The sequence below is a fragment of the Pseudoalteromonas tetraodonis genome, from assembly GCF_002310835.1.
Classification (GTDB): Bacteria; Pseudomonadota; Gammaproteobacteria; order Enterobacterales; family Alteromonadaceae; genus Pseudoalteromonas; species Pseudoalteromonas tetraodonis.
On record NZ_CP011041.1, the window covers coordinates 575,364 to 633,034 of the forward strand.

At 39.0% G+C, this 57,671-nt stretch carries 50 protein-coding genes (2 of these 50 cut by a window edge); 34 read left to right on the forward strand and 16 right to left on the reverse strand.

Annotation, left to right across the window (positions count from 1 at the left end):
- From PTET_RS02705 to PTET_RS02745, 8 genes are all read left to right on the forward strand, one after another.
- Positions 1-201 carry the 3' portion of a hypothetical protein gene (locus PTET_RS02705; RefSeq protein WP_096038158.1) on the forward strand. Its footprint begins 108 nt before the window's first position, so the window shows 201 of its 309 coding nt (coding positions 109-309); its start codon lies off the left edge, out of view; the stop codon is at positions 199-201.
- 367 nt (positions 202-568) lie between these two features.
- Positions 569-982 carry a hypothetical protein gene (locus tag PTET_RS02715; protein ID WP_096038159.1) on the forward strand — a complete coding sequence of 138 codons (414 nt, stop codon included), beginning with the start codon at positions 569-571 and terminating at the stop codon, positions 980-982.
- A gap of 895 nt (positions 983-1,877) precedes the next feature.
- On the forward strand, positions 1,878-2,204 hold the full coding sequence (locus tag PTET_RS02725) for a hypothetical protein (protein WP_096038161.1): 327 nt from the start codon (positions 1,878-1,880) through the stop codon (positions 2,202-2,204).
- A 206-nt stretch (positions 2,205-2,410) separates the two neighbouring features.
- Positions 2,411-2,839, forward strand: a complete 429-nt coding sequence (locus PTET_RS02730; RefSeq protein ID WP_013464098.1) for a hypothetical protein — start codon at positions 2,411-2,413, stop codon at positions 2,837-2,839.
- 11 nt (positions 2,840-2,850) lie between these two features.
- Positions 2,851-3,879, forward strand: coding sequence for a hypothetical protein (locus PTET_RS02735; RefSeq protein ID WP_013464099.1), 1,029 nt, complete (start codon positions 2,851-2,853; stop codon positions 3,877-3,879).
- A 382-nt stretch (positions 3,880-4,261) separates the two neighbouring features.
- Entirely contained in the window at positions 4,262-5,008 is a 747-nt protein-coding gene (locus tag PTET_RS02740) for a CPBP family glutamic-type intramembrane protease (protein ID WP_096038162.1), read from the forward strand.
- A gap of 197 nt (positions 5,009-5,205) precedes the next feature.
- Positions 5,206-5,346: a hypothetical protein gene (locus tag PTET_RS19010; RefSeq protein WP_013464101.1), complete on the forward strand. Its 141-nt coding sequence runs from the start codon at positions 5,206-5,208 to the stop codon at positions 5,344-5,346.
- A gap of 168 nt (positions 5,347-5,514) precedes the next feature.
- A complete protein-coding gene (locus PTET_RS02745) occupies positions 5,515-6,564 on the forward strand; it encodes an AI-2E family transporter (protein WP_096038163.1) in 1,050 nt (349 codons plus the stop codon).
- A gap of 138 nt (positions 6,565-6,702) precedes the next feature.
- On the opposite strand, the gene PTET_RS02750 is transcribed toward PTET_RS02745, so the two are convergent.
- Positions 6,703-7,440, reverse strand: a complete 738-nt coding sequence (locus PTET_RS02750; protein WP_096038164.1) for a DUF4198 domain-containing protein — start codon at positions 7,438-7,440, stop codon at positions 6,703-6,705.
- A 247-nt stretch (positions 7,441-7,687) separates the two neighbouring features.
- On the opposite strand from PTET_RS02750, the gene PTET_RS02755 reads away from it, so the two are divergent.
- Positions 7,688-9,796: a TonB-dependent siderophore receptor gene (locus PTET_RS02755; RefSeq protein ID WP_096038165.1), complete on the forward strand. Its 2,109-nt coding sequence runs from the start codon at positions 7,688-7,690 to the stop codon at positions 9,794-9,796.
- A gap of 41 nt (positions 9,797-9,837) precedes the next feature.
- On the opposite strand, the gene PTET_RS02760 is transcribed toward PTET_RS02755, so the two are convergent.
- Positions 9,838-10,218 (reverse strand): hypothetical protein, encoded by a 381-nt coding sequence (locus tag PTET_RS02760; protein ID WP_090494685.1) that lies wholly within the window; start codon positions 10,216-10,218, stop codon positions 9,838-9,840.
- 849 nt (positions 10,219-11,067) lie between these two features.
- Between PTET_RS02760 and PTET_RS02765 the strand changes: the two genes are divergently transcribed.
- The 4 genes from PTET_RS02765 (at position 11,068) to PTET_RS02780 (ending at position 15,624) form a co-directional block, all read left to right on the forward strand.
- A complete protein-coding gene (locus tag PTET_RS02765) occupies positions 11,068-13,134 on the forward strand; it encodes a catalase (protein WP_096038166.1) in 2,067 nt (688 codons plus the stop codon).
- An 86-nt stretch (positions 13,135-13,220) separates the two neighbouring features.
- On the forward strand, positions 13,221-14,204 hold the full coding sequence (locus PTET_RS02770) for a DNA topoisomerase IB (protein WP_096038167.1): 984 nt from the start codon (positions 13,221-13,223) through the stop codon (positions 14,202-14,204).
- A gap of 213 nt (positions 14,205-14,417) precedes the next feature.
- The gene (locus PTET_RS02775; protein ID WP_013464109.1) at positions 14,418-14,912 is read left to right on the forward strand and encodes a general stress protein; all 495 of its coding nucleotides are present in this window, start codon (positions 14,418-14,420) and stop codon (positions 14,910-14,912) included.
- Positions 14,913-15,030: 118 nt separating this feature from the next.
- Entirely contained in the window at positions 15,031-15,624 is a 594-nt protein-coding gene (locus tag PTET_RS02780; RefSeq protein ID WP_090494678.1) for an acyl carrier protein phosphodiesterase, read from the forward strand.
- Between the two features lie 23 nt (positions 15,625-15,647).
- Here PTET_RS02780 and PTET_RS02785 read toward each other — a convergent pair whose 3' ends face one another.
- Positions 15,648-15,956: a hypothetical protein gene (locus tag PTET_RS02785; RefSeq protein ID WP_010390782.1), complete on the reverse strand. Its 309-nt coding sequence runs from the start codon at positions 15,954-15,956 to the stop codon at positions 15,648-15,650.
- Positions 15,957-16,129: 173 nt separating this feature from the next.
- On the opposite strand from PTET_RS02785, the gene PTET_RS02790 reads away from it, so the two are divergent.
- Both PTET_RS02790 and PTET_RS02795 read left to right on the forward strand, forming a co-directional pair.
- The gene (locus tag PTET_RS02790) at positions 16,130-17,242 is read left to right on the forward strand and encodes an efflux RND transporter periplasmic adaptor subunit (protein ID WP_090494674.1); all 1,113 of its coding nucleotides are present in this window, start codon (positions 16,130-16,132) and stop codon (positions 17,240-17,242) included.
- A gap of 21 nt (positions 17,243-17,263) precedes the next feature.
- Complete coding sequence (locus tag PTET_RS02795; protein WP_096038168.1) at positions 17,264-20,425, forward strand: efflux RND transporter permease subunit; 3,162 nt, start codon at positions 17,264-17,266, stop codon at positions 20,423-20,425.
- Positions 20,426-20,490: 65 nt separating this feature from the next.
- Here the strand turns inward: PTET_RS02795 and PTET_RS02800 are convergent, their stop codons facing one another.
- Positions 20,491-22,671 carry a GAF domain-containing hybrid sensor histidine kinase/response regulator gene (locus PTET_RS02800; protein ID WP_096038169.1) on the reverse strand — a complete coding sequence of 727 codons (2,181 nt, stop codon included), beginning with the start codon at positions 22,669-22,671 and terminating at the stop codon, positions 20,491-20,493.
- A 549-nt stretch (positions 22,672-23,220) separates the two neighbouring features.
- Positions 23,221-24,915 carry a GGDEF domain-containing protein gene (locus PTET_RS02805; RefSeq protein WP_024601244.1) on the reverse strand — a complete coding sequence of 565 codons (1,695 nt, stop codon included), beginning with the start codon at positions 24,913-24,915 and terminating at the stop codon, positions 23,221-23,223.
- Between the two features lie 220 nt (positions 24,916-25,135).
- On the opposite strand from PTET_RS02805, the gene PTET_RS02810 reads away from it, so the two are divergent.
- The 3 genes from PTET_RS02810 (at position 25,136) to kynU (ending at position 28,634) form a co-directional block, all read left to right on the forward strand.
- The gene (locus tag PTET_RS02810; protein ID WP_024601245.1) at positions 25,136-26,437 is read left to right on the forward strand and encodes a metal-dependent hydrolase family protein; all 1,302 of its coding nucleotides are present in this window, start codon (positions 25,136-25,138) and stop codon (positions 26,435-26,437) included.
- Positions 26,438-26,562: 125 nt separating this feature from the next.
- Positions 26,563-27,396, forward strand: a complete 834-nt coding sequence (locus PTET_RS02815; RefSeq protein ID WP_024601246.1) for an alpha/beta hydrolase — start codon at positions 26,563-26,565, stop codon at positions 27,394-27,396.
- A 2-nt stretch (positions 27,397-27,398) separates the two neighbouring features.
- Complete coding sequence (gene kynU, locus PTET_RS02820) at positions 27,399-28,634, forward strand: kynureninase (RefSeq protein WP_013464117.1); 1,236 nt, start codon at positions 27,399-27,401, stop codon at positions 28,632-28,634.
- 92 nt (positions 28,635-28,726) lie between these two features.
- On the opposite strand, the gene PTET_RS02825 is transcribed toward kynU, so the two are convergent.
- Positions 28,727-31,978, reverse strand: a complete 3,252-nt coding sequence (locus PTET_RS02825) for a methyl-accepting chemotaxis protein (RefSeq protein WP_013464118.1) — start codon at positions 31,976-31,978, stop codon at positions 28,727-28,729.
- A gap of 248 nt (positions 31,979-32,226) precedes the next feature.
- Complete coding sequence (locus PTET_RS02830; RefSeq protein ID WP_013464119.1) at positions 32,227-33,384, reverse strand: hypothetical protein; 1,158 nt, start codon at positions 33,382-33,384, stop codon at positions 32,227-32,229.
- Positions 33,385-33,598: 214 nt separating this feature from the next.
- Between PTET_RS02830 and PTET_RS02835 the strand changes: the two genes are divergently transcribed.
- The 3 genes from PTET_RS02835 (at position 33,599) to PTET_RS02845 (ending at position 35,304) form a co-directional block, all read left to right on the forward strand.
- Positions 33,599-34,105 (forward strand): DUF3087 domain-containing protein, encoded by a 507-nt coding sequence (locus PTET_RS02835; protein ID WP_008115114.1) that lies wholly within the window; start codon positions 33,599-33,601, stop codon positions 34,103-34,105.
- Positions 34,106-34,131: 26 nt separating this feature from the next.
- Positions 34,132-34,785 (forward strand): glutathione S-transferase family protein, encoded by a 654-nt coding sequence (locus tag PTET_RS02840; protein ID WP_013464120.1) that lies wholly within the window; start codon positions 34,132-34,134, stop codon positions 34,783-34,785.
- 66 nt (positions 34,786-34,851) lie between these two features.
- Positions 34,852-35,304, forward strand: coding sequence for a low molecular weight protein-tyrosine-phosphatase (locus PTET_RS02845; protein WP_024601251.1), 453 nt, complete (start codon positions 34,852-34,854; stop codon positions 35,302-35,304).
- A gap of 40 nt (positions 35,305-35,344) precedes the next feature.
- Here PTET_RS02845 and PTET_RS02850 read toward each other — a convergent pair whose 3' ends face one another.
- Entirely contained in the window at positions 35,345-36,442 is a 1,098-nt protein-coding gene (locus PTET_RS02850) for a TonB family protein (protein ID WP_024601252.1), read from the reverse strand.
- Positions 36,443-36,674: 232 nt separating this feature from the next.
- On the opposite strand from PTET_RS02850, the gene PTET_RS02855 reads away from it, so the two are divergent.
- From PTET_RS02855 to csrA, 6 genes are all read left to right on the forward strand, one after another.
- A complete protein-coding gene (locus PTET_RS02855; RefSeq protein WP_008465954.1) occupies positions 36,675-37,298 on the forward strand; it encodes a GTP cyclohydrolase II in 624 nt (207 codons plus the stop codon).
- Positions 37,299-37,698: 400 nt separating this feature from the next.
- On the forward strand, positions 37,699-38,487 hold the full coding sequence (locus PTET_RS02860; RefSeq protein WP_008465956.1) for a BPSS1780 family membrane protein: 789 nt from the start codon (positions 37,699-37,701) through the stop codon (positions 38,485-38,487).
- A complete protein-coding gene (locus PTET_RS02865) occupies positions 38,487-38,939 on the forward strand; it encodes a regulatory protein RecX (RefSeq protein WP_024601253.1) in 453 nt (150 codons plus the stop codon). Before PTET_RS02860 ends, PTET_RS02865 begins: the two co-directional genes overlap by 1 nt.
- A 19-nt stretch (positions 38,940-38,958) precedes the next feature.
- Positions 38,959-41,559: an alanine--tRNA ligase gene (gene alaS, locus PTET_RS02870; protein ID WP_024601254.1), complete on the forward strand. Its 2,601-nt coding sequence runs from the start codon at positions 38,959-38,961 to the stop codon at positions 41,557-41,559.
- 6 nt (positions 41,560-41,565) lie between these two features.
- On the forward strand, positions 41,566-42,783 hold the full coding sequence (locus PTET_RS02875; RefSeq protein ID WP_058154208.1) for an aspartate kinase: 1,218 nt from the start codon (positions 41,566-41,568) through the stop codon (positions 42,781-42,783).
- Between the two features lie 90 nt (positions 42,784-42,873).
- Positions 42,874-43,065, forward strand: coding sequence for a carbon storage regulator CsrA (gene csrA, locus PTET_RS02880; RefSeq protein ID WP_004587515.1), 192 nt, complete (start codon positions 42,874-42,876; stop codon positions 43,063-43,065).
- 55 nt (positions 43,066-43,120) lie between these two features.
- Here the strand turns inward: csrA and PTET_RS02885 are convergent, their stop codons facing one another.
- The 3 genes from PTET_RS02885 to PTET_RS02895 all read right to left on the reverse strand — a co-directional run bounded on the left by PTET_RS02885 (position 43,121) and on the right by PTET_RS02895 (position 44,170).
- On the reverse strand, positions 43,121-43,588 hold the full coding sequence (locus PTET_RS02885) for a YcxB family protein (protein ID WP_008115132.1): 468 nt from the start codon (positions 43,586-43,588) through the stop codon (positions 43,121-43,123).
- Between the two features lie 169 nt (positions 43,589-43,757).
- On the reverse strand, positions 43,758-43,949 hold the full coding sequence (locus tag PTET_RS02890; RefSeq protein WP_013464127.1) for a hypothetical protein: 192 nt from the start codon (positions 43,947-43,949) through the stop codon (positions 43,758-43,760).
- A 47-nt stretch (positions 43,950-43,996) separates the two neighbouring features.
- The gene (locus PTET_RS02895; RefSeq protein ID WP_002961939.1) at positions 43,997-44,170 is read right to left on the reverse strand and encodes a DUF1328 domain-containing protein; all 174 of its coding nucleotides are present in this window, start codon (positions 44,168-44,170) and stop codon (positions 43,997-43,999) included.
- A 522-nt stretch (positions 44,171-44,692) separates the two neighbouring features.
- Between PTET_RS02895 and PTET_RS02900 the strand changes: the two genes are divergently transcribed.
- The 5 genes from PTET_RS02900 (at position 44,693) to PTET_RS19015 (ending at position 49,218) form a co-directional block, all read left to right on the forward strand.
- Positions 44,693-44,938, forward strand: a complete 246-nt coding sequence (locus PTET_RS02900; RefSeq protein ID WP_013464128.1) for an OadG family protein — start codon at positions 44,693-44,695, stop codon at positions 44,936-44,938.
- Positions 44,939-44,950: 12 nt separating this feature from the next.
- Complete coding sequence (gene oadA, locus PTET_RS02905) at positions 44,951-46,732, forward strand: sodium-extruding oxaloacetate decarboxylase subunit alpha (RefSeq protein WP_016900617.1); 1,782 nt, start codon at positions 44,951-44,953, stop codon at positions 46,730-46,732.
- 14 nt (positions 46,733-46,746) lie between these two features.
- Complete coding sequence (locus tag PTET_RS02910; protein ID WP_013464130.1) at positions 46,747-47,877, forward strand: sodium ion-translocating decarboxylase subunit beta; 1,131 nt, start codon at positions 46,747-46,749, stop codon at positions 47,875-47,877.
- 136 nt (positions 47,878-48,013) lie between these two features.
- On the forward strand, positions 48,014-48,985 hold the full coding sequence (locus tag PTET_RS02915) for an aldo/keto reductase (RefSeq protein ID WP_016900618.1): 972 nt from the start codon (positions 48,014-48,016) through the stop codon (positions 48,983-48,985).
- 56 nt (positions 48,986-49,041) lie between these two features.
- Positions 49,042-49,218 carry a hypothetical protein gene (locus PTET_RS19015; RefSeq protein WP_013464132.1) on the forward strand — a complete coding sequence of 59 codons (177 nt, stop codon included), beginning with the start codon at positions 49,042-49,044 and terminating at the stop codon, positions 49,216-49,218.
- Between the two features lie 81 nt (positions 49,219-49,299).
- Here the strand turns inward: PTET_RS19015 and PTET_RS02920 are convergent, their stop codons facing one another.
- On the reverse strand, positions 49,300-50,613 hold the full coding sequence (locus PTET_RS02920) for a peptidoglycan DD-metalloendopeptidase family protein (protein ID WP_013464133.1): 1,314 nt from the start codon (positions 50,611-50,613) through the stop codon (positions 49,300-49,302).
- Positions 50,614-51,104: 491 nt separating this feature from the next.
- Between PTET_RS02920 and tyrS the strand changes: the two genes are divergently transcribed.
- Complete coding sequence (gene tyrS, locus PTET_RS02925; protein WP_013464134.1) at positions 51,105-52,304, forward strand: tyrosine--tRNA ligase; 1,200 nt, start codon at positions 51,105-51,107, stop codon at positions 52,302-52,304.
- Positions 52,305-52,343: 39 nt separating this feature from the next.
- On the opposite strand, the gene PTET_RS02930 is transcribed toward tyrS, so the two are convergent.
- The 4 genes from PTET_RS02930 to folE2 form a co-directional block, all read right to left on the reverse strand.
- A complete protein-coding gene (locus tag PTET_RS02930) occupies positions 52,344-53,306 on the reverse strand; it encodes a cobalamin biosynthesis protein CobD/CbiB (protein ID WP_024601256.1) in 963 nt (320 codons plus the stop codon).
- Entirely contained in the window at positions 53,307-54,014 is a 708-nt protein-coding gene (gene mtnN, locus PTET_RS02935) for a 5'-methylthioadenosine/S-adenosylhomocysteine nucleosidase (protein ID WP_016900621.1), read from the reverse strand. It abuts the gene before it with no gap.
- Positions 54,015-54,123: 109 nt separating this feature from the next.
- Complete coding sequence (locus tag PTET_RS02940) at positions 54,124-54,720, reverse strand: DUF2726 domain-containing protein (protein WP_024601257.1); 597 nt, start codon at positions 54,718-54,720, stop codon at positions 54,124-54,126.
- 102 nt (positions 54,721-54,822) lie between these two features.
- On the reverse strand, positions 54,823-55,743 hold the full coding sequence (gene folE2, locus PTET_RS02945) for a GTP cyclohydrolase FolE2 (RefSeq protein WP_024601258.1): 921 nt from the start codon (positions 55,741-55,743) through the stop codon (positions 54,823-54,825).
- Positions 55,744-55,950: 207 nt separating this feature from the next.
- Between folE2 and arcB the strand changes: the two genes are divergently transcribed.
- On the forward strand, positions 55,951-57,671 hold the 5' portion of the coding sequence (arcB, locus tag PTET_RS02950) for an aerobic respiration two-component sensor histidine kinase ArcB (RefSeq protein ID WP_096038170.1). Its footprint extends 598 nt past the window's final position; only the first 1,721 of its 2,319 coding nucleotides appear in the window; the start codon lies at positions 55,951-55,953; the stop codon falls past the right edge of the window.

Genomic DNA, 57,671 nt, shown 5'->3' on the forward strand with positions numbered 1-57,671 from the left:
CCGTTATTTAGTAACGATTACTGGCTGTGGTTTAAGGTGAGTATAGGGCTGAGCATCTATGTTTTAATGGTAGAAAAAGCTAAAGCCGGATATACAGGAGGTGGGGCCGTTTCAGCATTCGCCGCATTTTTTATAGGGGCTTATATGGTCAGTATTGTTATTAATACAGTTATATTTGTAATGGCTAATGGAATTTTTTAACTGTTATTTCGACTTTTTTGTATTACTGTTCAAGCAAAAATGAAGCGGCTGCAACAAAGGAGTTAATTTTGAGAGGTTTAATTAAACTGGAAGATATTTAAATGATATTAAAAGGCTGCGTAGTAATATTTTGCTTAGTATGTATTAATCTTTTTGCTCGACATAATATGACTCAAAAGAAAGCTAATGGCTATTCTAATAAGGATTTGTTAAAAATATCATTTGTTTTTTCAAGTTTACTAACGATATTAACATTAGCTATGATAACTATTGGCACTGAGTTTTCCGGTTCGATTCAATCTATAGGCTTGTTTATTATATATTGGAGTAATATATATGGTTTGCTTAAGGTATGGAGAAATGCATAGTGAGGTTAATTAAGCTTTTTTGTTTACTAAGCGCCATATTTTTTAGTCATCTTGCTACAGGAAATGATTTATATTTTGATGTAGGTAAAGCTACACCCTATCTTAGTGTTTGCTCACTTAAAAATGACTTGTCTGAAAGTAATACCATTGTTGATTTTACCAATGATTTATTAGGTAAAATCTATCATTCATCTGGAGAGACAGAGAAAGATGTTATTGCTTTAGGCACTAATGAATACTTTGATCAGTTGAGTTATCAATCTGCGCTTGGTGTTACTGAGGAATATGAGTTGTATACATTGTCAAGGTGCGAACGCTTTGCAGTCAATTTTTTAAATAAGTTATGCTCAGACAAAGTGAGTAAACTTCCATTACCTAAGCTTACATGTACAAAGGCAAAGCAGTATCTTTAAATAAAAAACAAATTTAATAAAACTACATTACAAATTAATTTAGAATATTTTTTAAGGTTTTATTTTCGATTGGCTTTAAAAACCAAAGGGTCATACTTCTGGTTTTAGACATAAAAGGCCTAGATTTATAGTTACCATTGTTGGTGAATTAATGTATCTAGATCTCTGCGTATTGAGTCTATGAATGCATTTTATTATTTAATGAATTGCGTAAGAGGGCATGCAAAACACCTTTTTGAATGGTGACTGCTTTAAGTCTTTTTACATTATATTGAGCAAGCCTACGTTTAATATTTATGTATATTGTCCTGTTTAATGACCAGTCACAACCACCTGCGAATCGAAATCCCCGTTACTAATTTCAATACTATAAAACTGTAGCCAACATGGCCAAAAACCTGAAAAGGCGGGTATGTTGGAATTGTGCTGATAGGGTTGAGGCAAGCGAAGCTGGAGGTTATTCTGGAGGGGGTGCAGGCGAGTTAATATATGAGGTTGTTGAAAAGTAATGGAGCCTATTAAGTTGTGGTTTTTAACTCTGTTTCTTACATCTGCGGGTCTTTTCTTTTTTATAATATTACCAATTTTAATAGCTATAAAAGATAAAAAAACACGGTTGGTAGAGGATGTTCTAGATGATGGAAATCGTTTTTACTCATTAAATATCATAACTGCTGGTAGCGGAGCATTGCACTACGGTTCTATATTTCTATTCGATTGGTATGCTAGACGTTATAAGGTAATAGAGGAGAGAGATAAAGTACCCAAAAATTTGCAGATGTGGTTTAAGCTTTATTATATTTTATTTATAACATTTAGCTCTATGTTTTTATTAGCATGCCTCATGGCGTACTTTTGTTTAGATTAACTGCTTTTCTTTTTTGTTGATTAAATAATGGATTTGATATTTTTTGGTGTTGGCTTAAGTGTTATTTTTATCATTCTTTTACCTTTAGCTTTTTATTTAAAAGCAAAAAAGCTCAGAACGGTTGAAGATATTTTAGAGCATGGAAATCGCTACTATTCCCTAAATATTTTTATGGCGCTTCATGGTTTACTTCATTATGGCAGTGTATTTTTATTTGATTGGTATGCAAAACGGTATAATTTATTAAGTGATAGAGACAAGGTACCAGCTCACGTCTCGAGATTATTTAAAGTGTATTTTGTAATTTTTATGCTTTGCGCACTATTAATGTTTTCATCTGTATTCTTTGAATAAAGACTTAGATTTTAAAGAGCAAAGGACTAAATAAAAGGAAAAAAGGTCAATGGATGAGCTTGTTAGGTCTCTTTTGGTCTATATAAATAAACTCCGTATTTTGACAAAGTAGTTTTGAGTGAGATTTAGTAACTCTATTTCAAAGGTGTACATTAATTGGGGAAATATATAATATTGTTAATATCTAATATTAAACGGATTTAATTATGGAAGAAGTTACATTTTTTTCAGAAAATAAAGTTAAAGAAAAATTACAAGTACATTTTGATGGCCTGCAAAACCAACAAGTATTATATGGAAAGAAGGTAGAAAAAATATTTAAAAGAAAAAATTGCACGTATATATTCTTTACCTCCGATGATTCTCCATACGAGGAGACATTATATATTACTTTGATTGATTCAAAAGGTGAGGTTATTGAAAGTGTTGAACTCTCGAAGCCGTATTCTCCAGGGATTTTGAAAGATTTAATAATTAAAAATGATCAAACGATTGAATTCAAATTTTGGGGGGATTCGATAAATAATTTAATTATTGCCGACAAAAAAAAAGTGCATATTTCTCATGCAATACCTTCAAATGGCCTTCGTTACTCAAATAAATTATCACCAAGTTATCTAACAATAAAAGATTAAGGTTTACAAACATGGACTCGTTTATTTCTGACAAAGATGTAGAAACTAGTATTAGGCAAATGGAAGTAGCAGCAATTAACTTTGGTAGTCGTTTCATAAATGATTCAAAAGTAAGGGCGCTATATATGGAACAGACAAAAAAAATGTCTTTGGAATTAGTTAATGCTTATAAGACTGGAGTCATAACACCTAAACAAGCTGCTGTAGCTGCGAATGAAATGCGAAATGAAATCATGGCTGTCTCTCGCAGTAAAACTAGTGATATTGGTAAAGCTAAGGTTGTTAAGTTAAAGGCCAGTGGTTTGAATTTAGAGGTATTACTAGATAAATATGCAAAAAGCCAGTTCGGTAAAGGTTTTGGCGAGCTAAATGAATCAGAAGCTTCATCTATTTATAAAAAGATAGTTCAAAGTGCAGGGAAGGCAAACCCTAACGTTAGCGCCAAAGCAAACAACTTAGGCAAAGCAGGGCGAAGCTTATGGGTACTTTCTATATGTATCGCAGTTTATAATATTAGTAGTTCAGATAATAAACTCAAAGCGGCAGGACGTGAAGCAACTAACATTGGAGGTGGCTTTGCTGGAGGCGCCGCTGGGGGCGCGACTGCTGGCATCTGGTTTGGGCCTATAGGTGTAGCAGTAGGTGTTGTTGTTGGTGGAGTTTTGGGTTCTATTATATCTGATCAAGTATATATTGAACTTGCAGGCCCAGATGGGGAGTTTGCCAGAAGCTTTATACCTCGCTTTACTAATGTTTTTTCTACTAATGAGAATAAAATGGCGAGTGCTTTAATTACTGAGTGTACATATGAATTAGATAAGGTAATGGCTGTTTTTATACAGTTGAATGATAAGTATTTTACAGATGTTGATGACATAGCAATTGCTTATATAGAGTTGATTAGAACAGGTAGGTATCCTCTTATTAAGCAAGCTCTATCACTAAATAAAGCTCTGAAAAATTATCTTATTCAGATACTGGGTAGCGGCTGGACATCGTCTTCTGAGAAAGAATGCATAAGGTACCTTCGCCATGTTTAGTTACAGGGTCTAATTTAGTCAAACAGTGCTTTTTCCATTTGACCTAAATACCTCCTTATAATATTGAGGAGGTTAAAATATCCAAACATATTCTGAATATTCAGTAGAAAACCAAAAGCCGAAGGGCGGCCATTGATAACCTCTGGTCAAGCAGGGATGTTTGTCTTTGCCTTGAATACAATACGACATATCCAGCCTTAATATACCCATCTTAAAGACACATAAAAGTATTAATTGCTGTAAACACCCTGTTTGTACCTAGAGTGCTTACCTCTTTTATAACTAATTGTTTAACAGTACCTAATTTAGGATTAGTATTAGGTACTACTTAAAACAATAATAAAATAAGTGCTAGAAATAGCCTTTTATAAAAGAGGTATTCATGGAAGATCTATTTATAAGTTTATTTGCAAATGTCGGCGTTATATTACTTTTAGTTTTGATATTAAAAGCAATTAAAAAAGTTGATTTAAATCTAATGTGGTCTTTGATTTCGTTAGGTATTTTAGTTTGCTACTTTTTTGCTTTGTTTAAAGGTGGAAAGGTTATTCTCTTGGATATGCTTTTTCCTGATATGTCGTGGAATTGGTCTGGAAAAGTAGCGGCAATAATCCTTTGGTTAGTCGTACTATTAGCTTTAGTTAAATTTAAAGCTAACTTTCGTATTGCAGATGCTGGTTTTACTTTTAAGCAAAATGAAAATTCTATAAAACCCGCTTTTACAGTTATGTGCTTGTTTATCATTTTACAGATAGTTGTATCACTTTTTTGGAGTGGTGAACCTAATTACGATTTAGAAACCTTACTTTATCAAGCAACAATGCCAGGCTTTGATGAAGAGCCTATGTTTAGAGGGATTCTTTTATTTTGTATATCTTTGGCAATTATATCTGAACGCTACAGTTTAGGTGGTGCGTCAATTAACATTGCAGGGTTGCTCTTAGTGGTGTTATTTGGACTAGTTCATGGCGTTATGTTTAATGGTGGAGAGTGGCACTTTTCTTTCCCCGCTATTTTATTAACAGGTGGCTACGGTTTTATTTTGCTTTGGCTAAGAGAGCGCACAGGGAGTTTGGTGTTCCCTATTTTAGCCCATAATAGTGTTAACTTTGTTGGGCAGCTAATTTAATTAAAAGTTTAATTTAAAAGAGATAAAATCTTATTTAAGTTTTATCTCTTTACCAAGAGTTCTCAAAGAAGGCTCGTTTTGCAAGTGACATTAGAAAGTTCCATTCAAGCAGGCAGCTGTGTTTTCTTGATGTTTTTATTCAAAAACCAAGTATTGTTACTTTTTCAACCAATTTAAATATGGCTATGGACCTAGTAATGGCCTCGATTGGTGAGAATATGCGCTATGGCTTGGGTAAAGAACGCCCTATGAATTTGAGCCTTTGGTTATCGGCTCTGTCATCGTTTAGTGTCAGTATTATTTTTAGCCACATTCACGCATTCAGCCATATCAATTGAGCCTGTAAACGGTGTCTTTCCTTCATAACAAAACGAGCCGTTTTATATAGGAGACTGTTAAAAAAGCACTAAAACTGATAAAACTGTACTTTGCAAAATTTTAATTGCATTGAATGTATAGGCATTAACTTTATTAAGTGCATGCCATACCAAGCAAAGGGAGAAGCAATGAGCTCTGATAGCAACTATATTCGCAGACTATTAGCAACCATTGGCATTACAGCTTTAGCAATAGGCTTATTTATGCTGCTGTGGCAATTATCGTATGTGTTATTGCTTATATTTGGCGGGATTTTATTTGGTGTTTTTTTAATAGGGCTTGCGAGCCTGTTACAGCGTTGGCTACCTTTACCCAGATGGGGACTGGTAATGCTTGTTACTGCTACCGTATTGGGGTTATTAATACTTGCTGGCTACTTGGTTGGTCCCGCTATTATGGATCAGTTGTTACAGCTTAGAGAGCAAATAACTGGTGGGGTAAAACAGTTAGAAGGTTACTTGAAGGGTAAAGAGTGGGGCGAGGCTCTGCTTCAGTGGGCGCAAGGGCAATGGGAACAAGCACCACTTTCACCAAGAAAGCTGATGGGGGAAGTTTCCGGGGTCTTTTCTACTTTATTTGGTTCACTTGCTGATATATTTGTTATTTTATTTATTGGTTTTTACCTCGCATTGCACCCTAAACCTTATAAAAAAGGGGTGCTATTTTTATTTCCAAGTGATAAACGCAGCCGCATAAATGAAGTAATGCACAGTGTATATTATGCATTGAAGTTATGGTTAATGGGCCGTGCAACATCAATGATTGTGGTCGGGCTTTTAACCGCGTTAGGTTTGTGGCTTATTGATATGAAATTGATAATGGCGTTGGCATTGCTTGCGGGTTTGTTATCGTTTGTGCCATTTATAGGACCTATTGCCGCTTTGATACCTGCGGTATTAGTCGCGTTACTCAATAGCCCAACCCAAGCTGCGTATGTACTAGTCGTGTACGGTGTTGTACAAGTGCTCGAGAGTAATGTAATAACACCGTTTGTACAAAGAACAGCTGTTTCATTGCCGCCAGCAGTTATGCTTGGTGGGCAATTATTGATGGGCGCTATGTTTGGAATTCATGGCTTGGCGCTTTCAACGCCGTTGTTAGTATCAATTATTGTCACAGTGCAGATGCTCTATATACGGGATGTTTTAAAAGAGAAAATCCAACCATTAGGGCAGTGATACGTTAAAGAAAGTGGCAAGTTATATAAATATAATTTGCCACTTTTTATGCCTATTAATTAACAAGTTACTCTTGTGTAGCCAACATAAAACATATTGGTTAGATGGCTGTTTAATGTTGAGCGGCGAGGTTTGCTTTTACTCTGCAGCATGGGGTAAAACAAATGAGAGTGTGGCTAAATGCTCTGTTTTATCAAATACATTTAAATTTGTGCTTTTTTCGTCATAGATTGCGGCTACTACGTTTAAGCCTTGGTTACGCAATGGCAATGTGACCAAGCCGTCATCATTACTAATTATTGGCTCTTGATCTGGGTCGTTTACTAAATCATTGATTACTTTAGCGCCTTGAACCGCTTTGCTATTGAAAGTTATGCGGTAGCTGACTATTGCGCCTTTTTGATCTGAAAATTCGTTACCTACAGGTAGGATTTGTAATTGCTGATTTTTAAGTGCAGGTACTTGGGCAAGCGGGCCACGCAAATGTACTGCGTACTTTTTAGTATGTTCGCTTAATAGTGCATTGGGGATTTCATCTCGACCTTTAGCAAACCATTCACCTTCTTTTGTTTTACTCCACAACCCATTATCGAGCATACCAGTAATCGCATAAACGCTTTTATCACTTAGCAGCATCATAGGCCCTGATTCAATAAGTTTTACGTTTTTTAGTTGCCAGTTTTTATTATAGCCAGTAATGCTTTTAATTTTATTTTGTCGTTTTACGGTATCTAAATCTTGTGCGCCTTCGCCATATATAAAGGCTACCTGTGATGAGCGCTCTGCAAACCATATTGCATGAGCCTGTGCTTGTTCGCTGTATGCGCTTGATATTGAAGTGACTAATGCCATGCAGGCGAAAGGTAATATTTTCATTTTTTTCTCTAAATTTAAGGAGGTATTTATTTTTCGATGTTGAATACGTTTAACTCAAAAATAAAAACAACCCCTAATAACTTTGTAAAATTTGTTGCTGTAGGGTAGCTCTTTTTATTCTGCTTGTATATTATTGCAAATAACAATTGTTACCATTTGCATTTCGTACTTATTTAATCGGCTCTAGTTAAAAAATTTTTTAGTGAAAACTTAACCGATTAAGCTTGTATGATATCTAAGAGATAGAATGAACTTAATAAATCGATACCAAATATCAGCCCTAACAATTGCTATAAGTACCATTTTAGCGCCTTCTGTATACGCAGCTTCAGCATCAGATAACATTGAGAAAATAGCGGTTTCGGGGGTTAGACAAGCTTTTCGTGGCGATGTGCCTTTAAGCGAGCAACCACAAAGTATTGAGTTTATATCAGCAGAAAACCTCGATGACGCAGGAGTGACTACACTCACCGATATATTTGATTTAACGCCGAGTATTTCTGAACAAAATGATTTTGGTGGATTGTGGGAAAGCTTTGCAATACGTGGGTTAGTAGGCGATGAGAATATTCCTTCAGGCTTTTTAATTAATGGTTTTTCATCGGGTCGAAGTTTTAGTGGTACCCGCGATACTAGCAATATTGATTATGTAGAAGTGATGAAAGGGCCTGGCTCTGCTCTTTATGGCCGTTCTGAGCCTGGCGGTACTATTAATATCATCACTAAAAAGCCACAGTTTGAAGAACAAGGCTCTTTGAAAGTATCAGCCGGTAGCTGGCAAAGTTATCGCGCTGAAGGCGACTACACTAATGCAATTAATGATCAAGTTGCTTTTAGAATAAACGGTGCAATTGAAGACGGTGAGGGTTTTAGAGACTACCACGAAAATAAAAAAACAGTGATCACACCTTCAGTTCTTTGGTTAATATCCGACACAACAAAATTAAATTATGAACTAGAATATGTTGATCAGAGTGTGACGTTTGACCGTGGTATAGTTGCTCTAGATGGGAAGATAGACGCATTACCTATTGAAACGTTTTTAGGTGAGCCAAGCGATGAACCAACAGAGGTTGATGCGATTTCTCATCAACTGACCTTTGAGCATCAAATAGGGCAATGGTCACTTTTAAATGGGCTTAGCTATAGCGATTCTAAATTTATAAGCGAATCGAGTGATGCTGAACTCGCCCCTAGCAGGCAGCTTTATTTTACTGATGGCGAAACCTTAAGTCGGCAACATAACGAGCGTGATTTTCAAACTAAAAACATCTCAGCGCGCACTGAGCTAAGTGGTAGCGTTACTGCTGCTGGGTTTACCCATCACTTATTAATTGGCGCAGATGCCAGCAAGTTTGATTTTGACAAACTCTGGTACAGATACCGCCCTACGCTTGAAGATACGCGCTATGCAATCAATATGTATAACCCCGTGTATGGGCAAACAGCACCCGAAGGCTCACTTTTATTTAACAGCACTGAAGTACAGCACAGTTACGGGGTTTATATTCAAGATCAAATCGACATCACTGAGCAGTGGAAAGTACAAGTAGGCGGTCGTTATGATTGGTTTGATCAGCAAATAGATAATCACATTGATCAAAGTCAGTCTAAAAGCAATCAGAGTACATTTAGCCCACGAGTAGGCTTAGTGTATGCTTACTCAGACGACATACAGTATTACAGCAGTTACTCGGAAGGTTTTAGGCCAAACAGTGGTTACGATATAAACGGTGATGCATTTAAGCCAGAATCAACAACCTCTATTGAGGCGGGTGTTAAATTTAGCACCGATAACCTAAATGGCAGCTTTACTGTATTTAGCGCCGAAAAAAGTAATATGTTGACCACAGATTTGCAAGCAGGCGTGTCGACGGCGTTAGGCGAGGTAACTAGCGAAGGCGTTGAGTTTGATTTACACGGTTATATTACAGAGCGCACGTCATTTGATTTTGCCTATACCTACACCGATGCAAAAACAGCAAACTACACGGTTAATACAGATTGGTGGGTAAAATTACCAAAAGGTAGCCCTTTACTTAATATTCCTAAACACAGTGCAAATGCGCGTATTAAAAGAGAATTAAATGATTTAATCGATTTAAATGCGACCGTTGGTATAGCTGTTCAGTATGAGGGGGAACGCTTAGGTGAAACCATAGACCCTACGTATTTCTTACCTTCGTATACGTTGGTGAATTTGTTCGCAACTTACAACGTTAATGAAGATGTGATGGTACAACTGAACATTAATAACGTGCTTGATAAAGAATATTACTCAAACTCTTACTCTGCAATTTGGACTCAACCCGGTGAGCCTGTTAATTATAAGCTGAGCTTAAAATATAGCTTTTAATTTATCCTTGGGGCAGGCTTAACGATGCTTGCCCCATCACTTTATTCAGGCTGTGCACCTGTTCCAAGTAAAGTGTCAATATAAGCGAGCTCTTCGCTAAAAATACCACAAAAAAATGCGCTTTGTTCAATTATTACAGCGTCATTAGGCTGGGCTTTGTAGCTTTGCTGGCATCTGGCAAGTTCGCGGGTTAACCACGAGCACTCATTACTTGCAGTGTTTATAGCTGCTTTTAAAAAAGAGGGCCATTTGATTTTTTGTAAATTAAAGCGATAGAGCATTACAGCGATACAGCCATAGGCTTGTTGTTCTTGTGATGGTGGGTTATCACTCGTTACTACGTCGCTGTTTAACAGTTTACTGTTGATAAGTGCTTGTTGCAGTGCGACCTGTTGTGATTGACTTAAAAAGCTTGTTGTCATAATGCGTGAGTAGCCCTGGTTACAATAGAAAATAGCATTTTGTATTAAAGGCTAAGCAAGGCGTTTTATGACTCATGCAGCACCGAAAAAATGCAACAACAGTGATAACAAAATTGGCCTGACTCTTTACTGAATTATTAAAATACAATTGTAATTGATTGGATAGTTTTGAAGTATATTAGCATCAATATTTTAATATCAATGCAGCGCATAACTGAGTTAGGTAATTGACTAAATAATTACTATTAGATGCGTTTTTAAAGGAATAAAGATGTTTTTATCATTTTTTAAAAATCTTTTATATTGTTTATATAGTAATTTACTCGGTCAAATCTATCACTCATCCGCAGAGACAGATGTTATTGCTTAAGGTGCTTTATCAGTTGAGTTATCAATCTGCGCTAGGTGTTACTGAGAAATAAGAGTTATATACTTTATCAAGGTGTGGGCGTTATGCAGTAAGCCGTTTAAAGAAACTATGCCCAGATAAAGCGAGTAAATTTTTATTACCTAAAATGACATGTACAAAAGCAGAACGCTATTTTAAATAAGAATAAAGCCGAGTAACATTTACGTTCAAACCTTTCTGAGCCCTCAATAAAGACAAAGTCCTCACTAAATCTATCATTGTAAAAATACAGTAATAATGAAAATCAGAATAAAATGATGCTCTGGGGAAAGCTTACATTAGTTGTGTAATTTTTATAGTTTGTATTGGTAAAATATTTTCATTCCTTTCTTAGTTATTGATTTTAAAGCTATTTAGATATGGTCTTTTTTTTGCTTGGTTGTTGTTTTTTAACCCTTTAAAAATATAGCAATCAAAAAATCATTTAAGGAAGAAAAGTTATGGCAGAGTCATTTAAGTACGCAAATAATAAAGGACATGCAGGAGAGCTTCATCAAAAAGCTAATAAAGACCATCCCGTAATGACAACCGCACAAGGTTGCCCTATTAGTGATAATCAAAATTCATTAAAAGCAGGTCAACGCGGACCAGGACTATTGGAAGATCATGTGTTACGAGAAAAGTTGTTTCACTTTGATCACGAGCGAATTCCTGAGCGAGTTGTTCACGCAAGAGGGTATGGAGCACATGGTTACTTTGAAACGTATGATGCTTTAGATGATTTGACCTCTGCTGATATTTTTCAACGTAAAGGTGAAAAAACCCCTGTTTTTGCACGTTTTTCAACAGTGGCGGGTAATCAGGGCTCGCCTGATTTAGCACGCGATGTGCGAGGCTTTGCCGTTAAGTTTTATACGCAGGAAGGTAATTGGGATCTGGTAGGCAATAATATCCCAGTTTTTTTCATTCAAGACGCGATGAAGTTTCCCGACCTTATACATAGCGCAAAAGCAGAACCAGATCGTGGTTTTCCACAAGCGCAAACAGCCCACGATAATTTTTGGGATTTTGTAAGTTTGTCGCCAGAATCCATGCACATGGTTATGTGGGCAATGTCAGATAGAGCTATCCCGCGCTCATTAAGGTTTATGGAAGGATTTGGCGTTCATACTTTTAAGTTTATTAATGCACAAGGTGAAGAAAAATTTGTTAAGTTCCACTGGAAACCTAAAGGCGGTATGCAGTCAGTGGTTTGGAATGAGGCATTGAAATTAAATGGCGCTGATCCTGATTTTCATCGTCGTGACATGTGGGAATCAATTAATAATGGAGACTATCCGGAATGGGAGTTGGGCATTCAAGTATTTGATCAAAAATTTGCTGAAGAGTTCGAGTTTGATGTTTTTGATGCCACTAAACTGATACCCGAAGAGCAAGTACCAGTTAAAATTATTGGTAAAATGGTGCTCAATCGAGTCGTAGACAACTTCTTCGCAGAAACCGAACAGGTTGCATTTTGCACACAGAATATAGTACCAGGACTTGATTTTACTCCTGATCCTTTATTGCAAGGCCGTAATTTTTCTTACCTAGATACACAAACCAAACGCCTAGGTGGGCCTAATTTCACACAAATTCCTATTAATGCAGCAAAATGCCCGATGAGACATTTTCTTCAGGATGGCCACATGGCAATGCAGAACCCTAAAGGCCGGGTTAACTACGAACCTAATTCATTCAGCGGGGGTGAAAACAACCCGCGAGAGTGCCCTGTACACGGATTCAAAAGCTCAGAATCTGAAACTGACGGTGGTAAATTACGCTATCGCTCAGAAACATTTAGTGATCACTATAGCCAAGCACGACAATTTTATTTAAGTCAAACCGACGTTGAGCAAACGCATATTCAAGACGCTTTAATTTTTGAGTTATCTAAAGTAGAGCATTTACGTATCAGAGAACGCGTGGTTTCTCATCTGTTAAACATTGATAACAAGCTTGCTGAGAAAGTTGCATTGGGTTTAGGTTTACAAACTATGCCAGATGCGGCAGAAGCGGCGCTTGATACCCGTCAAGATTTACCAGTATCTGATGCGCTAAGCATTTTAAAAAATGCGCCAAATACATTTAAAGGCAGGAAGCTTGGTATATTAGTAAGTGATGGTTTTGATGCTGAAACCTTTAATTTATTAATACAAAGCCTTAAAGAGGAAGGTGCAAGCCATGAAGTTATTGCGGCTCAAGTTGGTGGTGCTAAAAATAGTAAGGGCGAGATTGTTGAGGCCGATCAGGTGATTAACGGCGGACCTTCGGTGCTTTACGACGCAATAGCTCTGCTTACCACTAATGAAGGCGCCAAAAAGCTTGCTGAAATACCTGAGGCGAAAGATTTTGTCAGTGATGCTTATGCACATATGAAGTATATCGGCTTTAGTGATAAAGCAGCTCCTTTAATCGAGGCTACTGGTTTAAATGGACAACTTGATGATGGCTGGTTGGATTTAAATAAAATTTCCGCAAGTGAGTTTGTCTCAAAAATTCGTAACCTTAGGTATTGGAGTCGATAAATCGTATAACAAGGGCTAGTGAGAACTAGCCCTTGTTATTGATGGCACCGTTTTATTTGAGGATTACAAAAATTTAAAGGAATAAAATGAAACTAATTTATGTCGATGATAACTTGCCGGGCATTACTCGAAAGAGGCATGAAAACCAATGGGTTTATTATGATCCTGCAGGAAAGAAAATACATGATAACGATGAAATAAAGCGGTTAGACAATCTCGCTTTTCCCCCCGCATACAAAGATGTATGGTTATGTCCAGAAGAAAATGGGCATATTTTAGCTACTGGCTACGACAGCAAAGGCCGCAAGCAATACTTTTATCATCCCGAGTTTAGGGAGCAGCAAGAGCTTAAAAAGTTTGAAGCATGTGCTTTATTTGGAAATAAACTGCCTTTGTTAAGAGCAAAACTATCGGAATATTTGCGAGGTAATGAGCTTGATTACCAGCGCACAATTGCAGCCGTTGTACGTTTAATGGATCTTGGAGCCCTGCGCGTTGGCTCTAAAAAAAATGCCAAACATAATAATAGTTTTGGTGCTACAACATTGCGTAGCCGGCATGCAAAACTAACGGGTAAAAATATTCGCTTAAAGTATAAAGCAAAATCCGGTAAGCAAAGAGAAGTGAACATAACAGATAAAGTGCTTAGCTCTATCATACAGCAGTTGCAAGATTTGCCTGGGCAGAGCTTATTCCAATATATCGATGAAGGCGAGTATTGTGATGTTACCTCCAAAGAGGTGAATGAGTTTATTCAAAGTGTTATGGGCGAGCAATTTAGTGCAAAACATTTTAGAACATGGCGGGCCAGTGTTTTGGCATTTGAAGTCTTACATAAATCAAACGGCCAGCTTTCGCTTAAAGATATGTTAGATAGCGTTTCAAGTAATTTAGGGAATACCCCAGCAATAGCTCGTAATTCATATATTCATCCAAAGTTGATTGAGCTGTGTAAAGGAGGCAAGGAAGCTCTAAAGGACTTTAATAACTTAGACAAACTACCCCGTAAGACTAAGTACCTGAGTCGCTATGAACGTGGGTTGTTGATATTTTTAGAAGAACAATGCTAATAACGTTAGTCTCTTTGTAATTCTACTCATATTTCAATCGCTTGAGTGATACCTATGTGTGTGAACTTTTTACAACTTCTAGCAACTTTTACTTTAAAGCCTAGAGTTTTACTCTACTTTTTTATTTATCTAGCTGATTTTAAAGGATTAAAACTTTGGTTTGAATGTTGCTAATTACTAAGCGTACTTTCTTAAACAAATAAAGGAGTTATTATGAGTACTGTTATTACTGGGTTATTCGATAATGCATCACAAGCAACATTAGCAATTTATAGATTAGAAGCTTTAGGTGTAAGTGAGGCGGATATAAGCATTGTCGCTAACGACTCGTATACAAAGGAAGACTTTGCTGTAGATGAAGGGACCAAAGCTGCAGAGGGCGGTTTGTTGGGCGCTGCATCTGGTGGCGTGTTAGCGGCAATTATTGGTGGTTTTACCGCTGTTGGAGCAGTCGCTTCTGGTGGTGCCGGCTTATTAGTTGCAGGTCCTTTGGTTTCAGCACTTGCAGCTGGTGGCGCAGGTGCTGCCGTTGGTGGGACTTTAGGCGCAGCAATCGGCGCATTTATTCCAGAACATGAAATTAAGTATTATGAAGACGCAATTGAGAAGGGTTCAATACTCGTCGGTGTTAAATATAACAGCGATAACAAAAATAGTGTTGAAGAAATTCTTGATAATGCTGGTGCAAGCAAGGTTTCAAAAGCGTAATATTTTAGAATGCGCTATCAGTATCTAAAATGTATAAAGGTGGAACTGCGTTCCATCTTTTTACGTGTTTGAATTTAAAACTATCTGAGTTTGGTATATTAATCTATATTGGCAACCAATGAATTACTTAGCCCACCTTTATTTAGCACAGCCTACGGCTGATTCTCATTTTGGCAATTTGCTGGGAGATTTTGGTGGCCAACGACAGGTAACGCATCTACCTACAACTGTAAAAAGTGCGCTAGATAACCATTATTTAGTGGATAAATTTACTGACACACATCCATTAGTAAAAGAAGCTAAGCAGCTTTTTTCAGCCAAGCGCAGGCGCTTTGCAGGTGTGGCAGTTGATGTGGTGTTTGATTATTTTCTTATTGCGCATTGGCAGCAGTTTAATAACCAATCACTAATTGATTTTAAGCACACCAGTTATGACCTTTTGGACAGGCGTATACCTGTAATGCCACAGAAAATGCAGCGTGTAGTAACCAGTATGACGAAAAACGATTGGTTTAAGGAGTACGAAAGCATTGATGGGGTAGGGCGGGCGCTTGATAATATTGCTAAACGTATTCGCTTTACTAATAATTTTGCAGGTACCGCTGAAGATATAATCCGCCATTATAGTGAGCTAGATGAGCTCTTTTTAGCGTTTTTCCCTGAGCTGATTAAGCACGTTAATGAGTTTAATTTGGAAAGCGCACCAAAGTAGAGTGCGCTTACAAAATAAGTGGTTTAGTCGTCTGGTCCTTTTAGGGTAAATACTAAATGTTTGCGCATATCTTTTAAAATTACGCCTTTTTTGAGCATGGCACCGCTTAAGCGTTTTTGCCACTTTAGTAGCTCCGGCTCTGCGGCTGTAAGTGCTTGTTGGTTTTCAAATTGAAAACACATTAGTAAAGAACCTGGAAATAAATGATATTCCACATCAAACCAGCATTGCAGCATACCTGGGATTTCAGCGCGGCCTTGCTCTTCTATTTTGTCAGCAACATTGAGAACGAGAGCTTGTTGTTTTACTTGCACAGCAGATAGTTTTTTCATGTGGAGATCCAATTTAGAGGCTAAAAATACAGCCGGAATATTGCATTATACCCAAGCTTTCAGGGTGATAACAATGTTAGCCATACTTTAAATTAGATGGCTCACTGTGAATATTGATTGTGGTTAGTTTGGTAGTACAACCAGTTTGAATACACTATTTATCAAGGGAAATTATGAATTATATAGCTGTTTGTTTCGTTATTATTTTTATGTTGTCAGGGTGCTCTGAAGAGCAAGTTTCTGAGCAAAAATTAAAACCTGTTTCTGTCATAGAGTTAAATAAAACTAAATCGTTTGATAGTCGTATTTTATCAGGTGTTATCCAACCTGCTAACACAGCCACTTTAATGTTTGAGGTTAGCGGAAAGGTCGAAGACGTTTTTTTTGAAATTGGTGAGGCTTTTGAAAAAGGTGAGCCGTTAGCTAGGCTGGAACAAACAAAGTATTTATTGGCAGTGCAAGAGGGCGAAGGGCAGGTCTCTAATGCGAAGGCTATGCTGCTAAATGTTAAGCAAGATTTTGAGCGCAAAGCATCACTGGTTGATGATGGCGCTGTGTCACGCGCGCAATACGATGTAGCAAAGTCGCAATATGAGAGTGCCAAAGATAAAGTCGAGATTGCTAAAGTTCGACTAGCGATGGCAAAAGAAGAGTTACAAGATACCACGCTAATTGCGCCCTATGCAGGGACTATTTCAAAACGTAATATTGAACCTTCACAACAGGTAAGCCCAAATACGTCTGCATTTATAATTCAAGGTAAAGAAAATTTTGAAGTCTCTACCCTTGCCCCTGAAGCGATTCTCTCCTCATTAGCTATTGATAAGCCTGCTAAAGTGACTATTTCAGCATTAGATAAAACGTTGAATGCCAAAATTAAAGAAATTGGCACAGCTGCTCAAGGCGCGAATGCGTTTCCTGTTATTTTAAAGATATCTGAAAATGATGTTGCAGACATTAGAACGGGTATGAGTGCTGAAGTACAATTTAAACAACAGCAGGAAGCCACAGATGCTTTTGTAGTACCTGTAAGTGCCATTATGGCGCAAGAAAATAATCAGCATTTTGTTTTTAAGCTGTTACCTACAGCGCAAGCTGAATCACAACAAGCAGGTTATGTTTTACAAAAAATAACCGTGGACGTAGTAACGTTTTTTGCGCAGAAAGCGCAAATTAAAGGCGATTTAAAAGAAGGGGAGCGAATTGTTAATGCGGGAATGGCTTTTTTACACGATGGGCAAAAAGTGACGCTTATCGAGGGTGAAATCAAGCGCCTTAATCCATAACCCGTGACGGAGATTTAAACGATGAAAATCCCTACTATTTCAGAGCTTGCTCTTGATCATAATCGCTTGATGCTGGCCATCGTCTTTGGCCTTATGCTATTTGGCGCATTTAGTTATTATCAACTACCCAAACAAGAAGATCCTAAAATAAAAATTCGTGAGGCGGTTGTAACAACCGCTTACCCTGGCATGAGCGCAAAAAAAGTAGAGCTGTTGATCACTAAAACACTCGAAGAAGCGATACGTGAAATGCCCAGTATTGCCGAAATTCGCTCAGTATCTATTCCAGGCCGCTCTATTATTCACGCAGAGCTCAAGCAAAGTGTTGAGCAAAGTGAGTTTGATCAGCAGTGGGATATCCTGCGCGATCAAATTAACGCGGTTCGAGGCGAGCTACCCAGTGGTACTTTACCTTATGTAATTAATGATGATTTTGGTGATGTTGCCGTGTTAACGGTGGCACTTATTGCAGATCCCGCTTATAGCATGGGGGATCGGCAAGATGTGGCGCAACATATTGCTGATATGATGCATCAAGTCGAAGGCACAAAAAAAATTGATATTTTGGGTATTCAACAAGAGCGTATTTTTATTGAAACTAAAAACGCTAAGCTCGCTCAATTAGGGATTGCACCCACACAATTGATTGCGGCTTTAAAAAATCAAAATATTATACGTCCCAGTGGCATTATTGATGCCGATGGTGAAAACTTTATTATCCAGCCTTCTGGGAATTACCAAAGCCTAGCTGATATACGCAATACGCTGATCACTGTTCCCAATCAATCACAAACCATCTTATTACGTGATATTGCTAAAATAAGCCGTGAAGTGATCGACCCCCCATCAAGAACAAGTTACTACAATGGCCGTCAAGCCATTATTTTTGCAATCTCTAAGGATGAACAAGCGGATGTGCTGAAATTCACTCCTAAAATGGAAGCGATGATAGCTCAAATTAATCAAACTATACCTGCGGGCTATCAATTAAAAAATATTACCCGCCAAGCCGATGTGGTTGCCGATGCTGTATTTGGTGTGAGCTTTAGTGTGTTACAAACCATTGTTGTTGTCTCTATTGTGGTTATTATGTTTTTAGGTCTACGCACCGGCTTAATTGTAGGTTCGATTGTACCTTCAGCTATTTTAATCACGCTTTCAATTATGAACTTTATGGGTATTCCGCTGGAGCGTATGTCGCTTGCCACGTTAATTATAGCGCTTGGGCTACTGGTTGATGATGGCATAATAATGGCTGAAGATTTCAAAAAGCGTATCGAAGAGGGCGAAACGCGTGACGAAGCTATTCGTAATACCTCGGGTACGCTTGCGATACCCTCTTTAACCTCATCGTTGACTACTATTCTTGTGTTTTTGCCATTGATGTTGGCGCAAAGTAGTGCGGGTGAATATACACGCTCTATTTCGCTGGTGGTGTTAATTGCATTGCTTATTTCATGGGCGTTGAGCCTAACCTTTACTACTTACTTGTGTCATCGCTTTGTGAAAAAGGAAACGAGGCAAAAGCAAAATATTATTCGCCGTAAAATTAATGGATTTTTCGATAGCCTTAGTCCGCTTTATGAAAAAGTATTAAGACGAATTATGCGCGCTCGCATAATTTTTGTTGTTGTGATATTAGGGCTGTTTTTTGTTGGTGGTTGGGCTATGAGTTTAGTGCCTGCTAAGTTTTTTCCAGACTCCGACCGCGCGCAAATTTTAGTGTATTTAGATATGCCAGCCGGCACGTCAATGCGTAAAACTGATGCAACGATACAAGCCATTTTAAAAAAATTGGATGATAAAGCGCGTTTTCCGCATATTAAAAAATATGCTGCTTATGGTGGATTTGGCGGGCCACGGTTTGTTTTGTCACTCACACCGATTGATCCTGAGCCTTCAAAAGCATTCTTTATGATTGATGTTGGAGAGCGAAAACTAGCTGAGCCAACAATAAATAGCGTGCGCGACATGTTTGCTCAAGACTTTCCTGAAGTTATGGGGCGCGCTACTAAAATGTTTTTAGGGCCCTCAGATTCTTCACTGATAGAGATTCAAATTAAAGGCCCAGATAGTAATTATATTTATTCTATTGGCGAGGAAATTAAAACCTTATTGCGCAATACAGACGGCGCATTCGATATTAAAAGTGATTGGGAAAACCGCATTACTACACTTAAAGTTGAGGTTAACCAGCAAAATGCTCGTCGTGCTGGGGTTAGTTCAAACGATGTTGCCCAAGCATTAGAAACCTACTTTTCGGGACGCACAATCTCTGAGTTTCGTGAAGGTGATGACATATTCCCCATTGTATTAAGGGCACAAAACAGTGAACGTTACGATCTGGACCGTATTAACAGCGTAAATGTTTATTCTTCGGCTCGAGGCGTTAATGTTCCTTTAATGCAAGTGGCCGACATTCGCTATGAAACGCAATTTGCGCGTATTGCGCGTGAAAATTTATTTCGTACTGTAACAGTACAAGCTAAAAACCAGATTATGTCGGCGCAAAGTATGGTGCCATTAATTGAAGGAAAGCTTGATAAAATAAGAGAAAAATTACCACCTGGTTATGAAATAGAATATGACGGTGTAATTGGAGACTCTGCGGAATCGCAAGCGTCAATTTTAGCTAACTTACCGCTGTGTATTGCCATTATGGTGTTTATTATTATTGCGCAATTTCGCTCTTACCGTGCAACTAGTATTGTGTTTTTGACTGTGCCATTGATCATCATTGGTGCCGCTTTTGGTTTGTTAATTATGCAGGCAAATTTTGGGTTTATGGTTATTTTAGGTCTATATGCGCTTGCCGGTATTATCATTAATAATGCGGTTATATTAATTGACCGTATTAATATTGAACGTAAACAAATTGAGCACAGTGAACAACAAACCGCTGAGCAGTATAATCAACAAAATTATGAGGCGGTGATCAGCGCTTCTTTAAGACGTTTACGACCTATATTAATGTCTACTTGTACAACAATAATAGGCTTATTGCCGCTCATTTTATCTAAAGATGTTTTGTTTTATGGCCAAGCAAGCACTATTGCGTTTGGTCTTGCAATGGGAACAATTTTAACATTAGGGTTTGTTCCGGTTGTGTATACTTTTTTCTTTAAAATAAAGCCGGTTAAAGCAGATAAACAACAAACCCAGCGTGAGTTAGAGCAGGCTTAATACGAAGGGCTGATAATAGTTTTATCCCTATTTAGTGGTAATTTTAGCCACTAAATAGGCCTGTTTTATTCATGCTTTATTTGTTTAGATAAAAACAAGTTAGTAACGTCTGCGACTTTGATTAACGACTTTTTATCAGCTTGACTCCAAGTTACCTTTGAGCCCACACTTTCACAACAAATGACACCTAACGGTTTGCTATTAAGTGTATAAATGTAATCAAGTAAAGAATAAATATCGAGTGGCTCAAAGTAAGAGTGAGAGAATGGCTTGGTTACTTCGTTATTTCTGGCATCAGAAGCGTCGAGTACTTGGTTAGCTAAAATATAGTTGAAATAAGCAGGGGAGTTTTCTGTGTATAGAACAGTTCCACTTGACACGTCATTATTTTCATCAAGGCAAATTAAGCAATTTAATGTACTGTATTCCTTATTAAATAACCAAAGGCTCACTCGATTAGCATTGGGAATAAGCGCTTTTAACTCTTTGCATATTTGCTTTAGCTTCCGGTCGCTAGAAACATTAGGATCGCTAATTTTTACTGCTAAGTTTTTTAGGTTGAGGTTTTTAGGATTATAAACATTGAGTAAGCTATTGATCTTAGCTTTATCAAACGGTTTAGTTAAGTAGCCATCCATACCAATATCTAAATAATGCTCAATGTCTTGTTTTAGGGTATTTGCTGTCATAGCTATAATCGGAACGGTTTTACCTGTAGGAAGCGCTCTAATAGCTTGCGTAGCTTTTATGCCATCCATTTCAGGCATTTGTATATCCATGAAAATTAAGTCTACCGAGTGCTCCTTGAAGTACTTAACGCATTCTTTACCGTCCTCTGCGATAATTAAATTAGCATTATGTGCTTTGAGCATTTTGACAATAATAAGCTGATTTATTTTATTATCTTCGGCAATTAAAACAGTACTACCTTGAAGGTTTGTTATATCAGTGCACTGCTTCGAGGTTGGTGGCAATAAAGCAATCTCAAAGCTTTGCTCATAGGTAAACGTGGAGCCCTTATCTATTTTGCTGGTAAAGCTAAGGTGCCCCTGCATTAACTCACTTAAACGAGCGCAAATTGATAAGCCTAAGCCTGTGCCTCCATATTTCCTTGAGGTTGATGAGTCGGCCTGATGAAACTCTTTAAATAAATGCTCTTGAACATTCTCATTAATACCAAGGCCTGTATCAATAACTTCAAAGGTGAGTACTTGTGTTTGCAATGTACTATTTTTAACACTTATCTTCAGCTCTACTTGGCCAAAGTTGGTAAATTTAATCGCATTTGAGCACAGGTTATTTAAAATTTGCGAAATCCGAAGAGGATCGCCTTTTAAATTGTCTGCTATTTTAGGGTCTATCGATGTAATCAGCTTTATGCCTTTAGCAGATGCCTGCTGTAACTGGGGTTTTATTACATCGCTAATAACCTCATTAAGACTGAAGTTGATATGTTCAATTTCTAATTTGCCAGCCTCAATTTTAGAAAAGTCTAAAATATCGTTAACAATATTTGATAAGTAATGTGCTGACTTTAATATGCTTTTTAAGGTGCTGTTTTTTTCCTCTGTTGTGGTCTCTGAGATCGCAAACTCAGCTAAATTTAAAATTCCATGTAATGGGGTTCTCAGCTCATGAGTCATATTTGCCAAAAATTTACTCTTTGTGTTATTGGCGATATCCGCGGCTTCTTTTAACTTTTCTAGCTCTTTATTGTGCTCTTTTTGTTTTTCTAACGCCATAAACAGCTTTTTATTATTAAGCCGAAGCTCTAATTGCGCAATGACCTCTTTGCTCAAAACCGTGAGTGCATTTATTTGTTTGCTTGAAAGCTTTTTTGGTTTATCGCTAATAACACACAACGTACCTATAGCGTTTCCTCTTGGTGTGATGAGCGGTGCACCTGCATAAAAGCGAATATTTGGGTCGTTTGTAACTAAGGGATTATCGTGAAAGCGGGTGTCAGTAAGTGCATTTTGAACTTCGAATACTTGGTTTTCTAGAATTGCGTGAGAACAAAACGAGATATCTCGTGCGGTTTCGGCTACATCAATACCATGCTTTGACTTAAACCATTGCCTGTCAGGATCAACAAGACTTATTAGTGAGATTGGCGTTTCGCAAATATCAGATGCAAGCTGGGTTAAATCGTCAAAGGATTTTTCAGCTTCAGTGTCTAAAACGTCATACTCATATAAGTCTTTTAGCCGTGATAGTTCATCCTCAGGTGTTGACGCTTTTATCATTATGTAACCTTGTTTTTGTTATGCTTAACAATGAGTAATAGAATAAAAATAATAACGCATTGGCTAGGGTCTGTTGACCTTTCAAGGTTAAATTTGCAGCAGTCTGTTTGGCATTTAGGCAAGGCAGCGCCTATGTGGTGTGGTTGTTCCCCATAAATAGGCGATAACGCAGCATCAATACCAAACAGGCGCTGCCCGAAGGGTTCTGCCTAGGGGCGATTTACTCTTTGTTGCCTACATGGATGTAGGTAAGGGGCGTGAGCAGGACGCGGAAGCTTTGCTCGGTTTTTACTTAGCCCACTAGGTTACAAACCTCGCGCCGCGATTAAACCGCCCCTAGCTTGAACAAATTTTAATCCGCAAAGGTCAACAGACCCTAGTATAAAATGAAAAAATACGCGTTTAATGTCAATTTGCTTAAAGTGTATTTTTATTTACGAGTTTATCTGCTGTTGAAAATTTAAGCTAAAATATTGTGCTTAAGTATTTAGCTTATATGACCTTTTAAATTTTTACGAATTGATTTAAAGCAATCCGTCTTATAGCGAGTCAATCAACAATTTTATTTCGACCACTATTTTTTGCCTCGTATAAATAGTCATCAACGTATTTTAAGCTGCTTTGTAGGCTAATTGTGCCATCGTGGGTAAGCAGTCCAATACTGACAGTAAAGCTAATATTTTTATTACGATAGTAAACTTTATGTTCATTCACTGCGTTTTTAATACGCTCAGCGGCTTGCTTAGCTTCGGCTTTGTTTGTGTTAGGCATAATAATTAAAAACTCTTCACCGCCAAGGCGAAATACGGCGTCATTTTTTCTGGTGAGGCCATGTAAAATATTAGCGAGTTCTTTTAAACCCTTATCTCCAGCTTCGTGGCCGTAGTTATCATTTATGGCTTTAAAGTGATCTATATCGAGCATTAATAATGAAATATAGGTATTTTCATCTTGTGTTTTTAATAGCTCATCGGTAAGGAACCTGTATAAGGTTCGCCTATTTAAACATCCTGTAAGTGGGTCTACATTAGCCTGTTTTTCTAACTCTTTGTTAAGTGTAAATAGTTCTTGAGTGCGTGCCTGTATTCTTTGCTCTAAACTGGTATTAAGGGCTATGAGTTTGTGTTCTATGTTTATTTCTTTGCTTACATCGTTTTGCACCGCAAAGTAATAAGCGATTTTTCCATCTCTATAAATCGGCGATATTGCCAACTCATTCCAATAGGGTTCCCCACTTTTGGTGTAGTTTAAAATTCGGGTGCTTATAGGCAGCCCTTTTTTGAGGTGAGTTTTAAGTTTAGCTATCGTTTTTAAATCAGTGTTTTCACCTTGTAAAATAGAGCCGAGCTTTTTGCCTTCAACTTCAAAAAGGCTATACCCTGTCATTTTTTCGAATGATCCATTAACCCAAATAACATGCTTATTTTTATCGGCAATGACCATTCCTACCGTAGTTTCTTTGAGTGCGGTAACTAAAAAGTCTCGTTCAAGGGCTATTTTTTCACTTCCTGTTATATCCTGAAAAATGCCGTATAGCTTAGTAATTTCACCATTTTTATTTCTTGATACGTTACCGCTTGATATCACAGTGCGTTCTTGTTGGTCGTCATCTACAACACGTAATTTTATACAACTCCATTCTTGCCCCGTTAAAAGCGCATTTTCGACAGCGCTGGCTATTTTGGGCTTATCATCTGCATGATAAAAGTTTATTGCAGTATCTAACTGTGGTGAATAGCGACTAGGGGCAACACCATGGATAGTGTAAATTTCATCGGTCCAAAATAATTGGTTGCTATTACAGTCGAGCTGCCAATAACCTACTTTTAAAACTTCGCCTGCGTTTTCTATGATGGTTTGTAATTCGTTATTACTAATAACAGAGGACACTTGGGAAAAATGCTGGTTAAAAACTAAAACCATATATTGGTGTTGGTTTTGATCCACATTATGTAAGCAGCAATTCAGTTTAATAGAGTAATCGGTTGCAAATGTGAGCTCAATATCAAATTGGTCTAACTCATTATGTTGCGATTTTAGTGCGAGAATTTGTTGTTGTAATAGTGTTTTGCTTTGAGTTGTACAACAGGCATACAGGCTTTCAATGGTTGGCATGTTTTTGGTTGTAATATTTAGCTCTGACCACCCATCTGAGAGATAACTGAGCTGATCATGGTTATCAAATACCATTAAAAGAAAGTTGCATTTTTCTAGCAGTGCAATATTTATGTCTTTAATATCCATAAGCTCCCTACATATGAAAAGTATTACAACAATATGGTTGAGTATAGACATCTTCTTTTATTTTTTCCGTTTGAAGGCAGTGTAAATAGTGGTCAGAATTTTTACTAAAAACGTATTTCAGGTTTGTTTTTGTGACTTTCCTGATAAGGTATTGGTTGTATAACAATATTTTAACGTTATTTCGTTGCTGTTAACGAAAAGCGAATCATTGGAGATTTTCATGAGCATATTTCGATTGAGTGTTATTACCTCGATTTTTTTAGCCGCAAATTTTTGCGCCAGCAATGCACAAGCCAATACTAAAGTGATTCATGCGGGAGAGCTATTAAGCGTCCCTGGCGAAAAATCACAGCAAAAACAAACTGTAGTAATAGAAAATGGCAAAATAGTGTCTGTATCCGCTGGTTTTTTACCGGCCTCTCGATTTGGTGATGATGCCCAATTAATCGATTTATCGACCAGCTTTGTTATGCCAGGGCTTATGGATATGCATGTGCATTTACAAGGTGAGCTTGGGCCAGATAATAAAAAAGAACTGGTTGAAATGTCTGATGCAGATGTTGCAATGCGCAGTGTTCATTTTGCTAATAAAACCCTAATGGCGGGATTTACCACCGTGCGTGATGTAGGTAGCCAAAGCGAGCAAATGTACGCATTACGAAAAGGGGTGGCGAATGGTTGGGTTAATGGTCCGCGTATTATTGCCGGTGCTGGAGTTACTATTACTGGTGGGCATTTAGATGTTGATGGTATGAGTCCTGATTTACTCACCATAAAAACGCCACCAACAGTGTGTGATGGCGCAGTTGAGTGTCGTAAAAAAACACGTTATGCAATTAAGTATGGGGCGGATTTAATTAAAGTGGCCTCTACCGGTGGTGTGCTTTCTGATACCACCACGGGGACAGGTCAACAAATGGAAGACGATGAGCTCAAAGCCATTGTAAAAACTGCACATGGGTTAGGACGAAAAGTAGCAAGCCATGCCCATGCTGCACAAGGTATTAATGCCGCACTTCGTGCAGGGGTTGATAGCATTGAACACGGCAGTTACACCGATGAAGAGGGCATTAAGCTCTTTAAAGAAACCGGCGCTTACCTTGTACCAACGTTGTTAGCTGGCGATACCGTGGTTAATATGGCAAAAAATTCAGATTTTATGTCTGCACCTATTAAGGCTAAAGCAACGAGAGTGGGGGGTGATATGCTCAACAACTTTACTAAGGCTTACAAAGCCGGCGTTAAAATTGCTTTTGGTACTGACAGTGGCGTATCAAAGCACGGTATTAACGCAAAAGAAGCCGTATTGATGTATGAAGCCGGTATGAGTACCTCCGATATTTTAAAGTCGGCAACCGTCAATGCTGCTGATTTAATTGATATGAGCCAGAGTTTAGGCACTATAGAGCCTGGTAAGTTTGCCGATATTATTGCCTTAGATTCCAGCCCACTTAGCGATATTAGCGCTTTAATGGATGTTGATTTTGTGATGAAAGAAGGCGTAATTTTCAAACAACAATAAACACTATATTTATTTTATTATGAATGACGTTATAACGCTGGTAGGTCGTACAACAGAATGTTTGTAGACGATTGACCAGCGTTATTTTGTTATACCGTTTTTAGGTAAAAAGGAAGTAGTTTATTTTGAAGAGCTTAGTGGTTTTATTTTTTAGTGTATGGCCTTTGTTAGCAAATAGTGCCTCGCAGCAACCAGTTGAATTTCCTGATGTTGAAAATAATGTGGCTTATGCAAAAGTAGCTTCATTGGGATTTAACTTAGCCGATGAAAAAATAGCCTACGGCAGTGATGAGTCACAGTACGCATTACTTTGGCGCGCAAAGCAAGCACTGGTGCAAACGCCGTTAGTTATTTTACTCCATGGTGGCTGTTGGCTTAGTGAGTACGATATTAAACACACGTATGCGTTAAGTACGGGGCTTGCACAAGCTGGTTTTAATGTGTGGTCATTAGAGTATCGAAGAAGTGGTACAAGCGGTGGTGGCTGGCCTGCAACGTTTAATGATATAAAAGCCGGTATTTTAGCGGCAAGTACTTACAATAATGGCGAGTTTAAATTAGCTGACTCGGTTGCTGTAGGGCACTCTGCTGGTGGACATTTAGCACTGCTTGCAGGTGGTGAAATAAGCCAGCTTAAAGGCGTTATTGGCTTAGCCCCTATTACTGATATAAAAGCATATGCACGTGGTAATAACAGCTGTCAAAAAGTGACAAAAGATTTTATGCAAGGTATGCCAACTGATAAACCTAAGGCTTACACGCAAGCTAACCCGAGTGAGCAGCCACTTCATCCCCAAAGCATTATTTTACAAGGCGACAAAGATGCCATTGTCCCCGCTTTTAATTTAGCGCAGCTTAAACGCCCGGTGGTGATGCTCGAAGGCGTGGGGCATTTTGATTGGATCCACCCAGGAACTGAGGCATTTAGTACACTAATAAAAAATTTAAATGAGATATAAAAATGAATTTTAATGAGATTGTAGCGCTTGATAAAGCCGATCCGCTGGCTAATAAACGCGATGAATTTGATTTACCCGCAGACACTATTTATCTCGATGGTAATTCACTAGGTGCCTTGCCTAAAGCCGTTAAGTCGCGCGTGGCAGAGGTGGTAAATCAACAATGGGGTAGTCACTTAATTAGAAGTTGGAATGATCACCAATGGATTGATTTACCCACTCAGGTAGGAGATAAAATAGCGCCGATTATTGGTGCTGCAAAAGGCCAAGTAATTTGTTGTGACTCTATTTCAGTTAACTTGTTCAAGCTGTTAAGTAGTGCGTTATCGTTAAGCCCTGGCCGAAATGTGGTGTTATCCACGCAAGATAACTTTCCAACCGACTTATACATGGTACAAGGGTTAAGTCACTTATTAGGTCCTGACCTATGTCAGCTTGAATTAGTAGCAGAGCAACACATTGAACAAAGCCTTAGCGATTCAGTGGCGGTGCTGCTATTAACGCAGGTGAACTTTAGAACCGGGCAGCTATTAGATATGCAAAAGCTGACCAAGCTTGCTCACGAAAAAGGCATTTTAGTGATATGGGATTTAGCCCACAGCGCGGGTGCTTTACCTATTGAGCTCGATAACTGTAATGCAGATTTTGCTGTTGGCTGTGGCTACAAATACTTAAACGGTGGCCCGGGCTCGCCTGCATTTTTATATGTGGCAAAACGTCATCAGACTAGTGTAAAGCAGCCACTATCAGGTTGGATGGGTCATGCTAAACCATTTGCTTTTAATGCTGAATATCAGGGCGCTGATAATATAAATCAGTATTTGTGTGGCACACCCAGTGTGATTGCTATGAGTGCGTTAGATGCCGCCCTTGATGTATGGCAAGATGTAGATATTTCTCAAATAAGAGAAAAGTCGATTGCACTTGCCGAGGTATTTATTAAATTGCTACAAACACATTCATGCTTAAGTGATTTGCGTTTATGCTCTACTGAAAATGCCTGTCAAAGAGGTAGCCAATTGGCATTTTCACATACAGACGCGTTCGCTATATGCCAAGCGTTAATTGAAAAAGGGGTTATTGCTGATTTTCGTGCGCCCAATATATTACGCTTTGGTTTTACACCTCTTTATACCTCATTTGAAGATATATGGAATGCGGTCACGATTTTGGCTGAGGTGGTTAAAACCCAGCTATATACTCAGCCACGTTTTAATTTAGCAGGTAAAGTAACGTAACGTTATGATGAGCCATTATTCAATAATGGCTTATCAAATTACTTAAGTTAAAAAAGCATCGTGTTAGCAAAATAACTTGCTGCACCTTTCGTCTATTGTTGCTCTTTTTTTAGATTAAAGTAATTGAGTTGCACTCTCATCTCGGTAGCTTGTTCTGCCATTTGACGTGCTGCCGCCATTGTTTCTTCTGTAATAGCCGAGTTTGCCTGGGTTAAACCGGTTAAACGTTGTACAACAAGGTTAACCTCTTTAATCGCTTGCTCTTGTGCGGAGGTTGAATGCGCTATATGTATTATATTTTTATTAACATCGCTAACAGCTTGCATTATGTGTTTTAATTTCTTCCCTGAGGTGTCTGCTAATTCCGTCCCAAGCGCTATTTTTTGATTACTATTTACAATAATACTTTTTATTTGCTTTGCCGATTTAGCACTACGCCCCGCTAAATCACCTACTTCATTAGCAACTACGGCAAAGCCCCTTCCGTGGTCGCCAGCCCTAGCAGCTTCCACGGCGGCATTAAGTGATAGCAAGTTTGTTTGAAAAGCGAGGTTGTCAATAACCGTAAGTATTTCGTTAATGTCTTTACTGGCTTCATTCACGTCATCAATCGCGCTAACGGTTTGTATTGATAAGCGATTTCCTTCTTCAGCAATTTGCTCTGCATTGCTTGCCAATGCCACGGCACTTTTTGATTGTTCAGATACTTTAGTTAGCTCATCTAGCATTTGCTCAGTACTTGAGCTTGCCTCTTCAAGGTTGGCTGCTTGCTCTTCTGTGCGTTTACTTATTTCAGTATTACTTGAAGCTATTTCACCTGCATTTTGCATAACCTGGCCAGCTGATACTTGAATTTCTTGAATGACATTAGTTAATTTCTCAATGGTCGCGTTGGTGTCGCTTTTAAGGGTATTGAATACGCCTTGATATTGCCCCTCTATATTTTTGGTAAGGTCACCTTTAGCTAAGTTTGACAAAACGCTACTTACTTCATTTATAGCTAATGAAACTAATGAGGTAGACTCATTAACATTATTTTTTAAATCTTCCAATTGGCCTTGCAATGGTTGTTTTAATTGATGAGAAAAATCGCCATTTGCCATTGCAGCCATTACTTGATTAAGATCATTTATGACATGTTCAAGGTTTGTTACCGAGTGGTTTATATCTGTTTTTAAACTATTTAGCTGGCCTGTCATAGTCGATGAAATAGTATGATCAAAGCGCCCCTGACTAATTGCTAGCATGACTGATGAAATTTCAGTTAGAGCATTATCAATAGCAGTAATTGATGTATTGATGTTACTTTTTAACTGCTCAAGTTGACCGCTGGCTTCACCTTTAATCATTTTTTTAAAGTCACCTTTACTAACAAAGGACATGACTTCACCTATTTCATTCATTACATTATTTAAATTAGCCATACTGGAATTAATATCTTGTTTTAAGATATCAAGCTGTCCAGCTAAGGGAGCATCTAATTGCGCTGAAAACTGGCCCTGTCGTAATGCACTCATAACGTCACTAATACCATCTATGGCAATACTTAAGCTATTCACTGAGTTATTCACGCTGTCTTTTAGCTGGGCAAGTTTTCCTTTAGCTGGATAGGTAATTTGCTCTTTAAAGTTACCTTGCTCTACGTTAGCCATAATATCTACGATACTATTCATTGTGTTGTTTATTGAGGAAAGCGATTGGTTAATATTACTTTTTAAGGTGCCTAATTCACCTGACATTGAGACATTAATTTGAATATCAAATTGACCGTCAGCCATAGCAATCGCAATGTTATTTAATTCGTTTATTGCCCCGTTTAGTGAACTTGCGCAATCGTTGGTTGCTTGTTTTAACGTAGCTAACTCTCCTCGACATGGTGCTTCAATACGTTGATCAAATTTACCCGCAGCCATTTGGTTCATAACGCGATTTGTTTCACTAATAGATAACTGTAGAGCATCAAGAAGAGTGTTAAATGCTTGAGTGCTAACGCCTATTTCATCGCTTGAATAGACAGTTGCTCGTAATGAAAAGTCACCTTGTTGCTCCACTTTTTTCATCGTATCAGCCAATGCATGTATTGGCTTCGTGAGTGTTCGCGCAAACCAATATGCGGCAATAGTAACAATAAAAATAGTGACAAAAAGTATCACAATGAGTAGTTGGGAAAGAGTCGTTATTGACTCAAAAGCTTCTTGTTCGTCCATTTCTGCTATGAGTGCCCAGCGAACATTAAATACATTTACAGGTGCAAATGCAGAGAGCACCATTTCATTGTTATAGTCATTTATAACATGCTGCCCTTTTTCATTTTTTAGTGCTTTGATTACAGATAAGGTATTCACAGTGCCTTTATTTGGGTTTCTAAACGAGCTTTCTACAGAGTGATTTTTCGGATCAATATAAGAGTCAGAGCGCATTAACCCTTCAGGGCCAACAAGGTAGGTTTCTCCGCTTTCGCCCAACCCGTCACGTTCTTTCATAATTGAATTAATATCTTCAATCGATAATTGGGCAGCTAAAATAGCAACCGTTTTACCATCAACAACAATAGGCTTTCCTATAAAGCTTGCAGGGGCATTATATGAAGGGGAGTACTGTTTATAATCTGCAAAAGCAATTTTTTGTGGGTTGCTGCTGTCTTTTAATTGTCTAAATAGGTTCGCTAAATTACTTTTAGCGTAGGGGCCTGTTTGCAGCGATGTTGCAAAGTCTACTTCTTTATAAACAGAGTAAACAATATTGCCATTTGCTGGGTCGATAATGAAAATATCGTAGAACTTATTTATATTAGTCATATCGCGTAGATAAGGGTGATATTGGCGGTGCGCTTGCTCGTAACTGTCTGATTGCTCTGTGGTGGTTAGTTTTTGTTTTTCACCGATTGGGTTTGGGTTATTAGCTAGATAACGAGATTGCAGCTCAATACTTTTTGGATTCATTTGCTTTAATAGAGATGAAGAAACTGTATCAGTTGGGTTTAGCTGTTTAAATTTTGGAGCAAAAGACTCTTTATAAAAGCGATTTAGAGACTCTGATGAGGTTGAAGGGGAGGTATCATTAAATCCATCTATAAACTTTGTCGCAATATTGGCCATTTCTGGATTTGCTTGCAGCGCATTAAGCTTTTTTTCAATGTTGTTAAAATAGCGTTTAACAGCGCTTTGTTTTACTTTACTCACAGCGTCTAAACGCGAATAAACCTGTTCTGTCATCGAGTTTGAAGCTGTATTAATTGCGACAATAATAATTATTGTTATTGGCACTAGGGCAACAACTAAAAAGGCGGAGATAAGTTTTTTTGTTAAATTTAAAGAATTAAAAAAGTGATTAATTGTGAGCATTACTATGTCCCTGTAATAAGGTCTGAACCTCAAATGAGCATAGAACACAATTTGTGAAGATCTAGTTAATAATTAAAGTAATGAGTTTTTATTACAAAATAGCCAAAGCTGATACTAAGCACTTTTAATTTTAATGCAATTGCAGCATGCTTTTTTAGCGGTTTAAAAGCAATAAAGCGTAGAAGTACTTAAGTGCTCCTACGCTTTACTATTTAATTGATGTTCTAACGTTAAAAAAGCAAACGATGTTAGAGCGCGACTAAACTGCGCTCTAACATAGCTTGAATTTGCTTAACTATTTTAGCTTCGGTTTCGGGTTCAAACTGGGCAATTCGAGGAGTGTGAATATGCCCAGTCGGAATATCTGAATTTAGCTGATTACGCAGCCGAATACTGCGATACGAAATTTCGTTAGACAGGTAACCACCGCCACCGCCATGTACTGCAGTTGCCTCTTTTAATTCGTCAAAACTGCTAGGCTCAAAGTCTTTTTTGAGGGTAATAACATGATGATTATCATTAATCGCAAAAGGGCCTTTTGCCTTTAGCATAGCGCTAACAGGTAAGCTAAATTCTACAAACTCAGTACCGGGTAATGGGCGGTCGTTTAAACTTGGAATGAGCGGCGCTGTTTTGGTACCTCCATACACTATATTGGCGTTGTCGGGGGCTGTTACACTGCGGCGCTTACCTGGAAAGCGCTCAAGGTCAAAGTCTTTACTACCCATACTAACGGTAACCACCATATCAACATTATTAAGTGCGTAATAAGGGGCAAGTAAGGATTCTATAATACCGTGATCAAAGTCTTCATAACGCACAGGCACCATCACTGTGTTTATTTCAGCACTAATACCTTTATAGTTAATGACTTGGCCATCAAGAAGCAGTGCTGCAACACCCGATGGGTTGCTTTGGTTTATATTTCTATCAAGTAAAAACGGGTCAAATCCAGTCAATAATATTTTTTTAGAGGTGTTTTGTGAGTAGCTAAGATCGGTGCGACCCCGGCTGCCATTCTCTAAAAGTGTTAATAACACTGTTTGCTGCGCCGCGCTCAGCGAAAATGCAGGCTTTGTGGTGCGAATAATTTTGCTTGATTGTAAGCGAGCCCAGTAAAGTGCGCGATCATCTAAGTTTTGCGTTGTAGCGATGCGTTTTTTTGCACTAAACCATAATCGTTTTGAGTAGTCATTAACGGCATCTACGGCTTGTGCATAGCTTGAGAGTGACTTGAATTGCTGCTCAAATTGATTAACTTCGCTGGCAAAAGCGCTTAGCACGCTAGGTATCGCTTGGCTGGCTTTTTCAATTCGCAATTCTTCTGAAGTTAGCGGTGTGTTTAAATTAGCTAACGCATTAGAAGAAGAAAAAATTAAGCTTGCAGCAATCAGTGTTTTTATCATGATGGTCCTAAACTGAGTCGTATTTGTTGTCTACTATCCTATGCCTAATAAGTGGGTGCAAATAAAATCGTTGGTTGGTTTTATGTTGCAAGCAGTATAAAACCGGCGTTAAATCAAAAACTACGGGTATTTTATTAAAAAGAGTCGAAACTCTGTGGTGGGTTTAGCTACAATGGTGGCTGTGTATTTTTTAGTTTTTTAATTTTAGGCAACTATGCAACTTATTCAAATAGATAAAGCTCGTTATCGTAAACATTTAAACCGCGTTATAGTCGGTTGTGCCGCAAGCTTAGCGATTGGTAGTTTAGCTATTTCACAAACGCTTATTGCATTATTCCCCGATGAAAGTGGTAGTCATTTTCATTGGAACTTATTAGGCGTTATTGTTACTAGTATTGGTATTGGCTGGTTGTTAAATAAATACCGTACACATCCTTTTATGACCGAGGTGGTGTATGTATGGGAGCTTAAACAAGCGCTTAATAAAATTACCCGCAAGATGGCAAAGCTTAAAGCGGCGGGACGTGAAGGTAATCCTGATGCGCTATTAGCCATTCACTATAGTTATGCAGGTTCACGCTTGTTATGGCAGCTTGACGATAACACCATCACCATGGATGATTTAGCGATTAAACAAGCCGAGTTAGATAGCGTTGCGGCTAAATATAATTTAACTCTTAATGCCGATGACTACGATGACGCAATTTTAAAGCAGTTTTAAAGTGGTTTTAATTTATAGGAATAACAATGAGCATAATTCTTTATGGTGTCCCGCTTTCTCCCTATGTACGTAAAGTGCGTGTATGTTTAGCGCATAAACAACTAGACTATAAACTCGAAATAGTCTCGCCGTTTAATCAACCTGATTGGTTTTTAGAACTGAACCCTCTAGGGCGAATTCCGGCGCTAAAAGACGACGAGTTAAGTTTGGCGGATTCTAGCGTTATTTGCCAATATCTTGATGAAAAATACCCTAATTCAGCGTCTTTACTCGGTGATACTATAGAGCAACGTGCAGCCGTTCGCTGGTTAGAAAAATACGCAGATTACGAGCTGGCTCCTTTTGCAACATTTACGGTGTTTCAGCAACGTATTATTGCTCCCACAATGCAAAAGCCAACCGATGAAGCCTTAGTGCAAAGTGCATTAAATGAAAAACTACCGCCTTTATTTGATTATTTAGAAGGTTATTTAGGGGATAACGAGTTTTTTGTTGGCGAGAGCTTAACCCTTGCCGACATTGCTGTGAGCTGCCAGTTAATGAATATGGAGCATGGTGGTGAGCAACTTGATGAGTCGCGCTGGCCTAATCTTGCAGCATTGCATAGCCGTGTAAAACAGGGGACTGCTATGCAGAGCATGCTTGAAGGCGAGCAAAAAATATTAGCCTCGCTTAAGTAGCTTTTTAATGTTGGTGACTGGAATGTCGCTTATTTTACAAAATCTTAAACAATAAAGGAGCTATCATTGAAAAAAGTACTGATTGTTTGTTTGGGAAATATATGTCGTTCACCTACCGCAGAGGCGGTATTAATAGCTCGCGCTAAAGAGTTAGGCATTGATTTGCTAGTGGACTCGGCTGGGACTATTGGTCATCATGAAGGTAATCCGCCAGATAAACGCTCTATGCAAGCTGGCGAGAAACGTGGTTATAGTTTTAAAGGTATTTTTTCACGCAAGGTGCGCAGTAGTGATTTTAGCGAGTTTGATTTAATTTTAGCAGCCGATAAACAAAACCTGACGGATCTAACCGCACGCTGCCCCGATCATTTGCAATATAAGTTGGCGTTATTTTTAGAGTATGGCGAGCAAGCACAAAGCGCTATTCCGGACCCTTACTATGGCGGTGATGATGGCTTTGAAAAGGTACTTGATTTAATAGAGGCCGCCAGCGATAACATTTTAGCTAAGTTAAAGTAGAATAAACTAAAAAGGCGCTTAAAGCGCCTTTGGTATGTTATTAACGGTTTACTTTAAAGTCGAGCTGTACTTTGGAAGTTGCTGCAACCGCTTTTCCATGTTCAAACTTAGGTGCATAACGCCATTGCGCTAATGCTTCTACTGCCGATTTTTCAAAGGCCACGCCACCTTCAGAACTAATTACTTGCGGATTTTTTACAAAGCCAGACTCATCTACTTCAAACTCCATAACTACACTGCCATCTTTACTAAATCGCGCCTTGTTTTTAGGGTATTTAGGGTTAACGCGGTATAGCGGCTTTTGCTCTTGGCTTTCTTTCCACGGCACCATTTTAGCAATCGCGATGCAGTGTTTGGTGGCTTCATCACTTTTGCCTTGTTTTTCATACAAGCCAATCAATCTTGAGTGTGCGGTAAGCTCGGCGTTGTGATCGTAACTTAAGCTTTCATCAAACACATTTACTACACGGTTAAGTCGTTCTATTGCTTGATCGTATCTTTTTCGACCTTCCGCAAATGACGCCATTAAAAAATCAGCTTTTATTTGTTCAACTGAGTTTTTAGGTAAGTTAGCCAGATAATACTCATCGGCTTCTTCTAGGTAGTTTTTAGCTTCTCGGTATTTTTCATAGCTGAATTTATTAGCTAGTATGGTTGCCGCTTCTAGTTTCATATCAGCCACAAACTTAGGGTTGTTTTGTGTGTTTGCGATTGCTATCACTTGCTCTAAATAATAATCCGCTTTTTGAGCAGAAGGGGCAAAACTAGCCATACCGACTAAAGCATCAATGGTTTCAGGCGATTGCTTACCATGGTTAGTAGCTAAAATAGTATAGGCTTGTTGATAGAGCGAAAAACGCTTTTCAATCCACTGTTTACCGTATCGATTAATTGATTTTGCATAGTTAATCGCTAAGTTTGCGGTGTTATCAGCATTTTCACCGTAAACAGTTTTACCTAATGTGTAAGCCTGCTCCGCGGCTTGTTGCACATTTTCTTTGGTTTTAATCGCATTTAAGTAATTTTGATACGCGTCGTTGAAAACGGCTTGAGCGTTATTTGTTTGTTCGGCAAATGACGTGGTGCTCAATACAGATAAACCTAAGCCCATCAGTAATGCAAGTTTGTTTAATTTCATAATGATCCCTATTATTTGTCGATAACAAATTAGCAAATCCTTATGTATATGTCATCACTTTAGGTAAATCAAGGTAAACGCTCGCTAGTAATATATTTGCGGTTTAAGATTGAAAATAGTCGCTATCGTCGCCATATATTTGCCATAAACAGTCTTGTACTACGGTGTATTTAACCTATTTTGTGATATTATCACTTTATCGTGTCGTAGTTTTTTAATATTTGGATTGGTCGTGGCGCAAGTAAGAGCAAGAGTCCAGCTTAATGTTGGCAAAAATAGTGATATTCCTGCAGAAATTATTTCCTTTAGTGGCTTAAAAGATGGCCAAGAGCATGTTGCGTTAGTGTTTAAAAACGCCGATACCGAGCAAGATGTTCCGCTTATTCGTATGCACTCTGAATGCTTAACCGGTGATGTGTTTCACTCGTCACGTTGTGATTGCGGTGAGCAGTTAAATGAGTGTATTGAAATGATGCACGAACAAGGCGGTATTTTACTTTATTTACGCCAAGAAGGGCGTGGTATTGGTTTATATAATAAAATTGATGCGTATGTACTGCAGTCACAAGGTATGAACACTTACGAGGCCAACAATCATTTGGGCTTTGCTGATGATTTACGTGATTTTTCGGATGCTGTATTAATGCTCAATGCGCTTAATTTAAAGCATGTAAAATTAATGACTAACAATCCTAAAAAGCTTAACGCATTAAAAGATGCTGGCATAGAGGTGGACTCTGTTGTGGGCACTCATGCACACATTAAAGCTGGGCTTTCAGGTAACAAGGCGTATTTAGAGACTAAAATTAAGCATGGCTCTCATATGCTAGATATTAAGAAAATTAAAAAACCTTAGGGTCTGTTGACCTTTCAAGGTTAAATTTGCAGCAGTCTGTTTGGTATTTAGGCAAGGCAGAGCCTATGTGGTGTGGTTATTCCCCATAAATAGGCGATAACGCAGCATCAATGCCAAACAGGCGCTGCCCGAAGGGTTCTGCCTAGGGGCGATTTACTCTTTGTTGCCTACATGGATGTAGGTAAGGGGCGTGAGCAGGACGCGGAAGCTTTGCTCGGTTTTGACTTAGCCCACTAGGTTACAAACCTCGCGCCGCGATTAAATCGCCCCTAGTTTGAACAAATTTTAATCCGTAAAGGGCAACAGACCCTAATATTAACGGCATTTATCGCCGCCACCTATGTAATACCAACCAACGCCGAGTTATACTCGGCGTGTTTTGTTTTAATTAAGAGCAAGTATGTCTACACAATTACGAATTTTTAAAGCGGATGCGGCATTAAAATGGTTTAAAGCGGGTTGGCTAATTTTTAAAACTCAGCCATTAACCTTTATCTTTATGCACTTGTTTATTGGCATTGTTGGCTTGTTGTCTTTATTTTTGCCGTTATTACAAATAGTCGCAGCATTGGCTACACCATTTTTAACCGCTGGTTTTTATCAAGCCGTGCTTACCAAGCAGCAAGGCGGAAAAATTATGTTAGCCGACATTTTGAAGCCCTTTTCAGCAAAAGGAAATCGGTTAGGCTTATTCCGCTTAGCGCTTTATCAAATGGGTGCCGGTATTTTAATTGCGCTGCTCGCCAATGGTTTATTTGCCGATGCGATGGCGGTTATGACGCAGCCTGACTTAGATCCTAATACAGCAATTAGCCAAATGCTTGAGAGTATTTCGTTTGCCAATGTGGCACTGTTTTTAATTGCGCTGTCGATATACTTTACTTCGTTTGCCTATGCGGTACCGCTGGTTTACTTTAATAAAGAACAACGTATTTTAAATGCCTTAAAAAGTTCGTTTATGGTGTTTTATTATAATATTTTACCACTGAGTGTTTATGGTATTATTTGCGCATTATTAATTGTGGTGTCGATGTTCTTATCGCTACTACCGCTGTTGATTTTAATGCCAATTTGCTACATTAGTTTCTTTGTTTCTTATCAGGCTATTTTTATGCCCGTTGTGCCACCAAGTGATGACAGTAACATTAAGCCTTTAAGTAGCGAGCAAAGCGGGCGCTTTGACGCTTAATGGATGATACGTTAAAACAAAAGTTAAAAAACTATGTGCTTTGGTTACTAGGAAGGCAAGAGTATTCGCGCCGAGAGTTAACCCAAAAGTTACAGCAAAGAGAAGCAACCGACGAGTTCATAGAAAACCTGCTTGATTGGTGCGAAAAGCACAATTTTATTAACGAGCAGCGTTACTGTGAAGGGTTTGTAAGAAAGCACATATTTAAATGCCATGGCTTAAAGCGAATTCAAAGTGAGGCCATGAGCAAAGGGATTGATAGAGCACTGCTTGAAACAGTGATTGAAGAGCTGGAAATAGATTGGTTTGAGCTCGCGCAGGAAGCGTACAACAAAAAATATTCAACGACACCGGCAAACCTCGAGTACAAAGAAAAAGCTAAGCGCGTGCGCTACTTAATGTATCGAGGATTTAGCTATGATCAAATAAATTTTGCAATGCAAGCACAGTAAATACAGGTGAGACTTTCACATGCAGCACATGACTACCGCACAAATTAGGCAACAGTTTTTAGACTTTTTTGCCAGCAAGCAACACCAAGTTGTTCCTTCTAGTTCGCTTATACCGGGTAACGATGCCACGTTGTTATTTAATAATGCCGGTATGGTGCAATTTAAAGATGTATTTTTAGGCGCTGAAAGCCGCCCTTACACACGCGCAACCAGTTCGCAGCGTTGTGTGCGTGCTGGTGGTAAACATAACGATTTAGAAAACGTAGGTTACACAGCACGTCACCATACCTTTTTTGAAATGCTAGGTAATTTCAGCTTTGGTGATTACTTTAAGCAAGATGCAATTAAATTTGCGTGGGAGTTTTTAACTGAGGTTGTAAAACTACCAAAAGAAAAGCTGTTAGTAACCATTTACCATGATGACGAAGAAGCCTTTGGCTACTGGGCTAACGATATAGGCTTACCTGAAGATCGTATTATTCGTATTGCAACGAGCGATAACTTTTGGTCTATGGGTGATACGGGTCCTTGTGGTCCATGTTCTGAAATATTTTATGATCATGGCGAGCATATTTGGGGCGGTCCTCCGGGCACACCTGAAGAAGATGGTGACCGTTTCATTGAAATTTGGAACTTAGTATTTATGCAATACAACCGTCAAAGCGACGGGACTATGGAGCCACTTCCTAAGCAATCTGTTGATACAGGTATGGGCCTTGAGCGTATTTCAGCTATTTTACAAGGTGTGCATTCAAACTACGAAATCGACTTATTCCAAGGCTTAATTGCGGCCGCTGCAAGCGTTACCAATGCACAAGATATGGATGATAAATCACTTCGCGTGGTAGCCGATCATATTCGTTCGTGTGCATTTTTAATTTCAGATGGGGTTATGCCATCAAATGAAGGCCGTGGTTATGTATTGCGTCGTATTATTCGTCGTGCAGTACGTCACGGTAATAAGTTAGGTGCTAAAGGCGCGTTTTTCTATAAATTGGTTGCTGCACTTATTGAGCAAATGGGTCAAGCGTACCCAGAGCTTGCTAAGCAACAAGAAATTATTGAAAAAGTACTACGTATTGAAGAAGAGCAGTTTGGTAAAACGCTTGAGCGTGGTTTAGCTATTTTAGAAGAAAGCTTAAGTGATTTAACCGGGGATGTGATCCCGGGTGACTTAGTATTTAAGCTTTACGATACCTATGGTTTCCCTGCTGATTTAACAGCCGATGTTGCGCGTGAGCGCCAGATGACGATTGACCATCAAGGTTTTGAAGCATGCATGGCAGTACAACGTAAAACTGCGCAACAAGCGGGTAAGTTTGGGGCTGATTACAATGACCAATTAAAATCAGACAAGCACACTGACTTTAAAGGCTACGATAGCACTCATTACAGTGGCACAGTGGTAGAAATTTTTGCTGGTGGCGAAGCTGTATCATTACTTGAAGATGGTCAACAAGGTATTATTGTTTTAGACCGTACTCCGTTTTACGCTGAATCAGGCGGCCAAATTGGTGATAGCGGAACAATCACAGTAGCCGGCGGTGAGTTTGTGGTGACTAATACCACTAAACTGGGTAATGCTTTTGCTCACCATGGAACAGTTCAAGGGCGTATTGGCGTTAACGATAAAGTGGATGCAACTATTGACGATGCGCGCCGTGACAGCATTAAGAAAAATCACACCGCTACGCATATTTTGCATGAAGCACTGCGTCAGCTTTTAGGTGAGCACGTATCGCAAAAAGGCTCACTTGTGCAGCCAGATCGTCTGCGTTTTGACTTCTCACATTTTGAAGCGGTGACCAAACAAGAACTGCGCGAAATTGAGCGCGTAGTGAATGACGAAATTCGTCGTAACTTTGCTCTTAACACTGAGCTAATGGCAATTGATGATGCTAAAGCAAAAGGTGCAATGGCACTGTTTGGCGAAAAGTACGATGACGAAGTACGCGTTGTGACTATTGGTGATTACTCAATCGAGCTTTGTGGTGGTACACACGTAGAGCGTGCGGGTGACATTGGTTTATTCAAAATTGTATCTGAAAGCGGTATTGCTGCTGGTGTTCGTCGAATTGAAGCGGTAACAGGTGCAGAGGCAATTGCTTTTGTAAGCGAGCAAGAGCAACAATTAGCTGATGTTGCAGCGCTTGTAAAAGGTGACAATGCGTCAGTGCTTGAAAAAGTAACTGCCTTGCTTGAAAAGTCGAAAGGGCTTGAAAAACAAGTTGCCCAGCTTAACGATAAACTAGCCAGTGCGGCAGGTGCATCGTTACTTGATTCAGTGGTTGAAATTAACGGGGTTAAATTGTTAGTGGCCAACGTTGAGGGCACAGAATCAAAAGCGCTTCGCGGTATGGTTGATGACCTTAAAAATAAAATTGGCTCAGGTGTTATTGCCTTAGGTGTTGCCAGCGGCGACAAAGTAAGCCTAATTGCGGGTGTAACTAAAGACTTAACTGGCAAAGTAAAAGCGGGTGAGTTAGTTAATCACATGGCAGGCCAAGTCGGTGGTAAAGGCGGCGGTCGTCCAGATATGGCGCAAGCGGGTGGTTCTGAGCCACAAAATTTAACTGCAGCACTTGATAGCGTAACAGCTTGGTTAACTGAGCGTACTTAAGCTTAAGTGGCACTTATAGTTCAAAAATTTGGCGGCACTTCGGTAGGCTCAATAGAGCGTATTGAAGCGGTCGCCGACCTTGTTGTTAAAACCAAGCAACAAGGCCACCAAGTGGTGGTGGTGCTTTCGGCAATGTCGGGAGAAACCAATCGCTTAATTAATCTTGCCAAACAAATCGACTCTCGCCCGAGTAGTCGTGAACTCGATGTATTACTGAGTACCGGTGAACAAGTCTCTATCGCTTTATTAGCGATGGCCATTATTAAACGCGGCCATTCAGCGGTAAGCTTACTAGCCGATCAAGTGAATATATTAACCGATAACATGTTCGGTAAAGCCCGTGTAGAAGAAGTTGCGGCAACGCGTTTAAAACATGAACTTGAACATAACCGTATTGCTATTATTGCCGGCTTTCAGGGGCGCGATATTGAGGGCAACGTGACCACGCTTGGCCGTGGTGGCACCGATACCTCAGCGGTTGAAATTGCTGGTGCAATAAAAGCCGATGAGTGTCAGATCTATACCGATGTTGATGGCGTATATACTACAGACCCGCGTGTGGAACCTAACGCACGACGTTTAAGTCATGTTACCTTTGCTGAAATGCTTGAGCTGGCAAGTTTAGGCGCTAAAGTATTACATATTCGCTCTGTAGAATCTGCTGGTAAACACAATGTTCCTCTGCGGGTGTTATCTAGCTTTAAACCCGATGAAGGCACGTTAATTAGTTTTGAGGAGAGCGACGTGACAAGCAATGTCGTATCGGGTATTGCATTTAATCGAGATGAGTGCTTAATTAAGGTGCATGGAATGCCGCAAGGCACCAAACATCTTGCAAAAGTTTTGAAACTTTTTGCTGATAATGGCATCGAAATAGATATGATTAATCAAATTAATCATAAAGTTGAAAAAGTCGACTATGCTTTTACTGTGCATTTAAATGATTACTTAAACGCACTTGATTTGTTAACGGCTGAGCAACAGCAATTTGACGCACATGCAATTGACGGATTGACCAATGTGGCGAAAGTGTCAGCGGTGGGTATGGGGATGAAATCTCATTCCGGGGTAGCGAGTTTATTTTTTGATTCGCTAGCACAAGAAAACATTGATGTGATGTTTGTTGCCACCTCAGAGATCAAAATTTCAGTTTTAATAGATGAAAAATACCTAGAGCTGGCTGTTCGTGCATTACATAAGACATTTTTAACAGAAAATGAATAGATTGAGAGTTTTTACTTACTTTTTAGTCTAATTTTAATTAAAATGTTTGTGCGGAATCTTATAATTTTATTGGAACATGGGAGCAAGAGAATGCTAATACTAACTCGTAGAGTAGGCGAGACCCTTATGATTGGTGACGAAGTAACCGTTACTGTTCTAGGTGTTAAAGGAAATCAAGTTCGTATCGGTGTTAACGCACCTAAAGACGTATCAGTTCATCGTGAAGAAATTTACATGCGCATACAAGCTGAAAAGTCTAACCCTAATCCGGGCAATGCTTAATCAACATAGTATAAAATGTGCTAGTTAATATAACTATGACATTTGTAAAAGCCACTCATTGAGTGGCTTTTTTGTTTATAAAATCAATCGTTTCTTCGTCGAGTATTGCCTTAGAAATGTATTGCATACCGCTTTTACTTTTTAACAATAGTCCACAATCTGTAGTAATAATTTCGTTAATGTCGTGCCAAGCTAACTGGTAATTTTTGTAATGATTGGTTGATTTTATTCCGTCTTCGTCGAAGGTGAGAGTGACTTCAGAACCAGACGCTCTGCTTAGCATTTGCCTGGTAACCCACCATGGGCGGCGATAGTAAAAGGCGATGCATTCGAGTAGGGCTAGCATCAGCAAAAATGTACCTAGGTAATGATCTCCTAAACCATAAATACCAAATAATCCCAATACAACAAGCAGTGCTAATAAAAAATATTTAGGTTGCGCGCGTTTACTATAAGGCAGCGATTGGTCGAAGCATTCATAAAAGTAAGGTTTATCGAGTTTATAGGTTGTCGTAAATACCATGCATCTATACTTAAAAGCTATTTTTTATCATTTTAGCAAGCTATGTGGTAAATGCGCAGCTTAAAAAGAATTAATAGTTCAGAGTTTATAATTAATGGGTAGCAACTTGGCGACTAGTACTAAACACAAAAAAAGCGACCAAATGGTCGCTCTTTAAAAAGGGGCTGAATTAGCAATTTGTTTCTTCAGCGTTGACACCTTCTTTTACTTCTTCACAGGCATCTTCTACTTTATTTTGAACATCTGTCACGGCTTCGTCGATGCGTTCACCGGCTTCTTCTGCATGATTGTCTTCACAACCCATAATAAATGCACTTGCGAATAGGCCAATAGCTGCTGCTTTAAGTGTTGATGATTTCATAATGTAATTCCTTGTATATAAATTTAAAAAAGTTCGTTGTTTCTTATCTACCTGGGGCTTTTACCACGTAAAGCGCCAGAGACAAGTGAAATAACCAGTAAAACTAAAAAGATAAAAAATATGATCTTAGCAATTCCTGCTGCGGCTCCTGCAATACCACCAAATCCTAAAACGGCTGCGATTAGTGCGATCACCAAAAATGTAATTGTCCAGCGTAACATTGTCATCTCCTTGATTTATCTAAGTGTTAAAGTGTTGTTTTTATATAAGCGAGTAATATGCCAGTATTTTATTTTGTTTTAAATCAACGGTTTAACTTATCTTTTTCAGTTTGGTTTTATATTAGGTTGGTAATTTTTACGGTTTTATCTGTAACTTATTCACAGTGGTGTCTGATGAGATAATAAATAGTTTTTACAGCCGTTATTTTGGTAAGACCAATTAACATTTGCTTTGGCAGTTTTTAGTGGATTAGCTCATTAGGTATATTTTTATGTGTTTTTACAGAATATTAGGGTTTTTATATATTCTTTGTTTATAACGAACATTTTTACCATCTATATATATAGGTTAAATAAGCTATTTTAGGTGGTGTTAACCTTATTGGTGATATGTTACTTTTAGATTAATTGGTTTTACCAATTTACAATGTGTAGACAAAAGAATAGTTTTTGTTACTATTGGTGAATATTTATTTAAATAAACTGACTTTTTATGTATTCAGTTTTGAACAGGGGAGAATTATGGATATAGGGGCTTTGCTCACAACTGCAGGCAATTTAATGCTAACCGGTATGGTGGGGGTGTTTGTATTTCTTTCTTTATTGATTGGTGCAGTGACAGTTATGTCTAAGCTGGCTAGCAAATTTTCTCAGCCAGAACTTGAAGTATCACAGAGAACACCATCTTTTAAATCTCAAGGTGTGCCAAATGAGCACATCGCTGCAATTAGTGCTGCCATTGCTCAGTACAAAACAAATAATAATTAGAGGAGCATACCAATGGCTAAATTAAAAATAACAGAGCTCGTACTTCGAGACGCACATCAGTCGCTTTTAGCTACCCGCATGCGATTAGACGACATGTTACCTATTGCAAAAAAAATTGATGACGCAGGTTATTGGTCTATAGAGTCTTGGGGTGGGGCTACCTTTGACTCATGTATTCGTTATTTAGGCGAAGATCCTTGGGAACGTATTCGTGCGCTTAAAAAGGCGATGCCAAATACACCCCAGCAAATGTTACTTCGCGGTCAAAACTTATTGGGGTATCGCCATTATGCTGATGACGTTGTTGAAAAGTTTGTTGAGCGCGCACACAAAAATGGCGTAGACGTATTTCGTATTTTTGATGCCATGAATGATGTACGTAACTTAGAAACTGCCATAAAAGCGGCGGTTAAAGTAGGTGCGCATGCCCAAGGTACGATTTCTTACACGGTAAGCCCAGTACACACATTGGATATGTGGCTAACACTTGCTAAGCAGCTTGAAGAATTAGGTTGCCATTCAATTTGTATTAAAGATATGGCGGGATTGCTTAAGCCTTACGATGCAGAAAAACTGATTAAAGGCTTAAAAGAAACGGTTTCAATTCCTATTGCCATGCAATGTCATGCAACAACGGGTTTAAGTACCGCAACGTATCAAAAAGCGATTGATGCCGGTATTGATATGCTCGATACGGCTGTATCGTCTATGAGTATGACTTATGGTCATTCAGCAACTGAAACAATTGCTGCAATCGTGGAAGGTACTGAGCGTGATACTGGGCTTGATTTAAACCACCTTGAAGAAATTGCAGCTTACTTTAGAGACGTACGTAAAAAGTACGCTGCGTTTGAAGGCAGTTTAAAAGGTGTTGATGGCCGAATTTTATTAGCCCAAGTGCCAGGTGGTATGTTAACTAACATGGAAAATCAGCTTAAAGAGCAAGGCGCTGCTGATAAACTAAACGAAGTATTACTTGAAATTCCACGAGTACGTGAAGATTTAGGCTTTATTCCACTCGTTACACCTACCTCACAAATTGTTGGTACTCAAGCGGTATTAAATGTACTCACTGGTGAGCGTTATAAAACCATTACCAAAGAAACTGCTGGCGTATTAAAAGGTGAGTATGGTTCAACACCTGCACCAATGAATAAAGAGCTTCAAGAGCGTGTACTTGATGGCAGCGAAGCAATTACCTGTCGCCCTGCAGATGTGATCAAACCTGAACTTGAAACGCTTGAGGCTGAATTAAGTAAACTTGCGCAAGAGCAAGGCTTAACGCTTGCTGATGAGCAAATTGATGATGTGCTCACGTATGCCTTATTCCCACAAATTGGTTTGAAGTTTATTAAAAACCGCAATAACCCTGACGCATTTGAACCTGTTCCTAGCGCTGATGATAGCTCCAATAAAGCACCTGAAAAATCAGCGGCAAACAATAAAGGCGTTAAGGCTGAGCAATACAGCGTTAAAGTAGATGGCAAAGTATACGATGTCGTGGTTGCTCAAGGCGGTGAGCTTAAAGAGGTGACGCTAAAAGACTCTGAGCATATTCCACAGTCGGCATCAGTTGCTTCAGGTGAAACTCTTAATGCGCCACTTGCCGGTAATATCTTTAAAATTAAAGTAAAGCCAGGTCAGGTAGTAAATGAAGGTGATGTGGTGATTATTATGGAAGCCATGAAAATGGAAACCGAAGTACGCGCCATGCATACCGGTACAATTGCAGACGTGCTTGTCTCTGAAGGTGATTCAGTGTCAACCGGCGATGCAATGATTGCATTAGCTTAAGGAGTAATTAGAGGATGGATGGTATTTTAAACCTCTGGCATGCCACAGGCATTGCTAACTTTACATTTCCTGGGCTGATCATGATTGCCGTTGGTTGTTTGTTATTATTTTTAGCTATAGTTAAAAACTTTGAGCCGCTACTATTACTGCCCATTGGTTTTGGGGCTATTTTAACTAATATTCCTGTGGCGGGCTTATCTGACCCTGGTGGCTTACTTTATTATGTTTACTATGTAGGTATTGATACCGGAATTTTTCCGTTATTAATATTTATGGGAGTGGGCGCGCTCACTGACTTTAGTGCCTTAATTGCAAATCCGCGTATGTTGTTATTAGGTGCTGCGGCGCAGTTTGGTATTTTTGCTACCTTATTTGGGGCTATTTTACTTAACTTTATTCCAGGGTTTGAGTTTAGTTTACAAGATGCGTCAGCAATTGCCATTATTGGTGGCGCTGATGGGCCAACCGCTATCTTTTTAGCGTCAAAGCTGGCACCTGATTTATTAGGTGCTATAGCAGTGGCTGCGTACTCGTACATGGCGTTGGTTCCTATTATTCAGCCGCCTATCATGCGTGCGTTTACAACGCCTGAAGAACGTAAAATTCAAATGCCAGAACTGCGTAAAGTATCAAAAAAGGAAAAAATTATTTTTCCGCTGATGGTACTCACTTTAACTGCGCTCTTTTTACCAGCCGCCATTCCACTGGTTGGTATGTTTTGTTTAGGTAACTTAATGCGTGAGTCGGGTGTGGTCGATAGGCTAAGTAACAGTGCTCAAAACGAAATTATTAATATAACCACCATATTTCTAGGACTAGCGGTAGGCTCTAAGCTTGCTGCCGAGCAGTTCTTAACAGTGGAAACCATTGGTATTTTAGTGCTGGGCGCAATGGCGTTTGCTATTGGTACGGCCTCAGGTGTATTTATGGCAAAAGGCTTAAATAAAATTTCAAAAACCCCAATTAATCCATTAATTGGTGCAGCGGGTGTATCGGCTGTTCCTATGGCGGCTCGTGTAGTTAATAAAGTCGGTCTTGAAAATAACCCGCACAACTTTTTACTGATGCATGCCATGGGGCCTAATGTAGCTGGCGTACTGGGAAGTGCTGTTGCTGCAGGTATTTTATTAGCACTTGTTGGCTAGTAATATTTAATCCAACCATTAGCGCAGTTTACTGCGCTTTTTTTTGCCTAAAATTTAATGTTTTAGATTAAGCGGTTTCTTGTATAGGGTTTTTTGTTTAAAGTAATCACTCTTCATTTTTTAAAAGGGCTGTCAAATGTTACACACTCCGCTGGCAAAATATTTACCCAAGGTTAGTAAGCTTGTATTTGGTTGTATGGGTTTAGGAGGTGCTTGGAATAAAGACGCCATCAACAGTGGGCACTTAAAGCAAGCTCATTCATGCATAGACGCAGCATTTGAAAGCGGGATTAACTTTTTTGATCACGCTGATATTTATACCTTAGGCAAAGCTGAGCACGTTTTTGGTAAAGCGTTGGCTGAGCGTCCTGAGCTCAGAGAACAAATGTATATTCAGTCTAAGTGTGGTATTCGCTTTGCTGATGAGAAAAACCCGCAGCGTTATGATTTTTCTGCTGATTGGATTGAGCGTTCTGTTGAGGGCTCACTTAAACGATTAAATACCGACTACTTAGATGTGCTTATGTTGCATCGCCCCGATCCATTAATGGAGGTGGAGGAAGTTGCGCAAATATTTAGCTGTTTAAAAGAAAGTGGCAAAGTGCGTCATTTTGCAGTTTCTAATATGTCTCAACATCAAATAAGGTTTTTGCAGCGCGCTTTAGATATGCCAATTGTGGCAAATCAAATAGAGGCCAGTTTACAAAAACATCAGTGGGTTGATGAGGGCATTTATGTAGGTAATGCCGATGGTAAAGATATTAACTTTACCCCAGGGTGTGTTGAGTATTGTCGTGAGCATGACATTCAAATTCAGAGTTGGGGCAGTTTGTGCCAAGGTTTATACTCAGGCGGTGACCTATCAAAAGCGTCACAAGCGGATGTAAACACGAGTATTTTAGTTAGTAAGCTTGCCGTTTTATATGGCACAAGTGCAGAAGCTATTGTATTGGCATGGCTACTTCGCCATCCTGCATCGATCCAGCCAATTATAGGCACAACTAATGTAGATCGTATTAAGGCATCGAGTGATGCAATTAATATTAACTTAAGTCGAGAGCATTGGTATGAGTTATATATTAGCGCGAAAGGCTGCGCTTTGCCGTAAGTTAATACCCGTTTCAATATTATTTAAACGAATTGGTATAATACAAAGGTGTTGATATGAATATATTTGTCATTTTAATTAGCTTAGTGATTGCTTTGGTGATCATTATTCCTTTGCTAGAAAAGTACCAAAGTAAAATGGGGCTAGAGGGTGCTACCAAATACAGCAAGTATATTTGGCCATTAGTCATGATATCTTTGGTTGTGCAGCTAATTTATGTACTTGTAAATTAAGATTGAAACTTAAATATCACACACAAAAAAGCCTTTGCGGGTAACCCCAACAAAGGCTTTTTTATTTAATCAGTGAAGTGGTTATCTAAGTGCTAGTTGTAGCTCACGATTACGCTCTAGTTGCGCGATAAAGTTATCAGCAATAGGCTTAAATTTAGCAAGCTCTGAACGAGGTAATGGTTCAGACTTAGGTAGTTTTACGGTTTTAGGGTTACGGTGAACGCCGTTAACCAAAAACTCATAATGTAAATGCGCACCGGTTACACGACCAGTTGAGCCAACAGTACCTATTTTTTCTCCCTGTTTTACCTTTTGCCCTGTTCTGACTAAGCGCTTGTTAAGGTGTAAGTACTTAGTAACATATTGAGTACCATGGCTAATAAATACGTAATTACCATTATATTTGCTATAGCCTGCTTTAATTACTTTACCATTACCCGATGATACAACTGGCGTGCCTGTGCGTGCAGCGTAATCAATGCCGCGATGTGCTTTCACTTGTCCTGTAACAGGGTGTAGGCGGCGAGGGTTAAAGCTTGAACTAATATATTTGAAATTAACAGGCGCACGCAAAAAGGCTTTTTTCATACTACGGCCTTCAGGGGTGTAAAAGTTACCGTCTGTGTGACGAATAGCGGTGTAACGCTCACCTTGGTTTATAAATTCAGCGGCAATAATTTTACCGGTGCCAATAAACTCACCGTCAACAAAATGAGACTCATAAATTAAGCCAAATTCATCACCCTTGCGAATGTCGTTAGCAAAATCGACGTCCCAACCAAATATATCGGCAAAGTTCATGATTTGGCGTTCACTTAAACCTGCTGCAATTGCAGAGGTCCAAAAGCTACTTGAAATTTCCCCACCGGCTGTTTTGCTCAGTGTTTCTATTTCTTTGCTGTCAATTGAGGTGTCGTATTGGCCTTCGTCATTAAGTGTGACGAATAGCGTATCCGTTTTAGAAATAACGTAGCGTAATTGAGCTAATGAACCGTCTTCGGCGGTAGCAAAGCTTAACGTTTCACCTGGGTGAATTTTAGTTAGCTTACGTGTTTCAGCGTTGGTGTTTACAAGTTTATGCAGCGTTTGCGCAGAAAAACCGGCACGCTTAAAAATAATCGCTAAGTTGTCACCATTTTTAACTTGGTGATCGACAAAATCATATTCTGGAAGTTTTTGTGCTGCCTGCTCTGAATTAAGGTCAGTGAGTTTTTCGTTCTCACCTACTTTAATTTGTAATTCATAGCGCTTACCAATTTCTAGTGTGTTTTCACTATTGTCTTTGGATGCAGTGGCTTTTTCAGAAGGAAGAAAGGCTAAGGCAACAATAGCAGAAACCAAACCTAGAATAAGCATTTTGTGTTTTTTGGGGAGCGTGTTAACCACGTGAACCATAACGTGCCTTTTTCTGCTGTCAAGATAATAAATAGGTTATATTGCAGGATATAACGAATAATCTGTGAATACTAGTATTTTGTAGATTTAAACTCGAGTTAAATTAGGCTAAAATCATAGGGTATTCAGGCTGTTTGTGTTTAAAGTTGAACTGTTACACTATTTTATATTCTTGGATACTTTGCTTTTTCATCATAATGTTAAATTAGCTTATAAAACGGTTTAATTACGAGAAGTGATTAATTTGTAAACTGTTTTTAGTTTGTGATAAACACTTTTGGCGTATTATTAATCGCTCGTTTATATCCCCTTTTAGAACGTACACCCTGCATTTTAGTTGGTGCTGCGATTAGTTAAAAAAGTTGTTCTAATTAGGTGGAAATTTGTTATGTTAGCTAAATAGTTTTATTTGCTTTGTGATAACGCGCTAGCAATAAACCGTGAGCATATTACACCCCCTTCGTTGTCAGAATTTTTTGGAGTAACACACAGTGGATTTACAAACCGCTCTAGCAGAGATAAAACGCGGTGCAGAAGAGATATTAATTGAAGATGAGTTGGTTGAAAAATTAAAGTCGGGGAAAAAGCTAAAAATTAAAGCTGGTTTTGATCCTACGGCTCCAGATTTACACCTAGGTCACACTGTACTCATTAATAAAATGAAAACCTTTCAAGATTTAGGTCATGAGGTTATTTTTTTAATTGGTGATTTTACCGGTATGATTGGCGATCCAACGGGCAAAAATGTGACCCGTAAACCACTTACACGTGATGACGTGCTTGCCAACGCCGAAACCTATAAAGAGCAGGTGTTCAAAATTTTAGACCCGGCTAAAACAACCGTCGCTTTTAACTCTACATGGATGGAGAAATTAGGCGCTGCGGGGATGATAAAATTAGCCGCGCGTCAAACTGTGGCGCGTATGCTTGAGCGTGATGATTTTAAAAAGCGCTATGCTGGCGGTCAATCGATTGCGATTCATGAGTTTTTGTATCCACTGGTGCAAGGCTGGGATTCAGTCGCATTAGAGTCAGATGTTGAGCTAGGCGGCACCGATCAGCGTTTTAACCTATTAATGGGTCGTGAGCTGCAAAAAGATGAAGGTCAAAAACCACAAACAGTATTAATGATGCCTTTACTTGAGGGAACTGACGGCGTTCAGAAAATGTCGAAGTCACTCGGTAATTATATTGGTATTACTGATACGCCTTCAGATATGTTCGGTAAAATCATGTCAATTAGTGACGTACTTATGTGGCGTTACTACGATTTGTTAAGTAGCCTTTCTATCGAGCAAATTGCAGCGCAAAAACAGCGTGTAGAGCAGGGTACTAACCCGCGCGATATTAAAATTGAATTAGCTAAAGAGCTAATTGCGCGTTTTCACAGTGAAGCTGATGCGCAAGCTGCTCATGATGACTTCATCCAGCGTTTTCAGAAAAAAGCCTTGCCAGATGAAATCCCTGAGCTGACAGTTAATATTGATGAAGAGTCAATTTTAATCGCTAACTTACTTAAAGAAGCGGGCTTAGTGGCGAGTACCTCAGAAGCCATGAGGATGATCAAACAAGGTGCTGTAAAGCTAAACGGCGAAGACAAAATTACAGATACCAAATTGGAAATTGTAAAAGGCACAACGGCTATTTACCAAGTAGGTAAACGCAAATTTGCAAATATCACCGTAGCTTAAAACTGCGGACATTATAAAAACCAGCTACGGCTGGTTTTTTTATGCGAACTTAAAAACGAGAACAGCCTTAATAATTTCAACGCTAATAATAATCAGAAGCCAAAAAAAGCGAGTTTGGTTAAGTGTATTGAGTAGTTGTGGTATGTCATCGGCGTTGGGAAGACGCTCTACACCGACACGCATTTTATTAAAACGCTGTGTATTATAAATAGCAGGCCCACCAAGTTGTACCCCCAAAGATGCAGAGCACACACTAAGTAACCAGCCTGTATTGGTTTGATAGAAGTGTCGGCCATAATGCTTAATATAATGCATGCTTTTTTTACTGGCCTTTAGTGAGGCAATTGTCAGCGCGAGTAAACGTATGGGAATGTACTCAACAATAAAAAGAACCAGTTTAAGCGGCATCAAAAAAGAGCTGTTTGGGGCTATATCACTTCGCCACGCCTGTTGAATTAAAGTGATTAAACGATAGGCGAGAGCGGCGACGGGGCCCAATACTAAAAATATGAAAATTACCACAAAGTAATGACGCGCCGTTCTAAGTATGACACTTTCCATAATGGCTTTAATGATCCCGGGGCTTGAAAGTGCATTAACTTCACGGGCTACTAGTGGCTTTAATAATTCGCGTGCTGTCGATTTTTGATTTTTTTTGACTAGCCTAGCTATGCGTATCGCTTTTTTATTCAGGCTACTGTTTTCTAGGCATAAATATAAAATAAGACCTGATAACAGCTCGGGGTAAAAGGCAAGCTGAAGCAGTAAAACTACAATAATAAGCACAGTACTAAGTATAAGCGTACTTGCCATTGAGGCTGCTAAATAATGATATTGCTTGGTGTCTGTTTTTTTATAAATACGCTGGCTTATAGCGCTAAAAATAGCAGAGAGTATGTGGTTAGGGTGATACCAACTTACTAAAGGTAAAAAGCGCTCAGCAAGGAGCGCACAAATAAATACAATAAAGTCCAAATGATTTTGAACAATATTATTGAGCATTTACAGCGTAACCGCCGTTAATTTCTCAAGTAAAGCTACGACCATTTTTGATGAATTTATAGAGGCTGTTTCTAAGTATTCTTCAAATGATTGCGGCGACTCTTTGCCTGCAATATCAGACATTGAGCGAATAACAACAAATGGTGTATTAAGTGCAAAACACGTTTGCGCAATTGATGCACCTTCCATCTCTACTGCTAGCATTGTAGGGAAGTCACTGCGTGCTTTTTCAATACGAACAGGGTCGCACATAAACGAGTCGCCAGTGCAAATTAAACCAACAAGGGTTTTTACTTCACTAATTTGTGCAATTGTTTGCTCGGCTGCTTCTACAAGTTTAGGGTGAGCAGTAAAACCTGCTGGCATTTGTGGTACTTGGCCAATTTCGTAACCAAACGCTGTTACATCAACATCGTGATGACGTACTTCAGATGAAATTACTACATCGCCAACGTTTAGTGATGGGTCGAATCCACCGGCAGAGCCAGTGTTAATAACACAATCTGGATTGAAGTTATCGATAAGTAATGTGGTTGCGATTGTCGAAGCGACTTTACCTATACCTGATTGCACTAAAGTGACGGTATTGCCTGCAAGCTCGCCTGTGTAAAAAGTAAAACCAGCCTTGGTTAAAACTTGTGGATTTTGCATCGCCTCGCGCAAAATTTTAACTTCTGGCTCCATTGCGCCAATAATACCAACATTCATAGTGTTAAATTCCTGAGTTTGAATACGGTGATTATACTGCAAAAAATAACGTGGGGTAAAACAAACAAAAATGCGAGCTTAAAAAGCCCGCACTTTATAAACTTATTGATTATATTTCAGCAAGGGCTGTTGATTGTGCCTTTGCTTGAGAAGGAGACAATACCGCAGGTTTATGAACTCTAGCACGCGTAGGTCGTGATGGTTTAGATGCCGCTGGCTTACCTAATTTAAACATAATTGCATCGCGTACTTCGCTTGGGCGGTAGCCTGCCTTCACTTTCATACGAATATGTGGAATACCTGCGGCTTCCAATGCGCCATTAACAAACCAGTCGCGCTGTGCTTTGTGGCCATCTTTATTGGCGTTATTAACTAAGTCAACCGCAGCCACTATGGTCATTTTTTCTTTATCTACTAAAACAAAGTCGAGCTGCTTATTTTTTGCTTTAGCCATTGCCGCACGTTTAGATTTAACAGACAGGCCTTGTTTACAGTCAATCACATCGATTAGTTTAACGCGACTAACAATTTTATATTGATCGCCAACAGCGCGCTCTAATAAATTCAGAAACGCCCCTTCTACTTGGGTAAATACACTTTGCTTACGAGTAAAAGGATAAGGGTTTCCGCCGTCATCATTAAATTTTGACGCAACGACAGATGCCCCAATAACTAGCACTAATATTAATAATAAAGCGAATTCCATACGGTAACTCCATAACAACAAATTGACACTGCTTTTCTAAAGCAATTTATGTGCCCAAATAGTTGTTATGGTTGTTTTATTAACGAATGGGGATGAGCACTATTATGCTTTATAGCCGCCTTCAATACCTTTTACGGCAATCGCAACTGCATCATGAGCATGTAAAGACTCATAATGGTTAATTTGCAGGAAGTAATCGCTAAACTCTTTTGACTCTAACGTCGTTTTAATTTTTCGTGCTGCGTCTTCACAAAACATTAAATTTTGACCGTTTAAGCGAGCAAACTCTTGTTCGTCTTCACGTTTTACCGCAGCTTGTACTGGTGTTTTTAGCTCATCTTCTAGTAAGTTTATTAAGTTAACCACATCAAACTGTTTAATGTTATTTGCTAATTTAACTTTAACATTAGCAATTGAACGCTGTGAATGCGGGGTTGCTACAATGCCTTGAGTTGTTCCAAGCCACTCTAAAACTTCTGATTGAGTGAGTGTTTCTTGAGAAAACTTTTCGCTGAATGCGTTTTGAATTAATTGGCGAGCCAGTGCTGCAGAGCAGGGGCAAGTTGATGAATAAGTCACATCAACGCTGAGCTCAAAACTAATAACGCCTTGATTTATAGTGCTGGTAAGTACAATGGGATAGCTTTTCCAACCTGCTTTACCACTAAGTAATGACTTACGGCGTAGCGGCAATTCAAATTTAAATTCAATGTGTGCTTTATCACTTAAGCCTTCATGACTGGTGATAAAGGTATCTAAGGCTTGTGCTAAGGTTTGTGGATTGACCTGTTGCTCAGTTGAGAGGTGATCCAACGCTAAAAATAGTCGCGACATATGAATGCCTTTAGCATCTTCTTTGTGTAAATTAACAAAGGCGCGTGCTTTTGCATTAACGGTAACTGGAGCTAAATCAAGAGATTCAAAAATAAAAGGCAGCTCTATATCGCCCATACCTACCCAGTCTAATTTACCTGTTTGTAATGCGGCAGCCGTGTTAGCAATATCTGGCATAGTTTTTTGCATGATACGTTACTCGTTATTTGCAATATTTAAAACGCCGCATTTTACACTAAATAAAGATTTGCTGAAATGCAGCAAATAACACCAAACATGAAATTTTATTGTTTTTGTCGCACAACATGAAAATAGCTGATAGAAAATGCTAAAATTAGCCTTTAACCTTGAAAGGTCAACAGACCCTAAGCATTTAGCTAAGAGAAAAACTGATATATGACTGATTCTTCTTTGAACCCGTGGGTTCGAGTTCTTTCCAGTTCAATAACTCGTTTTGGTGAGTTTAAAACTGCAGCTATTTGCTATGCATTATTACTGACAATATCGCTGGTTTTATCAAGTATGTTTTATTACGTTGCCATAGGCGAAGTAAACTTGGTTGATATACTCGCCGTGGTATTTTTTACCTCGGTTGTTTCTCCTTTAGTTATCAGCATATTATTAAACTCTATTCGGCAACTTGATGCCTCTTATGCTTATTTAGATAGTGCCACAAAACAAGAGAAGCTTTTAAATCAAACCCTCAAAGACAATATTAACCGCTTAAATATTGAAATTGACGAACGTAAAATGGCTTTTCATGCCAAACACCGAGCAATAGAAGAGCTTAGGCGTGAAATTGCAGAGCGTAAAAAAACACAACAAGAACTCGCACAGCAAGGCATGTTACTGCGCTCAATAGTAGACTCCTCGCCGGATTTATTTTATTACCGCGATAACAACGGGGTATTTGCCGGTTGTAATAAAATGTTTGAAGAGGTAATGGGCAAAACCAGTGGTGAACTTATTGGTAAAGCCGCAGAAGAAATATTCCCAAGCCACTTTTTATCAGAAGTACTCAGAACCGATGAGCAAGTTGAGCGCACTCACCAAGGTTTAACTATAGATGTGGAGTACTCAGTAAACGGTGAAATTAGGTGGTTTGAACTCAGAAAACTCCCCTTTATAAATGAGCAGGGCGATTACATTGGTCTACTAGCCTTTGGCCGTGATATTACCAGTCGTAAAGAAGCTGCGCAGGCACTGGAAACAGCTTACAAAGATAAAGGGAAATTTATTGCCACATTAAGCCATGAGTTACGCACACCGCTTAATGGTATTGTGGGCTTAACGCGCATGCTACTGGATACCGAATTAAACAAACAGCAACGCAGTTGGTGTAATACCGTGTTTTCAAGCGCCGAAACGCTAGGTAACATATTTAACGATATTATAGATTTAGATAAAATTGACCGTGAGCAGTTAGATATTGCCGCCAACGAAATTAATGTTTCGGACTTTATCAACGATGTAGTTAACTTTGCAGGCCTTATTGCTGAGCAAAAAGAGCTTTCGTTTGAAGTGAAGCGTTCTGGCATGCTTGACATATATGCTTTGCTTGACCCGACTCGTTTACGCCAAGTGGTGTGGAACTTAATTAATAACGCCGTTAAGTTTACTCAACAAGGGAGCGTAATCTTAGATTGTGCCAGAGAAAACCGTGAAGATGGCCCTTGGCTTATTATTAAAATACTCGATACCGGTGAAGGTATTCCACAAGAGCAACTAACACGCATTTTTGACATGTACTATAAAGCGCCAGATCTTAAAGGCACCAATGCCATAGGTTCAGGTATTGGCTTAGCTGTCACCAAAGCGTTAGTAAGCGCAATGAAAGGCACAATAACGGTTAATAGTACCCCAGGAGAGGGCAGTTGCTTTACGGTACAAATTCCGCTGAATTTATGTAGTGCTCCTACCGAACATAGTTATGTTGGCCGTAGCTTATATATTTTATTAGTGGAGGATGTGCCACTTAATGCTGAAATTGCCACTAACCTACTAGAGCAACGTGGACACGAAGTGCTGTGGGCTGAAACGGGTGAAGATGCTTTATCGTTTGTCGAAACTGAAGATGACTTAGATTTAGTATTACTTGATATGCAGTTGCCTGATAT

Excerpts from the sequence above, each read along its gene's own strand:
- PTET_RS02725 (WP_096038161.1), top strand. The coding sequence starts at position 1,878 with ATGGATTTGATATTTTTTGGTGTTGGCTTAAGTGTTATTTTTATCATT.
- PTET_RS02730 (WP_013464098.1), top strand. The coding sequence starts at position 2,411 with ATGGAAGAAGTTACATTTTTTTCAGAAAATAAAGTTAAAGAAAAATTA.
- PTET_RS02735 (WP_013464099.1), top strand. The coding sequence starts at position 2,851 with ATGGACTCGTTTATTTCTGACAAAGATGTAGAAACTAGTATTAGGCAA.
- PTET_RS02740 (WP_096038162.1), top strand. The coding sequence starts at position 4,262 with ATGGAAGATCTATTTATAAGTTTATTTGCAAATGTCGGCGTTATATTA.
- PTET_RS19010 (WP_013464101.1), top strand. The coding sequence starts at position 5,206 with ATGGCCTCGATTGGTGAGAATATGCGCTATGGCTTGGGTAAAGAACGC.
- PTET_RS02745 (WP_096038163.1), top strand. The coding sequence starts at position 5,515 with ATGAGCTCTGATAGCAACTATATTCGCAGACTATTAGCAACCATTGGC.
- PTET_RS02750 (WP_096038164.1), bottom strand. The coding sequence starts at position 7,440 with ATGAAAATATTACCTTTCGCCTGCATGGCATTAGTCACTTCAATATCA.
- PTET_RS02755 (WP_096038165.1), top strand. The coding sequence starts at position 7,688 with ATGAACTTAATAAATCGATACCAAATATCAGCCCTAACAATTGCTATA.
- PTET_RS02760 (WP_090494685.1), bottom strand. The coding sequence starts at position 10,218 with ATGACAACAAGCTTTTTAAGTCAATCACAACAGGTCGCACTGCAACAA.
- PTET_RS02765 (WP_096038166.1), top strand. The coding sequence starts at position 11,068 with ATGGCAGAGTCATTTAAGTACGCAAATAATAAAGGACATGCAGGAGAG.
- PTET_RS02770 (WP_096038167.1), top strand. The coding sequence starts at position 13,221 with ATGAAACTAATTTATGTCGATGATAACTTGCCGGGCATTACTCGAAAG.
- PTET_RS02775 (WP_013464109.1), top strand. The coding sequence starts at position 14,418 with ATGAGTACTGTTATTACTGGGTTATTCGATAATGCATCACAAGCAACA.
- PTET_RS02780 (WP_090494678.1), top strand. The coding sequence starts at position 15,031 with ATGAATTACTTAGCCCACCTTTATTTAGCACAGCCTACGGCTGATTCT.
- PTET_RS02785 (WP_010390782.1), bottom strand. The coding sequence starts at position 15,956 with ATGAAAAAACTATCTGCTGTGCAAGTAAAACAACAAGCTCTCGTTCTC.
- PTET_RS02790 (WP_090494674.1), top strand. The coding sequence starts at position 16,130 with ATGAATTATATAGCTGTTTGTTTCGTTATTATTTTTATGTTGTCAGGG.
- PTET_RS02795 (WP_096038168.1), top strand. The coding sequence starts at position 17,264 with ATGAAAATCCCTACTATTTCAGAGCTTGCTCTTGATCATAATCGCTTG.
- PTET_RS02800 (WP_096038169.1), bottom strand. The coding sequence starts at position 22,671 with ATGATAAAAGCGTCAACACCTGAGGATGAACTATCACGGCTAAAAGAC.
- PTET_RS02805 (WP_024601244.1), bottom strand. The coding sequence starts at position 24,915 with ATGGATATTAAAGACATAAATATTGCACTGCTAGAAAAATGCAACTTT.
- PTET_RS02810 (WP_024601245.1), top strand. The coding sequence starts at position 25,136 with ATGAGCATATTTCGATTGAGTGTTATTACCTCGATTTTTTTAGCCGCA.
- kynU (WP_013464117.1), top strand. The coding sequence starts at position 27,399 with ATGAATTTTAATGAGATTGTAGCGCTTGATAAAGCCGATCCGCTGGCT.
- PTET_RS02825 (WP_013464118.1), bottom strand. The coding sequence starts at position 31,978 with ATGCTCACAATTAATCACTTTTTTAATTCTTTAAATTTAACAAAAAAA.
- PTET_RS02830 (WP_013464119.1), bottom strand. The coding sequence starts at position 33,384 with ATGATAAAAACACTGATTGCTGCAAGCTTAATTTTTTCTTCTTCTAAT.
- PTET_RS02835 (WP_008115114.1), top strand. The coding sequence starts at position 33,599 with ATGCAACTTATTCAAATAGATAAAGCTCGTTATCGTAAACATTTAAAC.
- PTET_RS02840 (WP_013464120.1), top strand. The coding sequence starts at position 34,132 with ATGAGCATAATTCTTTATGGTGTCCCGCTTTCTCCCTATGTACGTAAA.
- PTET_RS02850 (WP_024601252.1), bottom strand. The coding sequence starts at position 36,442 with ATGAAATTAAACAAACTTGCATTACTGATGGGCTTAGGTTTATCTGTA.
- PTET_RS02860 (WP_008465956.1), top strand. The coding sequence starts at position 37,699 with ATGTCTACACAATTACGAATTTTTAAAGCGGATGCGGCATTAAAATGG.
- PTET_RS02865 (WP_024601253.1), top strand. The coding sequence starts at position 38,487 with ATGGATGATACGTTAAAACAAAAGTTAAAAAACTATGTGCTTTGGTTA.
- alaS (WP_024601254.1), top strand. The coding sequence starts at position 38,959 with ATGCAGCACATGACTACCGCACAAATTAGGCAACAGTTTTTAGACTTT.
- csrA (WP_004587515.1), top strand. The coding sequence starts at position 42,874 with ATGCTAATACTAACTCGTAGAGTAGGCGAGACCCTTATGATTGGTGAC.
- PTET_RS02885 (WP_008115132.1), bottom strand. The coding sequence starts at position 43,588 with ATGGTATTTACGACAACCTATAAACTCGATAAACCTTACTTTTATGAA.
- PTET_RS02890 (WP_013464127.1), bottom strand. The coding sequence starts at position 43,949 with ATGAAATCATCAACACTTAAAGCAGCAGCTATTGGCCTATTCGCAAGT.
- PTET_RS02895 (WP_002961939.1), bottom strand. The coding sequence starts at position 44,170 with ATGTTACGCTGGACAATTACATTTTTGGTGATCGCACTAATCGCAGCC.
- PTET_RS02900 (WP_013464128.1), top strand. The coding sequence starts at position 44,693 with ATGGATATAGGGGCTTTGCTCACAACTGCAGGCAATTTAATGCTAACC.
- oadA (WP_016900617.1), top strand. The coding sequence starts at position 44,951 with ATGGCTAAATTAAAAATAACAGAGCTCGTACTTCGAGACGCACATCAG.
- PTET_RS02910 (WP_013464130.1), top strand. The coding sequence starts at position 46,747 with ATGGATGGTATTTTAAACCTCTGGCATGCCACAGGCATTGCTAACTTT.
- PTET_RS02915 (WP_016900618.1), top strand. The coding sequence starts at position 48,014 with ATGTTACACACTCCGCTGGCAAAATATTTACCCAAGGTTAGTAAGCTT.
- PTET_RS19015 (WP_013464132.1), top strand. The coding sequence starts at position 49,042 with ATGAATATATTTGTCATTTTAATTAGCTTAGTGATTGCTTTGGTGATC.
- PTET_RS02920 (WP_013464133.1), bottom strand. The coding sequence starts at position 50,613 with ATGGTTCACGTGGTTAACACGCTCCCCAAAAAACACAAAATGCTTATT.
- PTET_RS02930 (WP_024601256.1), bottom strand. The coding sequence starts at position 53,306 with ATGCTCAATAATATTGTTCAAAATCATTTGGACTTTATTGTATTTATT.
- mtnN (WP_016900621.1), bottom strand. The coding sequence starts at position 54,014 with ATGAATGTTGGTATTATTGGCGCAATGGAGCCAGAAGTTAAAATTTTG.
- PTET_RS02940 (WP_024601257.1), bottom strand. The coding sequence starts at position 54,720 with ATGGAATTCGCTTTATTATTAATATTAGTGCTAGTTATTGGGGCATCT.
- folE2 (WP_024601258.1), bottom strand. The coding sequence starts at position 55,743 with ATGCAAAAAACTATGCCAGATATTGCTAACACGGCTGCCGCATTACAA.